Raw genomic sequence first — 57671 nt, 5'->3', positions numbered from 1 at the left:
GTTCTAAGTATTGCATTATAAAGTGTAGTTGAGACTTGGCACACTCCACCACCTAAGTCATCTACAACTTTGTCATTTACAATTCCTTTTGCTAGCTTATAGCCTTTTTTAGCAGATCTTTCACCCACTACATCATTAAAGCTAAAAATATCACCAGGCATAACTATATGCCCGTTTATAGAATTAGAAGCTACTCGAATATTTTCTGACCGACTTTCACTTGAATTGCCAAAGTTAGTGGTAGAACTAGATATTAAAGTATTTATGCCTTCTAAATTGTTTTTTTTAATCTTAGGTTCAATGTTTATTAATTTAGACTCTATTAGTAAATTTTGTTCTTGTTTTATATTTTCAACTTTAGTTTTTATTTCCTTTTTTAGACTAGCAGAATCTATACTATGACCATACTCTTCTTTAGTTACAATTAAATCTCCTAAATTATTTCTGATAATAGTGGCATCTACAGCCTTCTTATTATTATCTTTAATAATATCCTTAAGAACTGTATCTACAATATCATAGTTGTATGTATGATTAAGTGTAATATTTTTCTTGCCAGGAGAGGTTATAGCAAAATATTTTTTTAGTGAATTACCTTCTTTTCCAATATCATAAGCTTTATCAACTGCAAGACCATAATCATATTTCATATCAAGTTTAGATAAAGCAATAGTATATTGTTTATTATTAATTTTTATTGTTATATTTTTTTTAGCAATGCTATTATTGTGTTTTTGAATGATAGCATTTTTAGCTTCCGTTTTAGTTTTTCCACCTATATTCGTATCTTCTATCCATACTTGTGGATATATTTTTAATTTATATTTTGAAATAGCATTATGAATAAGAAGACTTTGTAGTACAAATAGAACCAGGACTACCCCCGCTATAGATAACGGTTTTGTCGCCTTTTTATTTCTAGTGTTTTTAACAGTGTTTGAGATCATAGTAGTTGCTCCTTTTTTACAATTAATATTATATATTACATGTATAATATTAAAACTATTATAGAAATTTTACAATAGTGGTAATGCTTTACATGGAATTAATTATTTATTTAAATTAATATCAAAAGTACTTAGTGCATTTTAAAAAAGATTACCATATATTCTAACTTATCTCTTATATAGCATAGAATTAAATATGGTATTATTTTTAAAAATGGGGGACTTTATTAATGCTTAATAATTTTAATTTGCTTGTTCATATAAGTAATATAGGTTTTTTTACTGCATGGATTGGAACGATGATTGGAATACTACTTTGTTTTATTACTACAGATAATGGGAGAAGATTTAAAGGTACTGTTTTGGGATTTCTTGGAGGACTTATGCTTGCTATAATTTGCTTCGATTTAATACCAGAAGCATTTGAAAATGGTAATGTATATATCGCAACAATTGGTATATTTATTGGACTTATTACTGCACTATTGATTGATAGTGGTGTTAGTTATCTTAATTTCGGAAATCCAGATGGTGAAAAACAGAGATATTTAAAAGTAGCTCTTTTTATGGCGATAGGTTCAGGAATACATAATATACCCGCTGGAATTGCATTAGGTTCACTCTTAAATATTTCCTATACCAGAGGATTACAGTTAGCAATTGCTCTACTCCTTCATGGAATACCAGAAGGACTAACTTTAGGCATGTATCTTAAAGAAGGGGGTGCTAAAATATATATAATAATACTTTTTTCAGTATTTACTTCCATACCAATGGGTATAGGGGCTTTAATGGGAGGGATTTTAAATAGTGTATCGCCTATAATTATTTCCATTAGCTTATCATTTGCTGCTGGTTTAATATTATATACTGTCTGCAAAGAGATAATACCTGAATCCATTGGACTTTGGCGGGGGAGATTATCTGCAAGTGGCACAGTCCTTGGAATAATAGTAGGCAAGATCTTTGTTTCAATAATGCATTAAGTGCTTCTTGGTTGACATGACTTTTATTATTATAAGAATATAAAGACATAATACAAAAAAATATAAAAATCGACAATCTTCATAATAAACACATAAGTTTTTGATATATTTATTTTGTATTTTATAAAGTATAAACAAATGAGGAGATGTAATAATGAAGACAGTCCTGAGAAGCCTAGCAGTTGTAATAATTTTTGTTTTAACTTCAAATGTAATAGTACTAGCAGCCCCAGTAAATGAGAAGTTACAACAGCAGAAAGATTCACTAACTAGAATTCAGACCGAGAGAGAACAAGTTGAAACGAAAATAGAAGAGTTTGATAATGAAATTGAAAAGATTATGATTAAGACGGAAGAAAATAAAAGAAAAATATCTGAAACTGAAAAGTCAATTGAAGTTGCCGCAGTGGAGGTTAAAAAGGTTGCAAGGGAATCACAGAAAGAACAGGGATTGTTTAATAGTAGAATGAGAGTTATGTACATAAATGGATCCGATGGATATTTGAGTATTATACTGGATTCAGAGAGTTTTGGAGATTTTATATCAAGAGTAGATAACATAAAAACCGTTGTAGAATTTGATAAAAAACTAATGGTTAGGTTTGAAGTAGCTCAAAAGGAATTAAGTGAAAAACAGAAAAATTTGAAGAATACAAAGGAATCATTGCTGAGTTTGCAAGTAGAAAATAAGCAGAAGATTGATAAGATAATGGTTACTAAGGAGTCACAAAGCAAATTAATAACGCAATTGAAGAGCAAGGAAATTGTTGCTAAAGAATTACAGAATAAATTGAACGCTGAATCAAAAGGTACTAATATTTCGGCGCAGATAATTGAGCCTCAAGTTTCAGTAAATAAAAGTCTAACGAAAATAAGCGAATTAAAAAAATCAGTGCCTACATATACGCCTTCAAGGGGCGGAGCAACAGTATCACAAGGGGCTATAATAGCCTACGCTTCTAATTTTCTTGGAACACCATATTTATGGGGTGGAACAACACCTTCAGGATTTGATTGCTCAGGATTCACCCAATATGTATATGCACATTTTGGGATATCTGTAGGAAGAACTACATTTGATCAGATAAATGATGGTGTAGAGGTATCAAGGGATAAGCTTCAGCCAGGAGATTTGGTGTTCTTTGGAAGTTTTGCTAATCCTCATCATATGGGTATGTACATTGGGGATAATAATTATATACATGCTCCTCGTACAGGAGATGTAATTAAAATTTCAGCTTTGGGAAGAAATGATTATGTAACTGCTAGAAGGGTAAAATAAATTCTAAAGTGACAATTTCTTCATAAAACCTACATAAAGAAGTGGTAACATGTAATTAAAGTAAAAATATTAGTGTGATGCCCCTCCGGATAGAGGAGGCATTAATTTTTGGTATTAAAAATAGCTATTATAATCTTTTGTCTTAGATTTTTTAAAGAAGTTGACATATCTTTTTTTTAGTATTAATATGTATTTATACCCCCCCACCTAGGGGGTAGGGTATGAAAGAGGATAAATAATGAATAATGAGCAAAAAGAAGCTATGAAAATTTTAAAAATATCAAAAGGACAAATTGAAGCAACTATCAAAATGATAGAAGATGGGAGGTATTGTGTAGATGTGTCAAATCAAATTATTGCTGCACAATCACTCCTAAAGAAAGCTAATTTATTGATTTTAAAACAGCACATGAATCACTGTGTTATGGAAGCCTTTGAGCATGACAAAGGCAGTGAGAAGATAGATGAAATTATAGGTCTTTTATCAAAAATAATTGGTAAATAGAATATATGGAATAAGGAGGCGAATTATATGGTAACTAAGTCATTGAAAGTAGAGGGAATGACCTGCGGGGCATGTGCAAAAGCAATTGAAAGAGTAACTAAAAAATTGCCAGGGATTTCTGAGTCAAGTGTGAATATTGCAACAGAAAAATTAAAGATAGTTTATGATGATTCTTTGATTAAATTATCTGATATACAAAATGTTGTTGATAAGGCGGGATATAAATTATTAGCCCAGACAACTAATAAAACATTAAAACTTGAGGGAATGAGTTGTGCATCTTGTGCAAAAAATATAGAAAGAATAACTAGAAAACTTAATGGAGTTATAGAATCAAATGTAAATTATGCTACTGAAAAACTAACGATTTCTTTTGAGCCATCCTTAGTTAAAACTTCGGATATAAAGAAGGCTATAGCAAAAGGCGGATATAAGGCTCTTGAGGAAGAAAACAATGTAGATCTTGATAAAGAGAAAAAAGAAAAGGATATAAAGGCATTATGGAATAGATTTTTAATATCTGCTATATTTGGAGTGCCGTTATTACTAGTTGCAATGGTACCAATGATTGCTATGAAAATGAATATGATGTTGCCAGGTGTTATTGATCCTATGATGCATCTTAAAGCGTATGCTGCTCTACAATTAATACTTGTTATTCCCATAATGATAACAGGTAGAAGATATTTCATAGTGGGATTCAAGTCTTTAGCACGGTTAAGTCCTAATATGGATTCGTTAATATCTATGGGAGCATCGGCTGCATTTTTATATAGTATATTTGCAGTTTATGAAATATTCATTGGTAATACTGGTTATGAGATGTATTTTGAATCGGCAGGTATAATATTAACTCTTATAACTCTAGGAAAGTATTTAGAATCAGTAACAAAAGGAAAGACATCCGAGGCAATTAAAAAGCTTATGGGACTTCAGCCCAAAACTGCAATTATAATTAGACTGGATAAAGAAGTTGAAATTCCAATTGATGAAGTAGAAGTTGGAGATATAGTTGTTGTAAAACCTGGAGAAAAAATGCCTGTGGATGGTGAAGTTGTTTTCGGAACTACATCTGTAGATGAGTCAATGCTAACAGGCGAGAGTATGCCGGTTGAGAAAAGCCTTGGACACAAAATAATTGGAGCAAGCATAAATAAAAATGGTTCTATTAAATTTAAGGCAACTAAGGTTGGTAAAGATACAGCTCTTGCACAAATTATTACATTAGTTGAAAATGCTCAAGGATCAAAAGCGCCAATAGCTAAAATGGCAGATATTATATCTGGCTATTTTGTTCCAGTGGTTATAGGACTTGCGTTAATATCGTCTTTATCTTGGCTAATAGCTGGTCAAACGGGAGTATTTTCACTAACAATATTTATTTCAGTGCTTGTAATTGCTTGTCCTTGTGCACTTGGACTTGCAACACCAACGGCTATAATGGTTGGAACAGGAAAAGGTGCAGAATATGGGGTGCTTATAAAAAGTGGTGTGGCTCTTGAAACAGCACATAAAATTCAAACTATTGTATTCGATAAAACTGGAACTTTAACTGAGGGGAAACCAAAAGTAACAGATATAGTTACGGTAGCTGATGTTGATGAGGACTATTTATTAGTAATAGCGGCTACTGCAGAAAAAGGTTCAGAACATCCACTTGGTGAAGCAATAGTAAAAGAAGCAGAGGAAAGAAAACTAGATTTCAAAAGGACAGAAAAATTTAATGCTATTCCAGGTTTAGGAATAGATGTAACTATAGATGGTAAAAAAATATTACTTGGGAACAAAAAACTTATGGATGAGAGTAATGTTTCTTTATTAGATTTAGAGAAAACATCAGATAAACTTGCGGGAGAAGGAAAGACACCTATGTTTATAGCTATCGAAGGTAAGCTAAGTGGCATAATTGCAGTAGCCGACACAGTTAAAGAAAACAGTAAAAAAGCTATAGAAAGACTTCATAGTATGGGAATACAGGTTGCGATGATAACTGGTGATAATAAAAGAACGGCAGAAGCAATAGCAAGGCAGGTTGGGATAGATACAATACTTGCTGAAGTATTACCAGAAGATAAGGCAAATGAGGTTAAAAAACTACAAGCAGAAGGGAAAAAGGTTGCTATGGTTGGTGATGGGATAAATGATGCACCAGCACTTGCACAAGCGGATATCGGTATTGCTATAGGATCTGGAACCGATGTTGCAATGGAGTCTGCAGATATCGTACTTATGAGAAGTGATTTAATGGACGTACCTACAGCTATTCAGCTAAGTAAGAAAACTATAACAAATATCAAGCAAAATCTATTTTGGGCTTTTGGATATAATATTCTAGGAATACCAGTTGCAATGGGAGTGCTACATTTATTTGGTGGACCGCTTTTAAATCCAATTATCGCGGCCCTTGCAATGAGTTTTAGTTCAGTTTCAGTATTAACAAATGCATTACGCTTAAAAGGGTTTAAGCCATTAAGATAAAGGTTCTCAATATATGAGAAATTAAAATTGGAAAGGAGAAATAAAAATGAAAAAGAAAATATATGTCGAAGGTATGAGTTGTGGACATTGCGTAAACCATGTTAGCGAGGCACTAAAGGAGATTGGAGCAAAAGACGTAGAGGTAAATCTTGAAAGTAAACTTGCTATTACTGAAATCGGTGATAATATTACAGATGATGTTATAAAGGCAGCTATTGAAGATGCCGGGTATGATGTTGTAAAAATAGAAAAAGCATAGATTAAATAGTAAAATTTAAATTATAAAAGGTTCAAGTATTACATAAAATGTAATACTTGAACCTTTTTATTAAATGCTTTAAATAGTTAGTTATTTACAGCAAGGCATACCGCTAGATGGGGTTGGAATAGAAGAATCAGGTTTTGAGGTATTAACGGTATTTATATTATCAACAACTTTAATTACCCCACGAATCATACCCATTCCACAACTGAAGCTTATATCATTATCTTTTGGTGTGAATTCAATTATATTATCGCCAGCTTGTAAATTCTTTTGAATGTTTAAGGAAGGTATAACAATTTGCCCATTGCAGGAATTTAATGCTTTGCCATCAATTATCCATTTTACAGGCATATTTTTTTGGACATATAGACCATTTGGAGTATATCCATTATCGTCTGCTGTCATTCTAATTATTTGAACTCCATTTTCAATTACTGGTTTATTGGCCTTTGACGATGATGTTGCTGTTTTACTACCAGATAAGCTAGCGGCTAATGTAGTTGTGGTCGGCACGTTTATACCAGCGAGTGTTAGTCCACGAGTTCCCATTACAATACCTAAAACTACAACTAGTATTCCACTGAATCTTAAAAGAGTCTTTGTATATCCTTTAGTAATTAAACCTGATAATGCTCCAAAGGTCAACATTAAAGGTACTGTGCCAAGAGAAAATAGTAGCATAGACATAGCACCATTAAAAGCACTTCCAGTTCCTAGGGCATATAGTTGCATTGTTTGAAGCGGTCCACAGGGCATAAGCCCATTTAAAACACCAATTAAAAAAGGGGTTTTTGGTGTTTTCTTAATTGAGCAAGCGGACCACGGCAATTTGAAGCTAAGTTTTCTAAATAAGCTAAAGCCACTCATATTAAGGCCCATTATTATCATAAACATACCTGCAAATATTTGAAGCCCAGCTTTTGCGGTTATGGATAGTGAAAGTACTGAACCTAGAGCACCAACTATTCCACCGATTATTGTATAGGATAGAACTCTTCCTGCATTGTATAGAAGGGCAGGTCTTACAGAATCAAATTTACTTTTGCTATCTTTTGTTATGCTTTGCGATAACATTATTCCACCACACATACCAACGCAATGTATTGAGGTAAGAACCCCAACAATGAATAGAACAAAATATGTAGCACCGTTTAGTTTAGATGTCATGTCAAGTCCACTTGATGAATTGCCAATTAATATAATTGCCGCTACGATTATAAATATGCCTGCTATTTTAGAACGGCTTCCATCTTTTGTACTATAACCAGCTAGATCTATAGCGGTTCTAATTTTTTCGAGATTGCAGAGATTAGTATCATATTCCACAGTTAGAGATTGAGTACTGAAACTCGCCATAGCATTTTTAACACCAGTGAGTTTTGTAACTGCTCTTTCCACTCTTGATTGACAGGATGTACATGTCATGCCGAAGACTTTTATTTTTTCTCTTTTAACACCCACATTTCCACCTCCTAAAATCTTTTAATATAACTTAGAGAATCTGAATCTATAATTAAAATTATACGAGATAGTTGTGTAGATTTTATAAAGATGTTATTGATTTTAAAAGAAAGATTATTTTTATAAGGGCTTAATGCCATAATGTAGTGATGCTATCCCTAGTGTTAGAGATTTAAACTCTGTATTGCCAAAACCGATGTGTTCAAATTCATCTCTAAGTTGTATCTTAGTCATAAAGCCATTTACTGAATCCCTTAAATAGTAATAAGCAGCTTTATCTTGGGTACCTAAATAGCCAATAATAGGTAGCACGAAGTTGAAATATAAATTATATATATTTCTAAAAATAGGCAGTTCAGGCTTAGATAATTCTAAGCAAACCACTTTCCCACCTGGTTTCAAAACTCTATATATTTCTGAAATAGCCTTTGTTTTATCAGGTATATTTCGTAGACCAAAGGCTATTGTGATTATATTAAAGGTATTATCCTCAAAGGGTAGATTAATAACATCCCCTTGTATTAAGTTGAATTTATAATTCTTTAGTGATTTGTTAAGCTTTTTATAACCTACATCAATCATTGCTTTATTAAAGTCTAGACCTATTACTTCGGTATATACACCAACAGCTTTACATTCAAGTTCTATCATTTTGCCAGTACCGCAGCATAAATCTAATACTTTATCATTTTCTTTAACGGCGCATAGTTTTATAGCCTTTTTTCTCCAAATTTTATCTGTGTTTAGAGTTAATATTGTGTTTAATCTATCATATTTAGTAGCAATTGATGAAAATACATCGTGTATATTTATAGCCACTTGTTTCATTATTATACCTCCTTATATCAAGGGGAATATTACGAAAATTGTTAAGTCCCAAATTGCATGGGATATAATTACTGGAAGTAAGCTTTTTTCTTTTTTATAAAGCCATCCCCAAAATACGCCACATACTAAAGCTGCTATTACAAGCATCACATTGACTGTAATTATGTGAACACCAGCATACAATAGAACTGAGATTACATATCCTTTGGTCTCACCAATTTTTTTTGATAGGGTATTTTGTATAAAACCTCTCCAATATATTTCTTCGCCTGGGCCAATTATAAATAAAAGGAGTAATCCTATCCAAATTAAGTTTCCATTAGACCTATTACTGTAAACGGATAATACCTGGGAATCTTTAAAAGGAAATATGAAACCTGATACAATATTTCCTAAATAGAATATTATATAAAGTGCTATAGCTGAAAAAATTCCAATTAGAATATGCCTTATGGTCAATTTACCAAGCTTAAAAATATCTTTGTTAAAAATGAATGCCATTAAAACTAATGCTGAAATTGACAGACTCATTTCTAACCAAAAATTCATTGGTTTTATTACAAAAAGTAAATACCAAAGAATTGTTGCTACAATTAATGTAAAGATAGTATATTTAGAATTTGTTTTGCTCAAGTCTTTTCCTCCTTTTATTATAATAGGAAGCTCAATAGTATAGAAAATATTAGTAAAATTCCAAACTGAGCTTGAAGTTTTCCTGTAGACTTATCAAGGATTATTAATCCAGAAATCGAAACATCGGAATTATATAATGTTTTTGAATTTGAAAAGGCTATAGGTAATGTAATTAAACAAAGCAGACTAAGTAGTGGAAGGACTCCGAAGGAAATCATAATTATAAGGGATACATATGATAAAATAAGCATCCCATAATAAATTTTCTTTGCATTATTTTTGCCAACCAACATTGATAAAGTTTTTATGCCTGCTTTTTTGTCGTGAATTATATCGCGAATGTCATTCGCGTGTAATATAGCTGTAGTTAAAAGGCCTACTGGAATTGAAATCAGAAGGGCATCAGCACTAATGTCTTGCATTTGAACATAATAAGAACCAATTACCATTAAAGGACCAAATAAAAGAAATACTAGCGGAGCTCCAAGCCCCTTATATTTTAGCATCAGAGGTTTTCCTGTATAGGAGTACCCGCCCAGGGCACCTGTAAGTCCCAATATTAATACAAATACACCCTTTTCATAGGATAAAAATAATCCTATAAGACTTCCAAGTATTAAGCAAAGCATTCCAGAGCGAAGAATCTGTTTGGAAGATAATAAATTCTCCAGAATAACACCGCTTGAACCATAGGAATCTTTTGTATCAACTTTATTTTCATAATCATCATGATCGCTTAGTAAATTAACAGCAGTGTGTAATAACAAAATAGCAACAACAGAGAGTATAAAATACCCAAATTGAAAATTATTTTGTTTAATTGCGAGTATTGCGCCTATTGTAACTGGAATTACAGAACCAGTGAAGGAAAAAGGTCTTATAGATCTTAACCATGTTTTGATATTGCCACTAATCATAGATACTCTCCTTTTACCATTTTAGTTGTTACATACGCATTGCCATTGGAATAGAAAATAATACTATGTTAGCTACTGCAAGTAATACCATTAGAATTGTATAAACTATAGATGTTCCTAAAAGTGTTTCTTTATTTTGACTGCTTTTTGCAATTCTATAAGCGGTGTATATTGAACCTATAGTACCAAGTACAATAATAATATATTGAAGGACTTGTATAGTTGGGCTAGAAAGTAGTGCAGTTGAAGCGCCATGAGATGACATTCCGAAAAGCTCCATTGCAGTATAAATTACAGATTTGCCCTCTGCTAATAAGTGAAATAGGTTATGAGCTATATGTCCTGCTAAGTCTAACGGTATAACAGCATATCCAAATCTTGAGAAATTTTCCATGATCGAAGCTTTGTTAAATTTTTTAGCAATAAGACCTGTTAAAAGGAGTAATACAACAGGAATTAACATAGCTATAAAAAAAGTTACAGTAAATGTTATATAATAGTTAGTTGTTCCTAGTATATTTTCAAGAGAATGTAATAATTCACCCCATATGTTTAGCATGGTTATGTTTTGAACAAACACAATACCCATAATTACGATGGCCAAAAATGCAACTTCTATTTTTGGTTTTTTAATATCCCATAATTCTTTAGTAGGTGTACGAGGACTTATTCTAATAGAGTCGTTAGGACAATTTTTTACACAGTTGCCACATAGATTACATTCTGCACTACTAGCCATGGTTTTAGGAAACTCAAACATAGGACAGCCGGGAACTTCAGTTGTTCCTTTGTAACAGGTTGATGTTTTGCAGTTTTTACATACTTCGGTAGTCCCTCGTAGTTCAACCATACCAGCTCTTGAATAATTACCAGATAATCCACCAAGAAAACATAAGTATCTGCACCAAGTCCTTCTCTCAAAGAGTGCACCAGAAAATATTACTGCGGTAGTTATCATTAAAAGCAATATTCCTGAACCACGAGGGTTCTCAACTACACCCCAAACATGATCACTCCAGGTAATCATAAGAAAAGTTATATCAATAATCCAAATACCATATTTTCTTAGAAATTTTGGTACAGGTTTGTTATTGCCTACAAATTTCTGAACTACATCATTTAGAAGTCCAAAAGGGCATACAATGCACCAAAATCTACCGAAAAGTAGTAGAAGGATAGGCAGTAGCGGCCACCATAATACCCAGGTTCCAGCAGTACCAAAGTTATCGTGAGCGTCGCTTGGACCAACTATTAATTCATAGACTATAAAGGCAAAAACTAGTGCAACTGGCCACTGAAATATACCGGGATACCATTTGCTTTTGATAAATTTTTTTAAAGTTTTATTTTTTAAAAAATCTGTTTGTTTTTTTATATCTGACATTAGTATCAGGCCTCCATTTCTATGATTTAATAGATTTTTTCTTATTTATAGCAGCTATAACTAAAATCAGCACAACTACTCCTGCAAATACACCAAGTATAAGAAAGTTAGGGCCTGCACTTTGCACATTAACACCAAGGTCAATGTTCTTTGCTTGTCCATTTGCATCAAAAGTAGATTTAATAATCCATTGACCCTTACTTTTGAAGTCTACCATTCCTGTATATTCGCCTTTTTTAGAACCTTCTTTTAAATCTATAATCATGGGTGTATTTTCCGCTGTCATACCACTCATGCCTTTCATATCAGTAGAGTTGTCCATAGCTACAGTGATTTTTAAATTAGAGTTAGTTAAAGGTTTCTCGTTTTTATCAAGTAAGGAGATTGTAAATTCATTCTTTCCTGGTTTCAATTTTTCATTTGTAAAGGTTAAGGAAGCTTTTACACCATCAACCACTTTATTTATTTGGGTACCAGTTGTAGATGCAAATGCTAAGGGTGAAACTGATAAGACCAATATTAATGTAAATACAAAGTTTTTTAATGTTTTTAATTTCATGTTTATTGAACCCCTTTCGCTTTTGAGAAAATTATTTTATGATGAGATTAGATTGGAATCTGATTTTTTTGTAAAGATATTTTTAAGAATGGGTAAAATAAAGTGGTCAAGCCCAATAGTATAGGCATTAGCTCCAACAAATAAGAGTATGAATGCTATTGTATACATATTTGGATTTGTACTAGTAGTGCCAGCTAACATATAATTTAGGTTCATAAGCGCACCAGCGATAAGACCGACAACTGTAAGAGCACCTAGGATTAAGCTAATACCAACAAGAAGCTCACCAAATGCAACTAGATAACTAAGTGTTACTGCATTTGGCAGCGCTATATTTTTGATAAAGTCTGCATACCATGACTGAACTGCTGGGTGAGCGCCGGTTGCTTTAACTAATGCAGCTTTTAAAAATCCGGTTATAGCAGTGCCGGCAGTGCTGCCAATCCAACCACCTCCAGTAACCTTTTCAAGACCTGCAGAAATCCATTGGTAACCTAACCATATACGGAGTGCTGTCCATATGATGTTAAAGTATTTATGTTTAAGTAGTTTCATTTTAAAATCTCCTTTAATTTATATTTATTGTATTAGTTTAGAAAATTTAAAATTCTCATTATATGGGTTTTTCTTTTTAGTGAGAAAGATTAAGAATATAGTTCACAAGATTTATTAAACTTATTTTATAGGTCGAGTCTTCAAATATCTTAAGAGACGATATTGCTTTATCTCCATACAATTTTGCATCTTTTGCGGAAATGGTTAGATTAGTATAAATATCTTTATCCATACAGTCATCCATTATCTGGTATGCCATTCCAAAATTTAATCCGTATTCTTCTAACCCAATTATTTGTTCTTTTGTTGCGCCAGAGAGGGATGCTGCAATTTTGCAACTAACAGACATAAATAATGCCGTTTTACCTTTAATAATATTCAAATAAATTTCACGAGTTAGTAACTCATTTTCTGCTTGAATCATTTCAGCGGTACACATGTTTTCAGTTAATTCAATTATAATTTGCTCATATTCTTTTGGTAGAGAATTAGCAAGAGTAGAGAATGCTAAAGAATAAACAACATCACCTGCCAGTACTGCTATTTTATTACCATAAATTTTATTTAGAGTTTTTTGACCACGCCTGAGAGTGTCGTTATCAAGGACATCATCATGTATTAAACTAGCACTATGCATAAGTTCAAGACCAGTAGCAAATTTAATTAACTGATTACGCGTACTTTTTGGGAGATTATCATCTATAAGACCTGCCGAGAGTAAAGATAGGGTAGGGCGAAGTCTTTTTCCAGGAATTTTAAAAAAATAACCTATAATTTCTTGTAGATGCTTAGTACTTAAACTTGTACATATTTCTTTTTGCTCTTTTTCAACAAGAAGTAGATCTTTACTTACTGGGTTATAAATATCTTCAAACTGCAAATTCTTCACCAACTTTCTATATTTAGTAATTTATTATTATGTTATTTTCAAGTGGCAGTTTTTTTAAAATTTGTGAGTACAATATGCAGTATATAAAAATGGTATGAAGATATTATGTAGAAGAGATGTTAACCTTGTTTTCTATAAAGCAAAAAGAGAAGCATTATGCTCCTCTTTTTGCTTACTTATGGTTATAATCCAAGTGACTTTGATATTTAAGATCCTTTGAATATTTGTATAATAATCACAAAACTCTATTAAAATATAAAATAAACACGCTACCTTTTCCTTCTGTACTTTTTACTTCTATGTCCGCCTTGTGGAGAGTCAATATGTTCCTTACAATTGTAAGGCCTATTCCAGAGCCTTCTATTTCATGTCTACTTTTATCTCCTCGATAGAGTCTTTCAAATATATAAGGTAAGTCCTCTTTTTTAATGCCAATACCTGTGTCTTGTATTTTCAATATTACTTTTTTATCTGTTGTTTTTAAAGTAATGTTAATTTCGCCTTTAGAAGGTGTAAATTTAATAGCGTTTGAAAGTAAATTAATAAGTACTTGCTTTATCTTATCTGTATTACCTAAAATATTGCATTGGTTATTTGTATTACATTCTAGGGCCATTTTAATATTCTTACTTTCCGATATTAGTTCGAATTCCTTTTCGACTAAAGTGAGGATATCTTTTAAAGAGATTATTTCCATGTTTAAAGCTGCTTCTTCTCCTTCAATCTGTTTCAAGGTATTTAAATTGTCTATAAGCTTTCCGAATCTAATAACCTCATCGTTAAGATAGGTTAATCTTTCATTGTCTGCTGGAAAAATACCATCAATCATAGCTTCAAAGTTGTTTTGAAGAATATTAAGGGGGGTTCTTACTTCATGGGATATATCTGATATTAACCTTTTTCTAATAGAATCCTGATTTTGAAGATTTTCTCCAAGTGTATTTATGCTATGTCTTAAATTTTCAATTTCTAAAATACTACTTTTGTCATTCGACCGTGCACGATAGTTCCCATTTGAGAGATCAACTGAAATTTTAGAAACTTGCCTAAGAGGATTAGAAAATTGCTTCGAAACAAGCAAACTAATTAATATTGTTATCAAAAGTGAGAGTACAATACTTAAAATAATACCCTTGTTTATTGATGTCTTGAAAGTGATATCATCACTGGTTAATAATACTGGACCATTTTGTCCTATGTCTACATACCCTACAATTTTATCTTTATATTTTATTTGGAGGGTTCTTAAAGTATATACGCCGTTACTTTTATGGGGCATAGTAGTATTAGTGTTGTTAATTATGTCATTTGCATTCATTCCCCAAACAACTTTTTTATTTATATTCTTAAGAGTGAGGCAGTAATTATTCATATAGGCTTCATGCGTAATTTCTATTCCAGAAGTTTTTGACCACTTACCACTCTTTTCATATACTGTTTCTAAATATTTTACTATTCCAGTGTCCCTCTTAGTTTGTATTTCAATTAAATACTTGTTAAAAGTTTTTGATATTGCTATATTTACAAAAAGTGTAGCTAAAAAGAGTGCTAATATGGATGTACATACTAATATAATACTTAATCTTTTTCTTATGCTTTGCATAAATTAATCACCACCAAATTTATAACCGATTCTAGTTACTGTTATTATATATTTAGGATTTCTGCTATCCAATTCTATCTTTTTACGTATATTTTTAATGTGTACATCTATTGTTCTATCAAAACCTTGAAAATCAATTCCCATAATTCTTTCAATGAGATGTTCCCTTGTAAATACTTTGCCACCGTTAGATGAAAGAATCTGCAATATGTCGAATTCATTTGGAGTAAGTGATATTTCTTCCCCTCGCACATAAACTACCCTTTTGTCATAATTAATTTCTAAATCTCCATTGTCATAAACCATTGTTTCAGATTTATTTATATTAATCCTTCTAAATAAAGCATTTACTCTTGCGGTTAATTCTCTTGGACTAAATGGCTTAACCAAGTATTCATCTGCACCAAGGTTTAATCCTTCTATCCTATCCTCTAAGGTGCTTTTGGCAGTAAGCATAAATATGTGTACCTCGGAAATTTTTCTTAAAATGCTGCAGACATCTTCTCCAGATATGTCTGGTAACATCAGGTCTAATATAACTAAATTAAATTCAATTTTCTGGAAAAGGTTTATTGCGTCTAAACCTTTTGTAGTGGTATATACACTATAGCCTTCTTTTTCAAGATATGCTTTTAGTATTTCAGAGATCTTTTCCTCGTCTTCAATAATCAATATATTATTCAAGTTTATACACTCCTTGTATAATGTAGTTGTAATAATTACTAATCCCATAATAACTATTAATTTCATCATGCTTAGTATTATAATTATCTTATTTATAATACATTAAACTCTTCAAGTCAATGCAATATGTTCGATATAAACTATATTTTATAATTAAATGGGTAAACTATATAATGCACGCTATGTATATAGTGTAGTTTTATATATGAAGGGAGAATATTTATGGGCGAAAAAGATTTAGAAAAAGCAGAAAAAAATAGAAATACTATTGAAATTACAATCCCTTTTAACGGTGCTATTTCAGGAGCTAATGTAGGTTCAAACTCTTCAGAGGACGATACTCCAAAAAACAAACAAAAGAGTGATCAATCAGATGATGATAATCCCAAAGAAGGACAGATGAGTAGTAAAGCAGATTCAGGCGATTTTTCTAATGTGGATCCTTCACAAAAGGAAAAAAAGAGTAATAAATCAGATGAAAGTAATATTTCTGTTGACGCCACTTCAAAAAAAGGACAAATGATAATTAATATATCAGAAAAGTAGGGCTAAAAGTGATAGTTTATGTTTCATGTAAAAAATACATATGAGAAATCATATGTATTTTTTAGATGTTATTTATTTTATTAATATAATAGTATTAATAAGAACGAGCATATATGAAACACTCATAAATATGGCTAAGATTATGAAGATAGTGTATATTAGTAGTATATGGGATCTGTTTGCTCACTAGATTATAGTAAAAGGAAGGTGCTATTTTGAAGGATTTTACAATTCTTTTAGTGGAAGATGAAAGGCTAATGTCAACATTTATTGAAATGGAATTAAGTCATGAAGGATATAAAGTTGATGTTGCTTATGATGGACGAGAAGGTTTAACAATAGCTGAGAAAAATGAGTATAGTTTAATACTTCTCGATGTTATGTTGCCAGGGCTTAATGGAATTGAGGTTTGCAAAAGAATAAGACAGTTGTCGCTCGTACCTGTAATTATGCTTACTGCAAAAAGCGATATATCAGATAAGGTTTTAGGATTAGATGTAGGTGCAAATGATTATCTCACAAAACCATTTGCCATAGAAGAACTTTTAGCAAGAATTAGGGTGTATCAAAGACCTACATCTATAGGGAATAAGACTGATGAGATTAAAGTGAAAGATATAGTTATGGACAATAAAGCGCATAATGTTAAAAGAGGCAGCAAAGAAATTGAACTTACAAAAAAAGAGTTTGACCTTTTAGAAATGTTTTTAATAAACAAAAATGTTGTACTTACAAGAGCACAATTAATTGAGAAGGTATGGGGTTATGACTATATAGGGGATACTAATGTCGTAGATGTATTTATAAGATATTTACGATGCAAAATTGATGATGGCTTTGAGGATAAACTTATAACCACTGTAAGAGGGGTAGGATATGTTGTTAAAGGTGAGTAACCATGAATTTTAAAATTATGGGTTCTAAATTTATGAATTTGAAAATAATCAAAAGTGCAAAAATATCTTTGAAATTAACGGTGATTTATGCTGTAATGTTTTCATTAATATTACTTATTTTAAACGCTTCTATTCTATATGGTATAAAATACTACTTGTACGGTCAGGCAAATAAACAAATAGAAGATGTCAAAACAATAGTATTAAATAATATCGTGTCTCGGAATGAACATGGAGATTTGTCAGATAAAGAACTTGTTTCAGATGTTACATCAGAACAAAATATATCAATAAGAATACTAAGGCAAGATGGCAAAATACTAAATAAATCAAAAGAATTTAATTATAATATTATAAGCAAAGAACCTTTTGATAAAATAAAAAAAATTGAAGAAGATGATAAACACCTAGTATATAAAATTTTAAAAATTGAAACCCCAAAATATGGAGTCATTTATATTCAAATAGTTAAGTGGATGTGTAATGAATATGACTTTATGCAAATTCTATTCATTTTAATGGCGATAGCTGATTTTATAGGGATGATTGCTTCAATTATATTAGGGTACATCGTAAGTAAAAAGATGTTAGAACCTATTGATCAAATAACTAAAGCTGCTGATAATATTAGTATTAATAATTTATTGGGAAGAATTGAGGTTGCAGGTCCTGATGATGAACTTAAAAGATTGGGTATAACTTTTAATAAAATGATAGATAGGCTTCAAGAATCTTTTGATAGGCAAATTCAGTTTGTGTCTGATGCATCGCATGAACTTAGAACTCCTATTGCAGTTATCCAAGGTTATGCAAACCTAATCGATAGATGGGGTAAAGATGACAAAGAAGCCTTAGAGAAATCTATTCATGCTATAAAATTAGAAACTAGTAATATGGCAAATTTAGTTGAGAAATTATTGTTTATTGCTAAGGGGAGTAGCGGAAATCAAAGAATTGATAAAAGAGATTTCTTGCTTAATGATCTTATTTGCGAAGTGATTAGTGAAACTAGACTTATAGATCATAGTCATATAATATCGAGTTACAAAAACGATTCCATTAGTATATTTGCAGATTATAAAATGATGAAGCAGATGCTTAGGATATTAATTGATAATAGTATTAAATTTACACCAGAAAAAGGTACAATAGATATAAGTTCAGAGATCCATTGTGATACAGTAAAAATTACCGTTAGTGATAGCGGCATGGGAATACCAGAAGATGAAATACAAAATATATTTGAAAGATTTTATACTGTTGATAAATCTAGATCTAAAGAAAAAGGTGGTACTGGTCTTGGACTATCTATTGCTAAATTAATAGTGGATGTACATAAAGGAACTATAAGTGCAGAAAGCACGGAAGGTTTTGGAACAAAGATAACTGTAATATTAAACATTAATTATTAAGTTAAATCTAATATTGCAGCTCCGAAGGAGATAATTTAATGTGATTTTAATCTTGCAAATATATTATATAAGACATGGGGGACATTACGGAATCTCCTAGCAATCAAAGGAGGAAGGATGATATGATGTACCTACTACAGAAATTTGATATCTCTATACTATTGTTTATAAAATATAATATGCATGGAATTATTATGGATAAAGTTATGGTTATATTAAGTTACTTAGGAAACGCAGGAATAATATGGATTATGATAGCCGCGATACTTATAAGTAACAAAAAATATAGAAAAATAGGGCTTATGGCTTTAGCAGCTTTAATCCTAAGCGCAATTTTAGGTGATGAAATACTGAAAAATATATTTAAACGTTTGCGACCAGCAGACACTATGCCAACAATGAACCTTTTAATAGAGAGGCCATTATCTTATTCATTTCCATCAGGGCACTCTATGTCGTCATTTGCAGTTGCAGGGGTGCTTGCGAAATATTTTAAAAAGTATATTATTGAAATTATAAGTTTAGCATCTTTGATAGCTTTTTCTAGGGTATATTTATATGTACATTATCCTACAGATGTTTTAGTAGGGGCAATTTTAGGGCTTCTATGTAGTGCTTTAGTAATTTACATATTTGATAATATAAAGAATAATTCCAAGGCTAGTATATAAAAGTTTGTAATTTTTAAAATGGGGGCGAGATTTTGTATTCTGTAATATTATTATGATATTAGCTTAAAGGGTGATATTTTTTAATCAAATTTTAATCTTATAGATATATAATACTAGCATCAAGACATCTACATAAGTGTTTAATAACGAGGAGAGAAAATATGGATATTTTAATTAACTTTATAAACGTAATAATGCATATTGATAAGTATTTAACTTTAATGGTTCAACAGTATGGTATGTTAACATACGGAGTTCTTTTTTTAATTATATTTATTGAAACGGGTTTAGTAATTACACCATTTTTGCCAGGTGATTCAATGTTATTCGCGGCAGGAGCACTAGCAGGAATTGGATCAATGAATATATTTACCCTCCTGATAATATCGTATCTTGCGGCTATACTAGGAGATACTGCAAATTATTTTATCGGTAAAAAGATTGGGAAAAAGATACTCGCAAAAGAAGAAGTAAGGTTTATAAATAAGGATTATTTAATAAAGGCTCAGGAATTTTATGAAAAACATGGCTCAATGACAATAGTAATTGCAAGATTTATTCCTATAATTAGAACTTTCGCACCTTTTGTAGCTGGTATTGGTGAAATGAACTATTCGAAGTTTGTACCATATAATATTGTTGGCGGAGGACTTTGGGTAAGTTTATTTTTAGGTGGAGGCTATTTCTTTGGTAATCTATCATTTGTAAAAACCCATTTCTCTTATATGTTAGTAGCTATAATAATAATTTCATTATTGCCTGGAGTTATAGTGTTTATGAAAGAAAAGAGAAAAAAAAATGATGACAATGAAGATGAGGTTCAGAGCACTGAGATCTAATAATGAAAAATTATCGAAAATTAGTTAGGTATATTTACAAAAGCATTTAGATCACAGCTTAGTCTGTTATCTGGATGCTTTTTATTATAGGTAATTATAATATTTAGATTAAATCTAAGTTTTATTCAACCTGTTTTTCATATTAGTTTATATAAAAATAACATGCATGTAACCTATAAAACAAATCATATAATATATAGAGTTATAGTTACCTATTTTGAATCTTTGAAATTATATAATAAAGCATTACACAAAAGGAAGGGAAGTATGAAAACAATAAATAAAAAGGAAAAAGGTAAAAGGAGTAAAAGTAGACTAGTTTTATTATTTATTATATTTCAAATTGTTTTTACAACAATTACAGCGCCATTTATGATTTATTATGGCCCGTTTAAAAATGTAAGATCTACGGTTGTAGGTTCTGCAATGACTACTTTTACCTTACAATGGCTAGTGAGATCATTTTTATCTGATGATAAGATAAACAAAATTATGAGTCAGCAGAAGGCGGATGTTATAGTTCAAGATAATTCACATGGAATAGGAACAGGCGTAAAGGTAAAAAATAAAAATGATAAAAGTGTTACAAGGTATGAAATAATAGGGAATAAATTTAAGGGATATCTGCTAGTAATTAATGATCCAACCAGAGTGAAAGTGGGATATAGTAGCAAGATCGGCAAGGAAGGGGAATTAACTAGTGATATTGCAAGAAGTAATAATGCCATTGCAGCCATTAATGGTGGAGGGTTTACAGATAAAAGCGCGGGATCACTTTGGACGGGGACTGGGGCAAATCCAGCTGGAGTTATAATGTCTGGTGGAAAGATTATTTATAATGATATAAATAATGACAATGGAAAAATAGAAACGATAGCATTAACTAAATTGGGAAAGTTACTAGTTGGTACTTATACAATTAAGGAAATGATAAAATTTGGGGTAAGCGAGGCAGTGTCCTTTGGTCCTGCAATGATAGTTAATGGATTTAAGACAATAAATCATGGTAATGGTGGTTGGGGAATTGCACCTAGAACATGTATAGCACAAAGAAAGGATGGGGCAATATTATTTCTAGTTATTGACGGTAGACAGATACGTAGTTTAGGGGCTACGCTAAGAGAGGCACAAGACGTGTTATATGATCATGGAGCTTATAATGCCGCTAATTTAGATGGAGGTTCATCCTCTACATTATTTTATGATGATGAAGTTATAAACAATCCTTGTGATAGTTTGGGAGAAAGATCTGTACCTTCAATTATATATGTAGAAAATAGAAAATAGGAAATTTATAAGGTAATCTCAATAGAGGTTGCCTTATAAATAATTATAAACATTATTTAATGTTATCATTTACGTATTCTTCATCAACCTCGTAAAAAAGATCTTCATTTATAGTTCTGTATGGGTTATAGACTTCGCTAGCTTCTATATTGTACCTAGAGTCATGATTGTCGTTGTACTCATTATTTTGAGGAAGGGTGTAGTCATCGCTATAAACATCGCTGTACTCATCATTGTAAAAACCGTTGCAACGAGCGTTGTATTCATCCTCATACGAAAACATTACAGGTGTTACTGGCACTAAATAGTAATTGGGATAGTAAATTATCATATTCACCCCTCCTATTTGTAGTCTTCGCAATAGATTTTAAAGTAAGCTTTTGGAAACTTACATAGTGGACAAAATGCAGGTGCTTCTTTTCCAATATGAATATATCCACAATTCATACATTGCCATTTTACATCAGTGTTTCTTTTAAATATCATGCCTGCTTCAAGATTTTCATATATTTTCATAAACCTCATCTCATGATTTCCTTCTACTTCTTGTAATTCCTTATAGAAATTTGCAATTTCAGTAAAACCTTCTGCCCGGGCTTCTTTTTCAAATTGTTTATATAGGTTATTACTTTCATGAGCTTCTCCCTGCGCCGAATCTTTTAAATTATCTGCTGTACTTTTATTCATCTTAAGAAATCTGTTAAAAACTTCTCTTGCATGAGCCTTTTCATTGTTTGCAGTAGCTTCAAAAATTGAGGCTATATATTCATAACCCTCTTTTTCTGCTTTTTCAGCATAAAATGTATATTTATTTCGTGCTCTTGACTCTCCAGCAAAAGTACTGAGAAGATTTCTTTCAGTCTTACTACCATTTAATTGCATTAATATTCCTCCATTAAGTAATTTATCTTCTTTATTATCTTATTCGTTATGGGGTTAAAGGTTACCTTAAAAAAAGTAACATTAAATCATCTCCTTCTGAAGTCGTTAAAGAAAGAATTGTATTTGCTCATAGAGAATAATTAGAAAAGTAAGTAAACGAGAGGTTTATGTATAAAAGAAAATATGATTACCGTTTACTAAGCTATAATTTTAGATAGTTCGTTTTTGACCTTTAGATAAAAAAATGATATACCTAATATGATAGGTTGTTATTTTTTGTAATAGAATAACAAATTAATAAAGGAGTGATATATTTTGATTACAGATAAATTATTTTATAAAACTTTATTAAAAAGCATGTTTTCCGATCCATTTCAAATTAGGTTTTGGGATGGTGATGAAGAAAAGTACGGGGAAGGTGAGAGTAAATTCAAAATCATTCTTAATGAGTCGATACCAAAAGGTGATATTATAAATAATCCTTCAATAGCTCTCGGAGAAGGGTATATGACTAAAAAATTAGAGGTAGTAGGTAGTGTACAGTCTGTGATTGAATCTTTATATAATAATAAGGAAAGTTTTTTAAAAAAGAGTGCGAAATATCAACATTTAATAAAAAAGATAAAAAATAGTATAAAAAGGAGTAAAGACAATATAGAATTTCATTATGATATTGGTAATGATTTTTATAAACTATGGTTGGATGCTACTATGAGCTATTCTTGCGGATACTTTAAGCATGATACAGATTCTTTATATCAGGCTCAAATTAATAAAATAAATCATATTTTAAAAAAATTAAATTTAAAAGAAGGACAAACTCTACTTGATATAGGTTGTGGTTGGGGAGAACTTATAATAACAGCTGCCAAACAATATAAGGTCAAAGCTGTTGGAATTACTTTAAGTGAAGAGCAGTTTGAAAAGACTAATGAAAGAATAAAAGCAGAAGGACTAGAAGATTTGGTTGAAGTTAAACTTGAAGATTATAGGGAGTTAAAAAATTTAAATTTTGATAGAATTGTAAGTATAGGAATGCTAGAGCATGTAGGATTAGATAACTTATCTGAATATTTTCATATAGTGAATAGTTTATTAAAGGATAAAGGTCTTTCTTTAGTTCATTGTATAACAGGAATAAATGAAGGCGGTACAAATACATGGATAGACAAATATATTTTTCCAGGTGGACATGTGCCAGCGATTAAAACTATTATTTCAGATATAGCAGAGCAAAATTTTGAATTAATTGATATAGAAAGTCTTAGAAGACATTATGGTAAGACACTCGAACATTGGGCTGAAAACTTTGAAAATGTTCTTCCTATAATAGAGAAGAGTAAGGATGAAACATTTATAAAAATGTGGAGATTGTACTTAAATTCTTGCGCTGCATCATTTAATTGTGGTAATATTAATCTTCATCAGATATTATTCGCCAAAGGAGTAAATAATGATTTACCTTTGACAAGAGAATACTTATATAAATAAAAATATATAAATGAGTTACTGATTTTCGTGTATTACAATATATTATAATGAGTAGGTGAAAGAATGAGGTATTTAAGACAATTAATGATTGTTTTAATTCCATATGTTTTAGGGACTGTATTACAACTAACATTAAAATTACCAATTCCAGGATCTGTTATTGGACTTATTTTATTGTTTTTAGGATTACAAATAGGAATAGTTAAAATTGAAATGATAGAAGAGCTTTGTGAGTTTCTTTTATCAAATATGTCCTTTTTATTTATACCTGCTGGAGTGGGCCTAATGACAGCATTTGGTGTATTAAAGGGGAAATGGATACCATTTATGATTATAGTTGTTTTTTCCACATGTGTAGTGTGGATTGTAACAGCACTCGTAGTTAAAATTTTAAGGAAAGGACGTTTACATGAATGATTTAATTACTTCACCAGTTTTTGGTGTAATATCATCTCTTATTGCTTATGAAATTGGACTTTATATAAAGAAAAAAGGCAGACTTTCAATTTTTAATCCGCTTATGATAGCCGTTATTATATTAATATTATTCCTTACAAAGTTCCATATTAAATATGAGGATTATAATAAGGGAGGACAAATAATTTCATTTTTTTTATTCCCTGCAACAGTTGCGTTAGCCTTGCCAATGTATAAAAAATTTGTATTATTTAAAGAAAATGCTACACCAATACTTATAGGAATTTTTAGTGGAGCCATTTCGGGTTTTATAAGTGTAGTATTTCTTTCAAAATTATTTGGATTAACAGATGTACTTATTAAATCTTTAATGCCTAAATCTATAACAACACCTATAGGAATAGCTTTGTCAAATCAGTTGGGTGGACTTCAATCAATTACAGTTGTAGCGATAATTATTACAGGTATTATAGGTTCAATTGGAGGACCATTCTTATATAAAATTTTAAAAATTAATGATAAAGTTGCCCTAGGAATTGCTATGGGATCATCAGCTCATGCACTTGGAACAGCAAGAGCTATGGAAATAGGGGAAGTTGAGGGAGCGATGAGTGGTTTAACTATGGCTATTTCAGGAGTAGTTACTGTCCTATTGTACCCTCTTTTATGGAAGATATTTTTGAAGTTATTCTAAGAGCTTCGCAGAAGATAACTTGTAGCTTCGCAGAAGATAACTAAGGAGGTATAATTATGAAAAAAGTTGAAGAAAAAGGACCACTAAATAAACTATTTAATTCGATAGACAACTTATTATCAGATGAGAAAGAGCAAAAATTAAGAAGTAAGCTCGGAAAAGAAATACGAAAATGTATTTTTACTGATGACATAGTAGAGAGACTTAATGAGAATGATTTTTCAGGAATGGTTGAGGAAGAAGGAGAATCCATAGTACTTTTTTCTATGATATTCCCTATTTTCGTTGAGAAAAATGGTGTCATTTTTAGGTTGTATAAGCATAAAGTTGAAGTCGATTTATCAGATGAAATGAGTGATAGATATATTTATATATTCTCAGACGGAAGACTTACATCAGGTCTATTCCAATGTTTTAAACTTTATGATGACGAATATATGTATGGAGTGAAAAAAATAATAGATATGATTCCAAGTTTTAAGGATACTGTAAAAGAGGCACTTATAACCTTAAATAATAATGAAGTATTCACTAAAGAGAAAATGGGGACATTTAAGGAAAGAGAAGTAATTGCTAAAGATAATTTTAATGAATTATTTGAGAGCTTAAATGCGTTTAAGTAATTGTATGTATATTATGGGAATAGTAAAGGAGGAGCCTAGGCTTCTCCTTTATTATTTTTATTAAAAATCTAACACATAACAATAATTTTATAGGGACTTGTTTGTGCTGGTATACTCCTTGTGGTAGCTCCATAAACAACAATTAGATTCCGGTTTGTTGGACTTTTTGTAAATGATTGCCCGTTTTCTAGTACTATCTGCGTCCATGGGGCAATGTTTAATTTTAAATTATTATCACTACTTACAAGATTACTGTTAAAATAGTCTACTTTTACATTTTGATAAAGTGAATCTTTTGCCATAACGATTGCTCTAAATTGTGGTGGGAAAATGAGAACAGTAGGTGCATTTGCATCATAAAAGCCAGTTACAATATCACCGAGTGTCACCATTACGTGGTCCACAAAGTAGGTTGTTGGTCCAACTACGAAATTTACTAAATTTCCATATCCATTTTCTACAGACATTAATTTATAACAACCTGAATTTTTTCCAGTTGCATCTATCCAAAAATCATTGATCATTGTAATTACTCCGTGAAAAGGTTGAAAATTGTTCATATTAACCCCTCGATTCCTTAATTACTAATTTAAAAACATTGGAAACTACTAATTTCTCTAAGATCCATTCCAAAATATCTCCAAGTATTTCTATACCAGCGAAAACCAGATACAGATCTAGGCCCCACAAATGTAAGCCATGCCCAGAATCCTCTGCCTCTTTTTGGCCATATATATACAAATCTACGAAGGCAAGGTTTAATTGCACCTTGATCTATAGCTAGGGGAGTAGCACCAAATTGTTGAACCTTAGGTTCGGGCGGCGTAAAGTTTGGAGCTGAAGAAGGCGGTCTGCCTGTAGGACCTGAAGGTGGCCTACCTTGAGGTCCTTGTGGAAATGGTGGGAAAGGATTCATTTGTCTGTATGGACATGCTAATGGAAAATCTTGAGCTTCTCGTTCATAAGTATTATTTAAATTAAATGATTTGATAGTATCTTCATCGATATACATTAAATTAACTCCTTAAAGTATTTACAATACAATATATGGTTAAAGTGATGATTTTGTTATTTAAATTTTAAAATTTTTTTAAGTATACAGTTTAGGATATATGTATATTTTTCAGACAGTCTTATGATATTGATTGTATAAAATTATAGTGATTAGATTTATATTATATATATGGCAAGCTAATAACTCGATATATGTAAATTTAAATTAGTTTTATAGGAGAGTATATAATTTTAAAAATGGAGGGTGTTAAAATGAAATTCAATTTTGATCAAACTATTGATGTAGAAAAAACAAATGCTTATATGGTTGGTGCAGGACTTGCATCAATGGCAGCTGCGATATATTTAATTAGAGATGGACATGTTCCAGGAAAAAATATTCATATATATGAAGAATTAGACATAACAGGTGGAAGTATGGACGGAAATGGCAATGCAAAGGATGGTTATGTAATCCGTGGTGGAAGAATGTTTGATAGAGAAGCTTATGCTTGTACATTTGGAATAATGGAAAGCATTCCTTCATTAACTGATCCTAAAGTTTCAATAATGGATGAATTTAATGCTTTTAATAAAGAGATTCATACTCATGCAAAAGCTAGGTTAATAGATAATGATGCTAATATATTAGATGTATCGACTTTAGGATTTAATCGCGAAGACAGAATGGCATTAATGGATATAATGATTAACTCTGAAGATTCTTTAGGAACAAAAACTATTAAAGAGTGTTTCCCAGAAGCATTCTTTAAGACAAATTTCTGGCTTCAGTGGACTACACTCTTTGCATTTGAGACTTGGCATAGTGCTGTAGAACTTAAGAGATACCTTCATAGATTTATTCAAGAATTACCACGACTTAAAGATTTATCTGGAATACGTCGTACACCATACAATCAATATGATTCAATGTTATTACCTATGACAAAATGGTTAAAATCACAAGGGGTTAATTTTGAATTAAACTGCAGAGTAACTGATTTAGAATTTAAACCATCGGATACTGAAACTACAGTTACGGCATTTAAATGTCTTAAAAATGGAAAAGAAACTAGAATAGAGGTCGGCGCTGGAGATTTAGCATTTGCTACTATTGGTTCATTAACAGCGGGTACTAGCCTTGGATCAATGACTAAGCCAGCAATAATTAATGACAAGCATGTAGGTGGAGCATGGGATCTTTGGGAGAAAATTGCAGATGGTCGTCCTGAGTTTGGTAATCCAAAGGTTTTTGATGAACGAGTTGAAGAATCAATGTGGGAGTCTTTCACAGTTACACTTAAGGATCCAACAATGTATAAGAAAATAATAGAATTCTCAGGTAATCAGCCAGGAACTGGTGCCCATATGACATTTAGAGATTCTGCATGGCTTATGACAATAGTTTTGCATAATCAACCACATTTTATTGGCCAAGCTGATGAAATACAAATTATTTGGGGTTATTCTTTATTCCCATATGCAAAAGGTGATTTTATAAAGAAGAGAATGGTAGATTGTAGCGGCGCGGAAATATTAGCTGAGGTATTATATCACCTAAACTTTAAAGATGATATGAAGAAAATTATAGAAACATCTATTTGTATACCATGTATATTACCGTTTACAACAGCACAATTTTTAACTAGGGCAAAGGGTGATAGACCTCAAAATATTCCAGAAGGCTCAACCAATTTAGCATTGCTTGGACAATTCTGTGAAATAAAAGATGATGTAGTATTTACAATGGATTATTCAGTAAGAGGTGCACAAATTGCTGTTTATAAATTCCTAAATCTAAACAAGAGACTCACTCCTATTTATAAAGGACAACATGATGTACGTGTAATGCTTAATTCTGTACTTGAAATGATGAAAGATGATAATTTAAGTAAGGAATTACTTGCAATAAAATCTTTGTTAAAATAATTTAAATAATAGAAGGAAGTCATAAGCTCTTAAATTAAAAGCTTATGGCTTCTTTTTTATGCGTTTTTAATTTAAAATGTAAGCTAATGTTTATTTATTACAATTTTGTAGTTTTTAAGTTGTATGTATTTATGTTTAATGGTAACATTGTATTTATAAAAAAGGGCAGTAATAAAGAAATAGATAAAAGTAATTTAATTCAAAAATAATTATTAGTATTGAATAGGGGTGATTTCATGAATGATGGTGATATAAGGAGAGAAATTAATGCACTTTTAGAAAAAGCTAATTCACTAAAAAATAGTGATTCTCAGGGGACGATAGAATTCTCAAATGATGCATTACTCTTATCTGAAAAGATAGGATATACACTTGGTGAAAAAGTCGCCAACTTATATATGGCTTATTCTTACTATAGCATCGGTAATGATGAAAAAGCCTTAGAATTAATATTTGTTTCACTACATTATTTTATTGAAGAAGGATTTTGTGATCTCATATGGTTGGAATATAATTTATTAGGTATTATATTTAGTGAGTTAGGTGATATTGAAAAAAGTATGAGTTTTTATGATAAAGCACAAATAGTCGCAATAGAAATTGATTTAGGTAAAAGATATGATAATAAGGCTACTTCGAAAAAATCGATAATGCTTACTTTAAATAATATTGCAGAAAATTATAAATTGCTTAATGAATACAAAGAAGCATTAAGTTATAGTGAAAGAGCATATGACATAGATTCTTTATCGGATTATAGTTTATCTAGTGGAGTAACTATCCTTAGCTTAGGTGAGATTTATTACTTATTAGAGGATTATGAAGAGGCGAATATTCTTTCATATAAAGCTTTAAAGTACATGAAACGGTACAATTATACTATAGCGGATGCTGATATCTATAAATTATTAGCTCAGACTTCATGGAAAAAGAGAAACTACGCAAAGGCTGATGAATATTTTTATATTGCTATAAATTTGAATGAAAAAGAAGCAATACCTAGTTATAAAATTGATGCATTACTTAGTTATTATGAATACATGATGGACCGAAAAAAAATAAAAAAAGCAATTGATATATTAATAGATGCCTGTAATGTATCAATAAAATATAAACAACATGAAAAAGTATCTGAGATATCGATGATGTTATCAATATTATATGAAAAGTCAGGAGAATATGAATCCTCTTTTAGATATATGAAATTGCACTATAAGTACGAAAAAAAACATATAGAAGATTATAAAAAAAATATTATTCAAAGTTTAAATATGAAAAAGAAGATGTTAGAAATTGAGAAAGAGAATAATAGAATTATAGAGAAAAATGAAAACTTAAAAATAGAATCACAATCGCTGCAAATGCTTGTTGAAAAAATATCTATTATTAGTGAACTAGGACAGAAAATAACTTCAACTTTAAATGAACATTTGATATTAGATATACTTTATTCAAGTATTAAGGATTTCATGGATTTGTCTTATTTTTGTATTGGTCTTTATGATGAGAACAACTCTATGATAAATTATTTAGATGCTATTATTTTTGGTAAAAAGGAAAATATACCTGCTCTTTCACTTTTAAGTAAACAAAGTTTTACTGAAAAATGTATTGAGAGTGGTGAGTTGATTATAATTAATGATGTTAATAAAGAGTTTCCGAGATATATTAACGAGGGGGCATTTAATAATCAACTAAAATTGAATTACAATGCTGAAATAAATTCACTTATGTTTTGTCCTCTTATAGTAAATACGAAGATTATAGGAGTAATGTCAATACAAAGTAAAGGTAAAAATGCTTTTACACCATACCATATTGAAATGGTTAAAGCACTATCATCTTATGCTGCTATAGCAATTAATAATTCAATAAAATCAATGGAACTAGAAATGGAAGTTATAAAAACAAAAGGAATTCAAATTGAATTAGAAAAAGTGAATGAAATATTATTATCTTTGTCTGAAAACGATAGTTTAACGGGGATTCCGAATAGGAGAAAGTTTGATATCTACATAAATGATGTTTGGGAGAGTAGTATAAGAGAAAGAAATAGTTTAGCTCTACTAATCATTGATATAGATTATTTTAAAGAGTATAACGATAACTTTGGCCATTTAGAGGGAGACAATTGCTTAGCTAGAGTTGCTAGTATCTTGGCAAACTTGAATAATGGACCATATTTTGTTGCAAGGTTTGGTGGTGATGAATTTGTGATTTTATTGCCAGAAAGTTCAATTGATTATGCAATTAAATTTGGGGAAAATTTAAGAAGTAAATTGAAAAAGTTGAATATTAGACATGAATTTTCGGAAATTTCAGATAGAATCACTTTATCAATAGGAATATCTTCTGTTTTTCCTAATGAAAATATAACAATAAATGAATTTATAAGAAAAGTTGATAATGAGCTTTATATTGCTAAAAGAAATGGAAGAAATAGAATATCAGCTGATGTATACTGAAAAAATACATATTAATCTTATAAAACGACAAATACTTTATTCTACACTATATTAACAGAAGAAAACATCACTTTAATGATTATTTATTACAATTTTGTCACTTTTGGTTGTATATAATTGTGCGATATGGTAATATTACACTTATGATAAAGGGGATGTTTAGCAAATGAATGAAAACAACATGGTTGAAAATGAGTTACATGAACAACATGCTGAAAGTAAAATATTTACTATTTTAGCAATAATATTTTTCGTAATAGGGGCAATAATATCAATAGTAGAGATTTTAGTTCAGAGGAGTGTTTATTTAAAAACAGCTAATATAAGTAGCCAACTGGGATATATAATTGGAAGAATAATCGCAGTTGTTCTTATAGCATATATAGTTAGATTAATTTTTAAAAAGAAAAAAGGCTGCGCTCTAATGATTTTTTCAATAATTTTCATGCTCGCGTCAACTGTAACAACAGCTAATGCAATCAACAAAAGAACTGAGGAGATTAGTTTTAACAAGGTTGCTATGCACAAATTAATAAGTATAAGTAGTGATTATGCAGCTGGAAAAGATTTAAGTTCTGATAAATTAGAAAATTCTAAATATGGTAATATGGCACCTCTTTTAGATTTATGTAATCAATATTTTATTTCTTATCAAAAATTGAGTGCTAATATGAAAACAGACGTATCTAAAGCTCATGTTGAGACTTTATTATCAGCCGATACATTTAGTACTCCAGCTAAAACTAAGGATTCTCAGGAAAGATTAAAAACCTTAATTAGTGGACTTGGTAAATTTGAAACAGAGGCTAATAAAATCACTGAAAAAATGAATACAGATGTAAATAACGTAGATATTCCGCAAGTTTATAAAGAAGATGTAGCGGCTGGGTTTGAAAAGGGACAACTTCAATCAAGTGCTATGATAAAGAAATATATAGCATTTGAAACAAGCTTTATTAAAAAAATAAATGATAGTGTAACCTTTATGGTAAGTGAAAAGGGAAATTATGAAGTAAAGAACAACATGGTATATTTTAAATCACCTGCTACATTAGCTAAATTCAATAAAAACATGAGTGATATACAAAAATTAGCAATTGAAGAAACTACTCTTATAAATGATATGAAGAAAACAGCAGAGAAACAACTTGATTATATGAAAACTTTAGATAAGTAATTGTATGGAATAAGATACTAAAAAAGTAGAGGTATTAGATAAATATTTATCTAATATCTCTCTTTTTGAGTTCCATTTTATTGCTCCATTTGCCACACCTATCTCCAAAGCAGCCTACGGTCTTTTCGCCATCTTTTATTGCAATTACTTCACAATTATTACCACAACCATTGCACTCAATATTTCTGGGTACAAAATCATTAAATGCTATTTCAAACCCTTTAAAATTTGTTTTACCTATCCTCATGTTTTTTTCCTTTGAAAGTATTGCAGCCCCTATAGCACCCATGACATTATAATGAGCTGGGACATAAACCTCAGTATTTAAGGCATTCTCAAAAGCTGCTTTAATACCAATATTCGCTGCAACACCACCTTGAAAAAATATTTTTGACCGGATTTGTTTACCTTTTCCAACATTGCTTAAATAATTTCTTACCATTGCTTCGCAAAGCCCACCTATTATGTCCTCTTCATTATATCCAAGCTGTTGCTTATGTATCATGTCAGACTCTGCGAAAACAGCACATCTTCCAGCTATTCTAACAGGTGATTTTGACTTTAATGCATAGTCTCCAAAATCTTCAATAGGTATCTCTAGCCTTTCTGCTTGCCTATCAAGAAAAGACCCTGTACCTGCTGCACATACTGTATTCATTGCAAAATCTGTTACTATACCATTTTTTAATAGTATTATCTTTGAATCTTGACCACCTATTTCTAATATGGTATTTACTTCTTTGTCAATTTCAAGGGCTGCAACTGCATGAGCAGTAATTTCATTTTTTACAATGTCTGCACCTATTAAAAAAGATGCCATTTGTCTTCCACTTCCAGTAGTTCCAACAGATTTTATTTGTTTAGTATCATATTTCTTGTTTAATACTTTTAATCCATCTTGAATTGCTTTTATAGGTTTACCTTTCGTTCTTAAATATAATTTTTCTATAACATTTAATGAATTATCTAATAGTACAATGTTGGTACTTACAGATCCTACATCAACTCCCATATAGTACATTGTTTTTTCTCCTCTCTAACATATCTACAAATGCTTCTATCCTAGTAATATAGCCGGCTTCTCCAGTCATTTCGTCTACTATTAAAGTCATTATCGGAAAATTCTTATCACTTGAAATTTTAGTTAAAATTGATTTTGATACAATTTCAGGCATACATCCCATAGGAAAAATTTGAATTGCTCCATCAAAACTTTCTTTTTCTGCAAGAAGCACTTCGCCTACACATTCTCTAGCGTGACCACCAATATAATATGGAAGATATTCTTTAGAGGCTTTTCTTATGTCAATTGAGTTAAGTTTAAATGGGCTAAGTAATGTATTTTTAATCCACCAAGTAGGGGTAAGTTTTCTTTTAGTGGATACGCCATAGTCCATAAGTTTATCTTCTATATATAGATTAGCAAATGGCTCAATTATAGTATAAATTTCACCAATAATTGCAATTTTAATTGGGGCCTTATCTTTATTAATAGGAACATTATCTATTTTATTATTATATTCTTTTAAAATGCTCACCATCTGTGGTGGCGAAAGTGCCTTGGCGGCATTAGTGGTACATTCTTTTAAAAGGTTTTTAAATTGACCCTTGTTAACTTCAAATCCTGTTAAATAATGTACTTTACTTTCAATTTTATCTATAAGCTCATTTACCTTGTAGGCCACTTTTAATGCCTTGATTTTTTGTAATTTACCTTCTTTACTATTATTTGATATCTTGGATAGGCGATTTAAAAATTCATTTTTGCCAATGTCAAAAGGACTATCAACTACAATAAAAGTTAAGTTGTGACCCATTTTCTTAAGTGCATTTATTTGCAATTCGCAGTACTCACCAAATCTACAAGGACCACAGCTTCCAGGAAGGAGTATGGTATCAGCCCCAAGTTTTATACTCTGCAAATAATTACCCATCATAATTTTATAAGGTAAGCACATTTCTTCAGGAGAAAACGTCGAACCTAGCTCCAATGCTCCGCTACTACTAAATGGTGCAATTATACATTCTATACCGAGACCATCAAATAATGCTTTAGCTGCAAGATGTGTGTTGCCGAAATGTGGAAATGTTATCTTCATTGTTATTTTTCCTTTCAATCATATCAATAAAGGCCTCAATTCTTGTATCTAGACCACCTTCACCAGTATGTTCATCAACTTTTAAGACTAAAAGAGGGAAATCGCAAAGCTTATCTTTAATAAGTTCAATTACAACAGAGTCTATTCCACAAGCAAAGGATGATATATATATAGCACCATCTATTTCTTTATTTTTAGCTATACTAGTTGTAAAGCCATAAGAATTTGATGCAAAAGTCCAAAAGGGACGTTTAAAAAGAGTATTTACTTCTGATTTAATTTGTTCTTCACTCACGCATTCCTCTGTTATGATTCCTACTCCTAATTTGTTTAATTTCTTTACTATATCCATATTAATAAAGGTATCGTAGAGATTGTATGGATGCCCAACTAGAGCGATAGTTATTTTATAGCCTTCATCTTTGATACCAAATTTAGTCTTTCTTTGTTCCTCTAGAGCATTGTTAAATGCAACCTTTGTTTTGCGTTTGTCTTTTGTAATCATGGTAGCTAATTTTTTGCACCAAGTATATAATTCCTTCTCGCTTGTTGCATAGATAGGTTCTGTCATTACTTTTGGCATATTAGGTATGCTACATAGGATCATTTCTGGAAGACCGCAAAACTTTGGGCATATAAATTCGCGCTCGCGTACCCTCATAAATCTTGGTATTATTAATAAATCACATTTATCTTTTATATCTAAGATATGTCCATGGAATATCTTTATAGGGAGACATGCTTCATCTACACAATATTTAATTCCTTCATTTAAAATATTTTTATTCGTATCTGTAGATGTAATTATTTCTACACCTAGTTCACTTAAGAATCTTTTTATAAAGGGGTAGTATTTATAATATAATAACCCTTTAGGAATACCAACTTTCATAATTTACTCCTTCCATGTGCATATATCACTCTTTTTTATTCTGAACTATTTATAGGAAAAGTATTCTTATTTAGAATATAATTTTATAGAAGAGCATGTTATATATTTGTTATTGCATAAAAAAATCTGCGCCCATAATATCCTTAGAATATTATGGGCACAGACTTATGGTAAATATTTTGTTTGTTTAATATTAAATCATCTCCTGCGGAGCTGCAATATTAATGACTTCAGAAGGAGATTTATATTCCCACTTATAAAAGTGGGAGACTTTCCTTCTGAAATGTCATTAAATCATTTACAATTTAATAATATCTAAATCATCAGGAACAATAATATTTCCTGTGAAGAATTTCTTGCCTTCATCAGTATATAGTTTTCTTCTATTTAATATATTTTTATCCTCAGTATGAAATAGAACTATATTTTTTACATTTAGTTTAGATGCATTTTCACAAGCATCTTTTACAGTAGCATGATGTTTTTCATAAGGTTTAAAGATATCCTTTTGTGAATATAAACAAAAGGCTTCGTGAAAAAGATAATCTACATTATTAGCATATTCAAATAACTCTTCATTATAAGGCTCATCACCAAAAAAAGCCAAACTTTTTCCGTTTTTAAGTATTGTATTAAAGCCAAACTGAAGTTCTTTAGTACTTCTAATATCAAAAAAATTTATATTTAAGTCTAGTATAGTAACAGTGCACTTATCATAAATTTCATTAAATAGTATTCTGTTTCCAATATACTTTGTAAATTTTTTATCTAATAGTAAGTCGCTTATTGTGTTTATTATATCAACATTATTTTTGTGGCAATAAATTGTTAGATTGCCGTCATAATTTCCATTCATAATTTGCTGAGCTACAGCCCTGATGATCCAAACAATGCCAGAAATATGATCGTTATGTCTATGAGATATAAAAACATTGTGGATATTGCCTATATCTATGTTTAATTTTTCTAGGTTTGAGAGTATGGTATTTCCACCACCTGTATCTACTAAAAAATGCTCTTTACCGCTAGAAATGGTAAAACAAGTGTTATAACATTTTGTAACCATAGCACTCCCCGTACCTAAAATATTAACTGATTCCATATATTTTCCCCCAATATTAGTTTGATTATAATAACAATTTTTTATTTTAATTTATATCTTAACCTATACTTATTATTGCAGTAAAAAACATATTTATCAATAGTTTATATAACGTAGTTTAAAAATTATATATTAAATATGAAAGAGTACTTAATTAATAATTAATAAAAATAGATTTTATGACATATACATAGTTGCATAGGTGCAATAAACAATTAATTGAATTTGTAATTAATAAAACTTGCAATTTTAAATTTATGGTGGTAAAATAGGCTAAATAAATGCATGATTCCAAAATGAATATTTCAGGGGGGCAAATTAATATGAAAAGGAAATATATTGCTATGATGCTTACAGGGGTACTTGTATTAAGTGCCGCGTTTACAGGTTGTGGAAGTTCAAAGGCTACCGCAACCAAAACAGGAACGCCAAAAACAATAATTTATTCTCAGGGAGCAGATCCTAGAGGATTAGATCCAGCTTATGTAGATGATGGTGAGTCTGCTAAGGTTATTGTTAATGTTTATGAAGGTCTTCTTAAATACAAAGATGGATCTACTGATATTGAACCTAGTCTTGCTACGGATTGGAAAATTAGTACTGATGGAAAAGAATATACTTTTAATTTAAGAAAGAATGTTAAGTTCCAAGATGGAACACCTTTTAATGCAGATTCGGTTATATATAGTGTTGGGAGACAACTGCCTCCAAAGGCTACAAATGATATGCCTTATGCATCTTTCACATTTGGACCAGTATCAAAACTTGAAAAAACTGGCGATTATTCAGTTAAGTTTACGCTTAAAAATAAATATACTCCGTTTTTAGCCAATCTTGCAATGTGCCTTGCAGCTCCAATTGTAAGTCCAACAGCAGCTAAAAAGTTTGGAGCTAAATTTGTTGAAAATCCAGTTGGTACAGGGCCTTATACTTTTGTATCTTGGGATAAAAATCAGTCAATAAAACTTAAGAAAAATGATGCGTATTGGGGAGTTAAAGCAAAGGCTGATAACATAGTGTTTAAGTTTACAAAAGAAAATTCAGTACGTGCCAGTGATTTAATGACTGCCGGAACAGATATAATTGACGGAGTTGATCCTAATGATATTGCAAAATTAAAATCTAGTAATATGAAAATATATCAAAGTGATGGAATGAACATCAACTATATGGGATTTAATACATCAAGAGCACCATTTAATGATGTTAAGCTAAGGGAAGCTATTTCTCATGCAATTAATCGCGATGAATTAGTTAAATATTTGTATCAAGGATATTCAACTGTAGCAAACAGTCCACTTCCATCCTTTATGCCTGGTTATGATAAGACAGTTGAGCCATATAAATATGATGTAGCAAAAGCAAAAGAAATGCTTAAAGATGCTGGAAAATCAAATTTAAAGGTTAAAATTATTACTTATTCAAATCCTAGACCATATAATACAGTTGGTGGACAAAAACTTGCAGAATCAGTTCAAAATTACTTGGCAAAAATTGGAGTTACAGCAACAATAGATTCATACAATTGGACTGATTACAAAGCAAAACTTGCTAATGGAGAAGGAGATATATTCTTCTATGGTTGGACAGGTGACAATGGTGATGCGGATAACTTCCTTACATTACTTGATTCACATGAAATTAAATCTACTTTGAATTCAGCTCAATATTCAAATCCTATTGTGGACGCCTTACTTGTAAAAGGCAGAGCATTACCAAATGGAGAGGAAAGAAATAAAGTTTATAAAGAAATTCAACAAGTAGTATCAAAAGATGCTCCATGGCTTCCAATATCACATTCACAAGCCCTTGCAGCATATTCACCTAAGGTTACTGGGTTTGCTATACATCCAACAGGAACAGTATTCTTTAGTGGTGTAGATAAATAATTACATTTAAGAAAGATTTTTAGGTGGAATACCGTAAGGTGCGGTGTTTCACTTTTTAAGATTTAAAGAGGAGGTAACCATGGCTAAATATATTATTAAAAGACTGCTTTTGCTATTACCAGTCATCGTTGGAGTATCAATGCTTGTTTTCTTGGTTATGCACATGTTTACTACTGATCCAGCTGCCACAATTCTTGGTCAGCACGCAAGTCAAAGTCAGATTATAGCTCTAAGAGAACAACTTGGACTTAATAAGCCTATTTATCTTCAGTATTGGGATTTTTTAATAGGAATATTTCATGGGGATTTGGGAAATTCACTTATGTCAAAAACTCCGGTATGGGATGAAATAATGGCACGTTTCCCAGCTACAATTGAACTTGCATTAGCAGCTATTATATTTTCTTCTATTTTTGGAGTTATTATGGGGGTTATTTCTGCTATTAAACAAAACTCAATTGCTGATTATATTTGCATGATAGTATCACTACTTGGAGTATCAATGCCTATATTTTGGTTAGGCTTAATTTTTATATTGGTTTTTTCGGTTCAACTTCATTGGTTGCCGGTATCTGGGAGAATAGATATAGGCCTTGAACCAATTAGAATTACAGGTTTGTACTTAATTGATTCTTTGGCTACTGGAAATATGGCCGCATTCTCTAGTGCTTTAAAACATCTAATTATGCCAGCAGTAGCACTTGGGTCTGCATCCACTGCGATTATTGCAAGAATGACTCGTTCTACTATGCTTGAGGTTGTAAGACAAGATTATATTAGAACCGCTAGAGCGAAGGGTCTTTTAGAAAGACCAGTTATATTTGGACATGCACTGAAAAATGCATTGATTCCAATTATAACGGTAATAGGGCTCCAACTAGGATCCTTACTAGGGGGAGCAGTACTAACAGAGACAGTATTCTCATGGCCAGGTGTTGGTAAATACGTAGTAGATGCAATTTTAGTTACAGATTATCCGGTTGTGCAAGGTACGGTTATGATGATGGCAGTAATTTTTGTTCTTGTTAATTTAATTGTAGATATAATTTATGCATTTATAGATCCAAGGATTAAATATTCTTAGAGGAGTGATATAAAATGATAACCCAAAATTTAAATGAAGAAGTACAATTGCAAAACACTCCTAAAGAAGAATCCAAACTTGGGAATGCATGGTATATGATTAAGAAAAATAAAGCAGCTCTAGTCGGGCTCGTAATTATAATAATATTAGTACTTGTTGCCATTTTGGGACCATTAATTATGCCTTATAATCCGAATATAGGAGAATTAGCTCAAAGTCTTCAAAAACCATCATTAGCTCATTGGTTTGGAACAGATGAGCAGGGGCGTGATATTTTAAGCAGGATAATAGATGGTACTAAAATTTCTTTAAGAGTTGGCATTACAGCAGTTGCAGTAGCTCTATCCATAGGGATATTTGTAGGATCTATAGCTGGATATTATGGTGGCAAGGTAGACATGCTAATTATGAGATTTATGGATATTATACTTGCCTTCCCTTCGTTATTACTCGCAATTGCTTTTATGAGTGTTCTAGGTAAGGGTATAGATAATGCTATAATTGCAATAAGTATTGTTACCATTCCTGAATATGCGCGAATCGTTAGGGGTTCAATATTATCAATTAAAGATAGTGAGTATGTTCAAGCTGCAAGAGTTATTGGAAATAGTGATTTTGCTATAATATTTAAACACATATTACCTAATGTAATTTCACCTATAATTGTGCGTGCGACTCTTGGAGTATCTAACGCTATTTTAGATACGGCGGCTCTTGGATTTTTGGGCCTTGGAGTACAACCTCCACAAGCGGAATGGGGGAGCATGCTAGGAGCAGGGAGAGGATATTTTTATAATGCTTCTCATATAATTCTATTTCCAGGTATTGCTATAACAATAACTGTACTTGCTTTCAATCTATTTGGTGATGGACTCAGAGATGCTTTGGATCCAAAACTTCATCAATAAGGGGGATAACATAATGTTACTAGAAGTTAAAAACTTAAAAACTCAATTTAGAGTTAAGGGTGGACTCGTAAATGCAGTAGATGGCGTAGATTTTGAGGTTGATAAAGGTGAAATACTGGCCATCGTTGGTGAATCTGGTAGTGGAAAAAGTGTAACTTCATTATCGATATTGAGCCTTATACCAAATCCACCTGGAGAAATTATAGGTGGAGAGATTTTATTTAAAGGTGAAGACTTATTAAACAAAAGTAATAAAGAGATGAGAAATATAAGAGGTAATGAAATAGCGATGATATTTCAAGAACCTATGACTTCTTTAAATCCTGTATTTACTGTAGGAAAGCAAATAGCAGAAACTATAACTAGGCACAAGAAATTAAAAAAGAAAGATGCTATGTCTGAGGCAGTTAAGATGCTAGAGATTGTAGGTATTCCTACTCCAGAGAAAAGAATAAATGATTATCCCCATCAATTAAGTGGTGGTATGAGGCAAAGAGTAATGATTGCTATAGCACTTTCTTGTAATCCGGAATTACTTATTGCAGATGAACCTACAACTGCTCTTGATGTTACTATACAAGCTCAGATTTTAGAATTAATAGTAAAACTAAAAGATAAATTTGGCACTGCAATTCTTCTAATTACTCATGATCTTGGAGTAGTTGCAGAAACTGCAGATAAGGTTGTAGTAATGTATTGTGGTAATATCGTTGAAAGAGCAACTTCACTCCAGTTATTTGAGAAACCATTACATCCATACACGCAAGGTCTACTTCTTTCCATACCTAAGGTGGATGAGAAGGTTGACCAGTTATTTATGATTCCCGGAATGGTGCCTAATCCGCTACATATGCCAGAGGGATGTTCTTTTAGTGATAGGTGTAGTAAATGCATGGATATTTGCAAGGTTAAGCAACCAGAGCTTGTTGAATATGAAGGTAGAAAAGTTCGCTGTTTTTTATACAGTGATAAACGGGAAGGACAGGTGTAAATATGGAACCATTATTAGAAGTTAAAAGTTTAAAAAAATATTTCCCTGTAAAATCTGGTGTATTTGGTGGAACAACGGATTTTGTTAAGGCTGTTGATGGTGTGTCATTTAATATTTTTAAGGGTGAAACCTTAGGACTCGTTGGTGAATCCGGTTGTGGAAAATCAACTACTGGTAGAATGCTTGTTAATCTTATGACTCCAACCGCGGGTAAAGTTATTTTTGAAGGAAGCGATATAGCTAAGTTATCAAAAAAAGATCAAAAGAGTATGAGAAAAAACATACAAATTATATTTCAAGATCCTTACTCTTCTCTAAATCCGAGGATGAACATTGGTGACATTATAGCAGAACCTATGAGGGTAAATAAAACAGAAAGAAAAGAGGATATAGAAAGGAGAGTTTTATCACTTTTAAATTGCGTTGGACTAGCTAGTTTTCATAGAAATAGATATCCACACGAATTTAGTGGTGGTCAAAGGCAAAGAGTTGGTATAGCAAGGGCACTTTCTCTAAATCCAAAGCTTATTGTTTGTGATGAACCAGTATCAGCATTAGATGTTTCTATACAGGCTCAGGTATTAAATTTACTTCATGATCTTCAAAAAGAATTTAACTTAACCTATTTATTTATTGCACATGGGTTAAATGTAGTTAAACATGTAAGTACAAGAGTTGGTGTAATGTATTTAGGGAAAATGGTTGAAATTGCGGATGGAGATATACTCTATAATGAACCTAAGCATCCATATTCACAGGCACTATTATCGGCCATTCCAATTCCAGATCCAACTAAGAAAAAAAGTAGAATAATATTAACGGGTGATGTGCCAAGTCCAATTAATCCACCATCTGGGTGCAGTTTTCATACTAGGTGTTTTAAATGTTCAGAAAAATGCACAAAAGAAGAACCTAAATTTGAAGATATAGGTGGAGGGCACCGAGTAGCATGTTGGAATCTATAAATTATAAAAATAGACAATTTAATATTGTCTATTTTTTTTGAAATTATATAGTGAAATGATATTATCATTTCAGACATGCCTCATAGCTAAAGCATACAGGTGCTCCGTTATGAGAATCAATCATGATTCTTGCATCGATATGGAACACTTCTTTCAATACATCGCGAGTAATAACTTCTGATGGCGTCCCAACTTTAATTATTTTTCCTTCTTTCATAGCTACAATTTCGTGTGAAAATCTTGCCGCATGATTAATATCATGAAGTACCATAACAATGGTACGTTTTCGCTCTTTATTTAACTTTTCTACAATTTGTAAAACGTCAAGTTGATGAGCCATATCAAGAGATGTAGTTGGTTCATCTAATAATAGAACTTCTGTTTCTTGTGCAAGTGCCATTGCTATCCAAACCTTTTGTCTTTGTCCGCCAGATAAATTTTCAAGTTGCCTGTTCCCAAAAGATGTAGTTTTCGTAATATCCATAGCCCATTCAATTATTTTTTTATCTTTCGGCAATAGTGTATTAGCATTATTTCGATGTGGATATCTTCCATAAGAAATAAGTTCTTTTACTTTAAGCTGGGATGGTGCAATTGGACTTTGGGGAAGCAAAGCAAGATGTTTTGCTATTTCTTTTGTAGGTATATTATTTAAATCCTGACCTTGCAGATAAACTTTTCCACTCTTTTGATTCAAAATTCTTCCCATGGTTTTTAATAAAGTAGATTTACCACATCCATTGGGACCTATGATGGTAGTGATTTTACCTTGTTTAATATCTAAGTTTAGATTCTTAAACACTGCGAATTTCTTATAACTTGTTTCTAGATTTTCCATTTTAACAATATTCACTTATCATTTCTCCTCTTATGTTTTGCCTTTGGCTAGTAAATATAGAAAATATGGTACACCAATGATTGAAATTACAATTCCAACAGGTAATTCGGCTGGAGAGAAAACTGTTCTTGCAATAAAATCGGAAACAAGGACAAGTAATGCTCCTATCGCACCACATACTGGAATGACTCTTTTATGATTTATTCCAACGAGTCGTTTTGCAATATGAGGAGCTATAAGTCCAACAAAGCCAATACTTCCTGATACGGAAACACATGCACTCACAAGCCCTATACTACTGAGCAGAAGAATAGATTTTTCTTTTTCTACTGAAACGCCTAAACTTTTTATGCTTGTTTCTTCTAGTTGGAATAAATCTAGTAAATAAGCTTTTTTATTAATAATAGGAATTAAAATAATAAGCCAAGGCAGCATTGAAATAATATATTTCCAGTTTGCGTCATAAATGCTCCCAGAAATCCAAACCGTCGCCATTTCAAAATCAGTAGACTTCATTTTAAGTGATAAATATAGAGAAAAAGCTCCAAACGCTGAGCCAATAGCAATTCCTGTTAGTAACAGACGGCTTGTGTCCAGTTTCCCATCTTTAAAGGAAAAAAAATATATTAATATAGATGCGCAAAGTCCACCAAATAGGCCAAATAGCGGTAAGCTCATAATGGAAAGCCAGTTGGAACCGATATTACCATGAAAGAAAAACATAAAAAATACAATAGCAGCTCCAGCTCCAGCATTAATTCCTAAAATGCCTGAATCGGCTAATCCATTTCTTGTTACACCCTGAATAACAGCTCCCGAGATTCCTAAACCTACGCCTACAAGACCGGCGATAACAATTCTTGGAAGCCTAAAATGAAATATAACTAAATCATATTCTGAAACCGGGTTAACCCTAAATATAGTCCTAAATATATCTTTAATAGACATATCGAAAGTACCGCTTGTCAAGCTAATATAAATTGTAGCAATAATTAAAAACAGTATTATTAGGATTGTTATTATGTAAGACTTTTGTGAATCTTCATGCATTTTTCTCTCCTCCTCTAGTTCTTATTAGATAAAGGAAGAATGGAATGCCAATTAAAGCAGTAACAACTCCTATTGGTGTTTCAAATGGATAATTAACAAATCTACTTATTACATCGCAAAGGGCTAGAAAAATTCCACCAATTACAGCAGCGCAAGGAATTATCCACTTGTAATCAACACCTACTAAAAATCTTGTGATGTGAGGAATAATAAGTCCAACAAAGCCAATTTTACCAACAAGTGCAACTGCGCTACCCGTTAAGCAAACAATAGATATTATGGCAATTACTTTTATTAGTTGTGTACGCTGTCCTAAATTAATGGAGATTTCATCTCCTAAGGAAAGAATCGTAATAGATCTTGATATAAAAATTGATAACGTTATACCAATTATTCCAAATGGGATTACTATTTTAAGCATTGTGGGATCGATTTGATGTAATCTAGCATTATACCAAAAACTAATATTTTGAGAAATTTGAAAATAGGATGCAATTGCAGCAGAAATACTGCTTAAAAATGTACCAATAACAGTTCCGATTATGGCAAGTCGTACAGGTGATAATCCGTTTGGAATAAGTGACCCAAAACCGAAGACAATACAAGCTCCAAGTGCTGAACCTACCATGGAATAGAAAATCATATGAAGTGAGGTCATACCTGGATCTATTACCATACAAATGGTAATCACAAAGGCCGCTCCATCACTTACACCCATAATTGACGGGGAGGCAAGATAATTTCTTGTCATCCCCTGCATAAGTGCCCCTGATATGGCAAGATATGCGCCAACAAGAAGTGCTCCTATTACTCTTGGTAACCTGGATGTTCTAATAATATTATGATCTAAATTTCTGGGGTCATAATTAAAAAGTGCATTCCAAACTACTATAAAATCTATATGTTTTGCACCATATAAAATTGATAAAATAATTGTTATTAAAATTAATATGGGTGTTATGCATAGAATTATCTTGGGCACTGAATTTGTTTTTGACATTTAATTCAACTCCCCTTACTATTTAACTAAATCTGACTTTACAACTTCTAAAAATGATGTTTTACTCATAGCTGTTCCACCTTGAAGGAGGGGGTCAACTGAGTTTACAAATACTTTTTTATTTTTTACAGCTGTGATGCTTTTCCAAATTGGATTCTTTTCTAATTCATCTAATGCTTTAGTTTTTTCTGAGTTTTCACTCCCTGCGAATTGTAAAAAGATGTAGTCTGGGTTCATTTCTGAGAATTTCTCTAATGATATCATTTCTTGTGCTTTTATAGGTTTGATTTCTTCAGGGACAGTTAATCCTAGATCATTTATATATAACTGGGTTAAAATAAACAGTTGCTGGATAAAGGTAAATACTACCGCCTCTGATTCTTGCAATAATGACTTTTTTATCTTTTAATTTATCTCCTATTGCTAGCTTTGCTTTTGTGGCGCCTAACTTATACTCAGTTATTATTTTTTCAGCTTGAGGTTGTTTTCCTGTAAGTGAAGCCATTAAACGCAAATTGCTATCCCAATTTGTTGAGATATGTGAATAAGGGATGGTTGGAGCTACTTTCCCTAACTTTTCAGTTACAGTTCCTGGAGATTTAGAAGACCACATAATTACATCGGGTTTTAACTTTAGAAGCGTTTCATAATTAGGTTGCATTTTTTCTCCAATTGATACCGCACCCTCAAGCTTTGAGGCTAGATATTGAGGTAGTTTGCCACCAACAGTAATGGCACCTATAGGTTTTACTCCAAGCACTGCAGCATCTTCCATAGATTCTAAACTCGAAGTTACAATTTTGGTTACATTTTTCGGAAGTTTGTATTTCTTGTTTAGATATGTTATTGTCTGAGTGTCTTGTTTTATATTGGAAGTAGATGCACTTTCAGTTGCTGTTATTTGTGAGTCTTTTTTTGAATTGTTAAAAACTATAAGGCCAACACAAATTACAATTACTAACCCAATTAAAAAAAATTTTTGCTTCATCATTTTACTCTCCTTTTAATACTACTTAAATAAAAGTAATATTGCTAAATAAATTTTTGAACATATAATTATACATAAGTTGTGGATATCATATTCATTAGCGTTAGAACTAGTAGGGTTACGTTAGATTATGATTATCATTTTTAATTGATAATCATAATCAGTGATAATACAAAGTATATAGTGGTTACTGTATTTTTGCAAGGTAAAAATTGGATACGTATCATGGCATAGCGATATTTTTATAAATTATAAAAAAATAGATATAAAAATATTGCAGCGACTCAGGAGATGATTTAGTATCGTTTTAGAATTGTACTTACCTGGATTAAATTAAAAGAGTATACTATAATTATATTTGTAATTATAAAATAAATAGTTATTTAGAGATGCATATCTGTAAATTATTTGTTTTAAGATTAAATGGAGGGAATACATATGGAAGAGAAAAAATTAAAAACAAAAGTTATAAGACCTAAATTTGATACAGATTTAGATATTATAGAGTTATCTAAGGAGAAGATTGAGGATGAGAGTATATTTTCTTTTGGAACAGTTAGTGATTGCTGCTTAGAGAATCATGAAGCTGATAGGGTGAATTTTAAACAGGTAATATTTACAAAAGTTATCTTTAATAAAATAACTTTTAGACGTATAGAGATGACAGATGTAAGATTTGAAAATTGTGATTTATCAAATGTCGATTTTAACGAGGCGTCATTGCATAGAGTAGAATTTGTAAATTGTAAAATTATTGGAATTAATTTAAGTGAGACAACTTTTAGAGATGTAATTTTTGAAAATTGTAATGGCCAATTTGCTTTCTTTAATTATTCTGATTGTAAGCAAGTTGCGTTTCTTGAGTGTCAATTACGTTCTTCAGATTTTCAAAATTCAAAGCTTTTAAAAGTTGAATTTAGGGAGTCCAACATGCTTGGGGCTCAAATGAACTACACAAGTCTTAAAGGAATAGACTTTACCAGTTGTAACATTGAAGGTATGGGAGTAAATATTGCTGATGTTAAAGGTGCACGAGTTACAACAACGCAAGCAGTTTCATTATCAAGCATACTTGGTCTTATTATTAAATAATTTATTTGGTTTTAAGAAAAAATAATGAATGTAACTTTATAAGGTTACATTCAAAATGGTTGGTAATAGGATTATTTTTTACCATTTAATTGCTCTGCAAATATTCTTGATAAATACATACCAGTATTTTTTACCTGTGATATAGTATTATTATTATTTCCTACCTCAACAAGCAATGCATTATTACTTCTACCTTGATTATAGAAATTTATTCCCCAGTCTGCATAATAGATTTCTCTTGGATCTAAAAGATTCGGAAATAATTTATTCGATACTCCAACCATTGAATCTACTAGTTTTTTTTGCTTGGCATACCTAGGGTTTTGACGTGTAACAACAAATAAAAATTCAGCTACATCTTCTCCATTTATTTTAGTTTTTAATACGTTATTACTAGAAGTTGGAACGCCATCTCTATGTAAATCTATAATTAAATCAAAATCTCCATATTTTTTTAAATACTTATCCAAATTAACTCCAGAATTTTTATAGGCTGAATTATAATCAGGTACATTATTTACAGTTTTATCATGTATAACAGAAATTCCATACTTACTTTCTAGTTGCTCGGTTATTACATCGCCTACAGCACATACATTTAGTGTTTCATCTGCATTAAAAGCAGTTTTAGAGGTATCTTTTTCAGAAGTACGATAAGCTTCTGTTGTATGAGAATGATATATTAGTACTCGTGGCTTTGATTTATTTAAGGTTTGTTTCAAATCGTTATTAATGAGGTTTGCTACAACATCTGGGTCTTTAGATTTACTTACCTGGTTTTCAACCAATTTAAAGGGAACAATTGAGTTTATATCATCCCCTTCATTGTTTACATTAGTACTAACTTTATTTTTGTCCAAATAAGCAATTTCTTTTGTTATTATTGATATAGGATTGGAAGTATCTATTCCTAAAAATGATAGGATTGAATATTTAATTTCACTGTTGGTATCCTCTTCTCCATTGCTAGGAGAATTAAATAAAGCTACTGTATTAGTAATTGCCTTAATAAAAAAGTAATTTTGAGATTTACCTTCATTAGTCGCATTAGCACTCTTAGGCAAAACTAAACATAATAAAAAAATAAAAAGGAATGTTAAAACACTTAAAAGTATTTTGCTCTTACTATTTTTTTTAATAGCATTACGCCTCATATTAATCCTCCCCACATTTCCGTTTAATAAGTTGATTTAGTATATCTTTTAAGTCCTTTATATCTAATTGAGATAACTCGTCTGATTGGGCGAAGGTCAAAAGCATGGATTTAATAGAACCATTAAATACTCTATTAACAAAGGAAAAACTCTCTAATTTTATACACTCATCTTCTGAGACCAAAGGATAATATAAATATTCATAACCTAATTTATTAAATCCAATTATATTTTTATTTAATAATCTATTAATCAAACTTTTAACTGTAGCTGGTTTCCACTCAGATTTATCCTTTAATTCTTTTATAATGTTGATTGATGAAATTCCAGGATTCTTCCATATTATTTTCATTATCTCCCATTCAGCATTTGATATTTTGGACATTTTATACATTGATATATCACCCCATTTAAATTACAACTGTAATTATAAGCTTTAGTTTACAATTGTAATTTGTGTATTTTATAATATATTCTATGAAATATTAATTATTACATTTATTAAAATAAAGCTGAATGGTAGATTAATGTTTTATGGAGTGAATTTATGTTTTGCAATATGAATTCATTGATAAACAGTGAATCTATATTGTAAAAAGAAAATTAATGTGATAATATTATTTTAAAGTTTATATAAGTATATATAAATTATGGAGGAAATTTTTATGAAGTATTATGGGAAAACTTCTTTATCATCTTTATTAAAGTTAATGTTAGATGTTTTAATCATCACAGGTTTTATTGTGTATTTATTTATACTGAGAAAGGCCTTGATAATTGAGCAAACAAATTTATTTAATTCTAAAAATATTGTTACATGTACTCTATTCGTTCTAGGTGGTTTTGCATTGCTTTGTATAATGTATTATCTTAGATGTATCATAAATTCATTAGTTAAAATGACGCCTTTCGTATGGGGAAATGTTAAAAGTTTAAGAAATGTTGCTATTGCGTGTTTTACAGTTTCAGGTTGTTATGTGATCAATTTTTTTATTAACAATCAATTTTTAAATTTTAAGTTAATAGAAATCGATGCTAGTGGAATACACACAGATATTGAGTTTATAATTTTTTTCTTTGCAGGTTGTTTTACATTAATTCTTTCTAAGGTTTTTAAGCAGGCGATTGAAGTTAAAGAAGAAAATGATTTAACTATATAGATATTTACGATATATCAATAAATTGAGGTGAAATACATGGCAATAATAGTGAATCTAGATGTAATGATGGCAAAAAGGAAGATTAATTTATCGGACCTTGCAATTAGAGTAGGAATTACAAATTCAAATTTATCTATATTAAAAACCAATAAGGCGAAAGCTATAAGATTCTCAACCCTTGAGGCTATATGTAGCGAGCTTAAATGTCAGCCAGGGGATATTTTAGAATTCAAAGGCGATGAGCTGATTCCAAATAAATAAAGTACCCAGTAGAGTTTTACACTTCTTTTAAAAGTGTCTATTCTATAGGTACCAAGATATTAATATCTGTCTGCTAATATGTCCTTACTTACTGTGCGTAGTCTTCCTTTGATAGGTGTGTCTTGAAGAACTTTAAACACTAATTCACCTTTATTATTTAATATTTCTACAAAAGTAGATATATCTATTATATTGATGATTCCTATATCATCCTTAGTCATTCCTTCGATACTGCAAAGGGTACCTACGATATCCGTTGCTCTCATTTTAGTCTTTTTACCTGCATTAATATGTAATTTCATAATTTCTTTGCTGAGTTCTGCTCCTTTTGATTCTTTAAGAACAGGTCTTGTATCCATTTTATTGATAAATTCCTCTTTGGCATTATTTACGACTTCAGATTCAGGTCTTTCCTTCAAAGGAATTTCTTTACCAATATACTGCTCTATATCATACAAAAACCTATTATCACGATTTGTTACAAAAGTAATAGCACGCCCCAGCTTACCTATACGACCAGTTCTTCCTATCCGATGAACATAACTTTCCTTGTCCTCTGGAATATCATAATTAATTACAAGTGTAATGTTATCTATGTCTATACCACGAGCTGCAACATCGGTAGCTACAAGGTATCTAAAATAACCCTTCTTAAAATCATTCATTACTTTTAATCTATCGCTTTGTTCCATTCCCCCATGTATTTTCTTGCAAGTATACTCGAGGTCTATTAGGTCGTTATAAACTGAATCTACCTTCACTTTTGTATTGCAAAATATTATGCAACTATCTGGGTTTTCAACAATGGTTAAATCACTTAAAAGATCTATTTTATCAAATTCATGTACGTTATATTGTTCTTGAAGTATATTATCGGATGCTTTATTTTCATCCTCTATTTCAATATATATAGGATCTTTCATATATCTGTTACATAAACTATGTATGTCTTTTGGCATTGTAGCTGACAATAGCATTGTTACACGGTCTTTTGATAAGCCACTTAATATTGATTCTATTTGATCTACGAATCCCATATTAAGCATTTCGTCTGCTTCATCTATTACAAGATATTTTATATTTGATGTATCAAATGTACCTTTTTCTATATGATCCATAATGCGACCAGGGGTTCCAACCACTACATGTGTTTTTTGCTTAAGTTCTTTTTTTTGATCGGTGAAAGGAGACTTTCCATAAATAGCAGATACTTTAAGTCTTTTAAATCTACCGATATTAAAAATATCTTCTTTTACTTGGATTGCAAGTTCTCTTGTTGGGGTAATTACCAATGCCTGAGGTTTATTTTCCTCCCAATCAACTAACTGACAAATAGGAATGCCATATGCTGCTGTTTTTCCACTTCCAGTTTTGGATTTTACGACTACGTCCTTTTGTGCTAGCACTGCAGGTATAACTTGTTTTTGAACCTTTGTAAAATCCTTAAAATTTAACAAACTAATTGCTTTTAATAACTCACTACTTAAATTATAATCGTTAATGTTTTCTTTTATCATTAAATCATCTCCCAATATATATACTAACCTTTTTATTATATCATACACATGAAATTAACATAAATAAACCTAAGGCTAGAGTTATTTAAATTAATAAAAGAGAAAACACAGATTTTATTTATCTGCATTTTCTCTTTTGTTAATATGTGGTATTTGCGCTGTTATTTCATTGTAAATAGCCGAGGTTCTTGTAAGTAATCTTGAACGATTCTAAGAGATTCACCAAATCTTTGATAATGAATAATTTCTCTTTCACGTAGAAACTTTAAAGGTTCTAATACATCAGGATCGTCAGCCAGATGTATTAGATATTCATAAGTTGCCCTAGCTTTTTGCTCAGCAGCTAAGTTTTCAGTAAGATCTACAATTGGGTCACCTTTTGATTGAAGATATGCAGCAGTAAAGGGAACTCCAGAAGCACTTACGGGGTATACTCCTTTGCCATGATCTACATAATAACCAGCCATGCCACCTTTTTCAATTTCTTCAAGACTGGCACCTTTCATTAGTTGTCTAACCATAGCGCCAACCATTTCTAAATGAGCCAATTCCTCAGTTCCAATATCATTACATGTTGATATTGCTTGAGGAGTAATCATGGAAAATCGCTGACTTAGATATCTTAATGAGGCACCTAATTCACCATCAGGTCCTCCATATTGAGTAATAATTATTTTTGCCATTGCAGGATTTGGAGTTTTAATTTTTACTGGATATTGTAAGAACTTATCGTATGTCCACATAAATTACATATCCTCCTTATCAAATTTGAAATTAGCATCAGCTTCCCATGGCCATGGGTTGTTTATCCACTGCCATGGATAGGGACTAAGTGAGTTAGTTTCAGATAACATTCCGTAATTCATTTCATATTTTTCTCTTAACCCTCTGGATTCAATTACAAAATAATTATATTTTGAAATAGCTTCCTTATCCATGGGGTGAGTATTAAGAAATAGATGTAGGTCTTGTTTCATAAACTCTGACGCAACTATTTGTTTTAAAAGTTCCATTTTACTCTTCATAAGCTCTCTCCTTTTTACCTGATTCTAGCTTATGCCATTTCGCTTCTCCATCATAAGGGCTATAAAGTTCGGGAAAAGCAGTTCCTCTTTTAAGAGCTTCGAGCGGCGAAAAAAGTGTGCAAAGTTTTTGGTAAGGAACGTAAGCAGCAGCTAATCTAACATTTTTTATTACAGTTTCCTGCGGTATACAATTATTTGATGCTGAAGATTTAGTCAGTTTATTTCTATTTTGATATTCCATTTTTATCCTCCATATAACATATTACATAATACTATATTCAATGATATTTGATTAGGTTCTAAAGAAATAATAATAAATTAACTAGATTTACTAATATTATTATTATTTTTTTATGAAATATAGTTAAAGAGATAGTTGTAATTTTACAGGATTTATATCTTTTTTACATATAGTAATTAAAAAGGTAGACATATAATCTAAGGTAAATACAGTGATAAGGTACATTAGGTTTGATGTTGACAATATAAATATATAGTGCTAACATACTAGCTATACAAACTAAAGTAATTTAAAAAAAGGAAAATTTATTATGAAAATTGAACTATTAGAGAAAAACTCTTATGAGACTATAAAAAACTATACTTATCGAGTGCTAAGAAGTAATATTATTGATCTTAATCTTAAACCGGGAGAAAGTATTTCTGAAAATGAAATTGCAAATAATCTTAATGTGAGTAGAACGCCAGTTAGGGAAGCTTTTTCATTATTAGTTTCTGAGCAATTATTAGAAATTTATCCTCAGAAGGGTACCCAAGTTTCTTATATTGATTTAAAACGTGTTGAAGATGCTCGATTTATGAGGTTAAAACTTGAACAAGCAGTTATTGAATTGGCCTGCGAGGATTTTCAAGAGAGTTATTTGTTTGATTTAGAATCTAATATTAATCAACAGCAATTTTGTGTACTTAAAAATAACTATACCGCTGCATTTAATTTAGACAATTCATTTCATGAACTTATTTTTAAGGGATGTAAAAAGGAACGGATTTTCAATGCCATTCATTTTATGAATGGAGATTTTGATCGTATAAGGGCACTTAATTTAATATCTAGTATGAACATGGATCTTGTTGTTGCACAACATAAAGGCATTATTGATGCAATAAAGGCTAAAGATAGTGAGCTAGGTATAAAAATAGTTGGTGAGCACTTATCAAAAGTAAATGACGACAAAATGATATTGCTAAGAGAATATCCTGAGTACTTTAAAGAGTAATAGATAAAAAACAAACCTCCTGTCCATTTTATAGACAGGAGGTTTGTTTTTTAGTTAAGCATTTTTATTCTTAGCATAAAATTCAGAGTAGTTTTTAAGTTCTCTTTTTAAAAGATTTGGAGTATCAAGCTTATAAGGACAGTGGTTTTTACAGTGTCCACATTGTATGCAATTATTTATAAGTTCCATCTTTTCTTTAAAGCTATCCTCTAAGAATCCTTGATAAGGAGCTCTTTTAAGAAGAAGTGATATTCGAGCAGAAGTAGGAATTTCAATTCCAGCAGGGCATGGAAGACAATAACCACAACCACGACAGAAATCGCCTGAAAGCTCACTACGATCCTTGTTAATAATTGACCACATGATATCATCCAATAATGGTGGATTTTTCTCAAGGGTTATAAATTCATCTAACTCAGTTTCTCTTTGTATTCCCCATATTGGTACAACATTATCAAATTGTCTTAGAAAAGCAAAGGCCGAGGATGCATCAGTTATTAGACCTCCTGAGAGAGCCTTCATTGCAATTAGTCCTATATTTCTTTTTTTACATTCTTTTATTAATAATAAATCATCGTCTGATGATAAAGAACATAAAGGAAATTGTACAGTGTCATATAGTCCTGAAGCTGCTGCATCCATTGCATTTTTCAATTTATGATTTGTAATTCCTATAAAACGAATAAGTCCCTTTTTCTTAGCCTCCAAAAGTCCTGCATAGAGACCTTCTGGGTCTTTCGGATCAGGAAGTACATCAGGGTTATGTAATTGATATATATCTATATAATCTGTTTTTAAATTTTTTAGACTTGTCTGCAAATGTTCAAGTAAAGTTTTTCTATCCTTAGCGTGGGTTTTAGTTGCAATTATAATATTTTCCCTAACATCTGCTAGGGAATAACCTATTTTTTCTTCACTATCAGAATATGCTCTTGCTGTATCAAAGAAGTTTATTCCATTATCATATGCTTTTCGTAGAATATGCTTTGCTTCATCAAAAGACACCCGCTGAACAGGTAATGCTCCAAAACCACTTCTAGTAACCATTAAATTTGTTCTTCCGAGTTTTATTTTATCCATTTAGACACCTCCATAAATTTGTATATAAAAACTTAGCAATAAAAATTACTCCATTTATATATAAGTATTCAATATTATTTTATGAAATCCTTTTTAAATTAATATACTTAATACAAAGCGTTTTTTATAAACGTAATCTAAAAAAGCCATAGGCTAGTGATATAATACCACAGCATATGACTTTTACAAAAAAGCAAAAGACCAGTAAATAGTTTCCTATTTACTGGTCTAATATTACTACTAAAGAACAGTAATATTTTCTGCTTGTGGGCCTTTAGGTCCTTTAACTATGTCAAAAGAAACTTTTTGACCTTCATCAAGTGATTTGTAACCATCTGAATTTATTTGAGAGAAATGTGCGAAAACATCTACTCCGTCTTCTCCTGTAATAAAACCAAATCCTTTTTCACCATTAAACCATTTAACTGTACCATTCATATAATGTATACCTCCGAAATTTTATTTCTTAAACTACTTGAAATAACAAACCAATAAAATTTTGATAACAAAATACTATATTTTAAAAATTATATTTGAAATATATCTGCGCTTCATTATTCACTATTCATTTAAGTACTCCTTAATACTACCACAGGTTATTACAAAAAGCAAGTTATATTGTAGATTCCTCTAATTAAGTGCGTAAAGCATATATATTAAGAATTACTATTAGTAGATTAGAAGCTTATAAATTTAATTTGTTTTTTTTAAATAACTATTTGTTTGCTAATATTTGTTCTATACGTTCTAGTTCACCTGCACTAAAGTCTAAATTATTTAGTGCACCTACGTTATCTTCGATTTGACTTACCTTGCTTGCACCTATTAGTGCAGAGGTAACATGTCCACCCCTTAATACCCAAGCTAAGGCTAGTTGGGGTAAAGTTTGCGAACGTTCCATTGCCAAAACATTTAATTTAGAAACTTTTTCTAATTGCTCTTTTGTAATATCTTCAGAATGTAAGAAAGCTGAGTTGCCAGCAGCTCTTGAATCTTTAGGAATTCCTTTTAAATATTTTGTAGTCAGTAAACCTTGGTGTAGAGGTTTAAAGGCTATAGAACCGATACCTTCTTGCTCTAGAACATCTTGAAGACCATCCTCTATCCATCTGTTAAACATTGAATAAGAGGGCTGGTGAATTAAACAAGGTGTGCCTAATTGTTTTAGTATAGCAGAAGCTCTTTTGGTTTCAGCTGGTTTATAGTTGGATAAACCTACATAAAGAGCTTTACCTTGTTTTACTATTAAATCTAAAGCAGACATAGTTTCTTCTAAAGGGGTATTAGGGTCAGGTCTATGATGATAAAAGATATCCACATAATTGAGTCCAGTTCGTTTTAGACTTTGGTCAAGACTTGAGACTAAATATTTTTTTGAACCCCAATCACCATAAGGACCGGGCCACATTGTATAACCTGCCTTCGTAGAGATAACAAGTTCATCTCTATAACCAGAAAGATCCTGTTTTAAGATTTTGCCGAAGGTCTCTTCTGCAGAGCCAGGAGGAGGACCGTAGTTATTTGCAAGGTCGAAATGTGTAATTCCAAGGTCGAAAGCCTTATGAATTAGAGCTCTTGAGTTTTCAAAGGAATCTGAATAACCAAAATTATGCCATAAACCAAGAGATATTGCAGAGAGTTTTAAACCGCTATTACCGCATTTATTATATTTCATTGTTAAGTATTTTTTGCTATTAGATACATATGACATTTTATCACCTTCTTATACTAATATTATCATATATGATAGATATGTAAACCATTTAACGCAAATAAAGTGTGTTGTCATGTTCTTATAACATTAATAATATAACACGTATTATATATAAAATTTACAAAAACTAGGAAATAAATTATATTAACATACCATCTTTATATTATTATGGTATAATATGACGATATTCAGAATAAAATAGCGAAAATTTAATTTTGGAGTAAAACTATATAAATTTATATGCCTATACCATAATTAACAAATTGAAATGGAGGGCATTAGGAGGACACTTAAAATGAATAAATTTAAAAGCATTAGAACTATTTTCTTAGCATCAGCATTAACAATTGGTGTTACAACAATTACATCACAAAATGTACTTGCAACTTCACTAACAACTAAAACATATATTGTGAAAAGTGGGGATTGTTTATCTGTAATAGCGAAAAAATGTGGACAATCATTAAATGACTTAAGGAAAACTAATAATAAATGGAATGATACTATTTTCCCAGGACAAATTATTAAGGTTCCAGTAACAACTAGTTCTACTACATCGCAAGTTAAATTAAAAGCTCAAGATAAAACGGTAGCTAAGGCAGACAAGATAGCAATAAAATATACAGAAAGTGATTTGAACTTATTATCCAGACTAATAACTGCAGAGGCACAAGGAGAATCTTATAGTGCTCAAGTTGCTGTAGGGGCAGTAGTTGTAAATAGAGTTAAGAGTGGATATTTTCCAAATTCAATCAGTGCTGTTATAAATGAACGCACAAAAGGAGGTTATCAATTTACACCAGTATTAAATGGTAATATCAATAGACCAGCACAGGCAAGCGCGCTTAAGGCTGCGAGTGAAGCTCTTAGCGGGGCTGATCCAACAAATAATGCATTGTTTTTTTATGATGGCAGTGTTCCTAAAGGACTAACTGAACCACAACCAATATCTATAGTAATAGGTAATTTGACATTTGTTTACTTAATAAAATAATGTTTATATCAAAAAATTAAAATTAAGGGCTAGAACATAACTGCTCAGCCCTTAATTTTTAGTTCCTAATTTTTGAATTTCTTATATATAGTCTAAAAACAAGCTCTTCTAAAAAGTTGAACACACTTGTAGTTATTAAGTATATTCCAACTGCGATTGGAGCTGCTTTAGCAACAAATAAACCAACTACTGCCATTATTATTATATTACTCTTGCTAAGTGTTGCCTGACCTTCAATTTTAAGTAAAGTTACATATGAAAGAAGACTTGGTGTTAGCGATACAAGTACATATATCAGTGGAACTATAAAATAACTGTCTGAGACCTTAATA

At 31.1% G+C, this 57671-nt stretch carries 61 protein-coding genes and 1 pseudogene (2 of these 62 running past the window's edge); 28 read left to right on the top strand and 34 right to left on the bottom strand.

Annotated elements, in window-relative coordinates; genetic code table 11:
* Positions 1 to 947 carry the 5' portion of a VanW family protein gene (locus KPL54_RS09560; RefSeq protein WP_216106344.1) on the bottom strand. The gene continues 313 nt to the left of window position 1, outside the view, so 947 of the gene's 1260 nt are visible here — the first part of the coding sequence; its start codon is at positions 945 to 947; its stop codon lies off the left edge, out of view.
* Positions 948 to 1177: 230 nt separating this feature from the next.
* Between KPL54_RS09560 and KPL54_RS09555 the strand changes: the two genes are divergently transcribed.
* The 5 genes from KPL54_RS09555 to KPL54_RS09535 all read left to right on the top strand — a co-directional run bounded on the left by KPL54_RS09555 (position 1178) and on the right by KPL54_RS09535 (position 6457).
* A complete protein-coding gene (locus KPL54_RS09555) occupies positions 1178 to 1933 on the top strand; it encodes a ZIP family metal transporter (protein WP_216106343.1) in 756 nt (251 codons plus the stop codon).
* A 154-nt stretch (positions 1934 to 2087) separates the two neighbouring features.
* Complete coding sequence (locus tag KPL54_RS09550; RefSeq protein WP_216106342.1) at positions 2088 to 3215, top strand: C40 family peptidase; 1128 nt, start codon at positions 2088 to 2090, stop codon at positions 3213 to 3215.
* Positions 3216 to 3453: 238 nt separating this feature from the next.
* Positions 3454 to 3720, top strand: coding sequence for a metal-sensing transcriptional repressor (locus tag KPL54_RS09545; RefSeq protein ID WP_216106341.1), 267 nt, complete (start codon positions 3454 to 3456; stop codon positions 3718 to 3720).
* Between the two features lie 27 nt (positions 3721 to 3747).
* Entirely contained in the window at positions 3748 to 6198 is a 2451-nt protein-coding gene (locus KPL54_RS09540) for a heavy metal translocating P-type ATPase (protein ID WP_216106340.1), read from the top strand.
* 46 nt (positions 6199 to 6244) lie between these two features.
* Positions 6245 to 6457, top strand: coding sequence for a heavy-metal-associated domain-containing protein (locus tag KPL54_RS09535; protein ID WP_216106339.1), 213 nt, complete (start codon positions 6245 to 6247; stop codon positions 6455 to 6457).
* A 96-nt stretch (positions 6458 to 6553) separates the two neighbouring features.
* Here KPL54_RS09535 and KPL54_RS09530 read toward each other — a convergent pair.
* The 10 genes and pseudogenes from KPL54_RS09530 to KPL54_RS09485 all read right to left on the bottom strand — a co-directional run.
* Positions 6554 to 7924, bottom strand: a pseudogene (locus KPL54_RS09530) (urease accessory protein UreH domain-containing protein); the annotation flags it as partial.
* A gap of 120 nt (positions 7925 to 8044) precedes the next feature.
* Positions 8045 to 8752: a bifunctional demethylmenaquinone methyltransferase/2-methoxy-6-polyprenyl-1,4-benzoquinol methylase UbiE gene (gene ubiE, locus KPL54_RS09525; RefSeq protein WP_216106337.1), complete on the bottom strand. Its 708-nt coding sequence runs from the start codon at positions 8750 to 8752 to the stop codon at positions 8045 to 8047.
* Positions 8753 to 8764: 12 nt separating this feature from the next.
* The gene (locus KPL54_RS09520) at positions 8765 to 9385 is read right to left on the bottom strand and encodes a CPBP family intramembrane glutamic endopeptidase (protein WP_253203413.1); all 621 of its coding nucleotides are present in this window, start codon (positions 9383 to 9385) and stop codon (positions 8765 to 8767) included.
* Between the two features lie 17 nt (positions 9386 to 9402).
* Positions 9403 to 10302 carry a 1,4-dihydroxy-2-naphthoate octaprenyltransferase gene (gene menA / locus KPL54_RS09515; RefSeq protein WP_216106336.1) on the bottom strand — a complete coding sequence of 300 codons (900 nt, stop codon included), beginning with the start codon at positions 10300 to 10302 and terminating at the stop codon, positions 9403 to 9405.
* Positions 10303 to 10330: 28 nt separating this feature from the next.
* Entirely contained in the window at positions 10331 to 11686 is a 1356-nt protein-coding gene (locus KPL54_RS09510; protein ID WP_216106335.1) for a 4Fe-4S binding protein, read from the bottom strand.
* Between the two features lie 19 nt (positions 11687 to 11705).
* On the bottom strand, positions 11706 to 12245 hold the full coding sequence (locus KPL54_RS09505; protein WP_216106334.1) for a FixH family protein: 540 nt from the start codon (positions 12243 to 12245) through the stop codon (positions 11706 to 11708).
* Between the two features lie 36 nt (positions 12246 to 12281).
* On the bottom strand, positions 12282 to 12800 hold the full coding sequence (locus KPL54_RS09500) for a DoxX family membrane protein (RefSeq protein WP_216106333.1): 519 nt from the start codon (positions 12798 to 12800) through the stop codon (positions 12282 to 12284).
* Positions 12801 to 12876: 76 nt separating this feature from the next.
* Complete coding sequence (locus tag KPL54_RS09495) at positions 12877 to 13689, bottom strand: polyprenyl synthetase family protein (RefSeq protein WP_375372983.1); 813 nt, start codon at positions 13687 to 13689, stop codon at positions 12877 to 12879.
* Between the two features lie 235 nt (positions 13690 to 13924).
* Complete coding sequence (locus KPL54_RS09490; RefSeq protein WP_216106331.1) at positions 13925 to 15292, bottom strand: sensor histidine kinase; 1368 nt, start codon at positions 15290 to 15292, stop codon at positions 13925 to 13927.
* 3 nt (positions 15293 to 15295) lie between these two features.
* Positions 15296 to 15976 (bottom strand): response regulator transcription factor, encoded by a 681-nt coding sequence (locus KPL54_RS09485; RefSeq protein WP_216106330.1) that lies wholly within the window; start codon positions 15974 to 15976, stop codon positions 15296 to 15298.
* A 222-nt stretch (positions 15977 to 16198) separates the two neighbouring features.
* Here KPL54_RS09485 and KPL54_RS09480 point away from each other — a divergent pair, with 222 nt between their 5' ends.
* The 6 genes from KPL54_RS09480 to KPL54_RS09455 all read left to right on the top strand — a co-directional run bounded on the left by KPL54_RS09480 (position 16199) and on the right by KPL54_RS09455 (position 21627).
* Positions 16199 to 16522: a hypothetical protein gene (locus tag KPL54_RS09480; protein WP_216106329.1), complete on the top strand. Its 324-nt coding sequence runs from the start codon at positions 16199 to 16201 to the stop codon at positions 16520 to 16522.
* 215 nt (positions 16523 to 16737) lie between these two features.
* Complete coding sequence (locus KPL54_RS09475; RefSeq protein ID WP_216106328.1) at positions 16738 to 17418, top strand: response regulator transcription factor; 681 nt, start codon at positions 16738 to 16740, stop codon at positions 17416 to 17418.
* A gap of 2 nt (positions 17419 to 17420) precedes the next feature.
* On the top strand, positions 17421 to 18830 hold the full coding sequence (locus KPL54_RS09470) for a sensor histidine kinase (RefSeq protein ID WP_253203412.1): 1410 nt from the start codon (positions 17421 to 17423) through the stop codon (positions 18828 to 18830).
* A gap of 122 nt (positions 18831 to 18952) precedes the next feature.
* Positions 18953 to 19501, top strand: a complete 549-nt coding sequence (locus KPL54_RS09465; protein WP_375372982.1) for a phosphatase PAP2 family protein — start codon at positions 18953 to 18955, stop codon at positions 19499 to 19501.
* A 161-nt stretch (positions 19502 to 19662) separates the two neighbouring features.
* Positions 19663 to 20340 (top strand): DedA family protein, encoded by a 678-nt coding sequence (locus tag KPL54_RS09460; RefSeq protein ID WP_216106327.1) that lies wholly within the window; start codon positions 19663 to 19665, stop codon positions 20338 to 20340.
* A 267-nt stretch (positions 20341 to 20607) separates the two neighbouring features.
* Positions 20608 to 21627: a phosphodiester glycosidase family protein gene (locus KPL54_RS09455; RefSeq protein ID WP_216106326.1), complete on the top strand. Its 1020-nt coding sequence runs from the start codon at positions 20608 to 20610 to the stop codon at positions 21625 to 21627.
* A 52-nt stretch (positions 21628 to 21679) separates the two neighbouring features.
* On the opposite strand, the gene KPL54_RS09450 is transcribed toward KPL54_RS09455, so the two are convergent.
* Entirely contained in the window at positions 21680 to 21958 is a 279-nt protein-coding gene (locus tag KPL54_RS09450; RefSeq protein WP_216106325.1) for a hypothetical protein, read from the bottom strand.
* Positions 21959 to 21969: 11 nt separating this feature from the next.
* Positions 21970 to 22509 carry a rubrerythrin gene (gene rbr / locus KPL54_RS09445; RefSeq protein ID WP_216106324.1) on the bottom strand — a complete coding sequence of 180 codons (540 nt, stop codon included), beginning with the start codon at positions 22507 to 22509 and terminating at the stop codon, positions 21970 to 21972.
* Between the two features lie 315 nt (positions 22510 to 22824).
* Here rbr and KPL54_RS09440 point away from each other — a divergent pair, with 315 nt between their 5' ends.
* From KPL54_RS09440 to KPL54_RS09425, 4 genes are all read left to right on the top strand, one after another.
* Positions 22825 to 24000 (top strand): SAM-dependent methyltransferase, encoded by a 1176-nt coding sequence (locus KPL54_RS09440; protein WP_290444351.1) that lies wholly within the window; start codon positions 22825 to 22827, stop codon positions 23998 to 24000.
* A gap of 63 nt (positions 24001 to 24063) precedes the next feature.
* On the top strand, positions 24064 to 24417 hold the full coding sequence (locus KPL54_RS09435; protein WP_171296108.1) for a CidA/LrgA family protein: 354 nt from the start codon (positions 24064 to 24066) through the stop codon (positions 24415 to 24417).
* On the top strand, positions 24410 to 25111 hold the full coding sequence (locus KPL54_RS09430; protein ID WP_216106323.1) for an LrgB family protein: 702 nt from the start codon (positions 24410 to 24412) through the stop codon (positions 25109 to 25111). The genes KPL54_RS09435 and KPL54_RS09430 overlap by 8 nt, the downstream gene beginning before the upstream one ends.
* 56 nt (positions 25112 to 25167) lie before the next feature.
* Positions 25168 to 25734 (top strand): hypothetical protein, encoded by a 567-nt coding sequence (locus tag KPL54_RS09425; protein WP_216106322.1) that lies wholly within the window; start codon positions 25168 to 25170, stop codon positions 25732 to 25734.
* Positions 25735 to 25802: 68 nt separating this feature from the next.
* Here KPL54_RS09425 and KPL54_RS09420 read toward each other — a convergent pair whose 3' ends face one another.
* Both KPL54_RS09420 and KPL54_RS09415 read right to left on the bottom strand, forming a co-directional pair.
* Positions 25803 to 26294 carry a hypothetical protein gene (locus tag KPL54_RS09420; protein ID WP_216106321.1) on the bottom strand — a complete coding sequence of 164 codons (492 nt, stop codon included), beginning with the start codon at positions 26292 to 26294 and terminating at the stop codon, positions 25803 to 25805.
* Positions 26295 to 26323: 29 nt separating this feature from the next.
* A complete protein-coding gene (locus tag KPL54_RS09415) occupies positions 26324 to 26746 on the bottom strand; it encodes a hypothetical protein (RefSeq protein WP_253203411.1) in 423 nt (140 codons plus the stop codon).
* 254 nt (positions 26747 to 27000) lie between these two features.
* Between KPL54_RS09415 and KPL54_RS09410 the strand changes: the two genes are divergently transcribed.
* The 3 genes from KPL54_RS09410 (at position 27001) to KPL54_RS09400 (ending at position 32298) form a co-directional block, all read left to right on the top strand.
* On the top strand, positions 27001 to 28656 hold the full coding sequence (locus KPL54_RS09410) for an oleate hydratase (protein ID WP_216106320.1): 1656 nt from the start codon (positions 27001 to 27003) through the stop codon (positions 28654 to 28656).
* Between the two features lie 236 nt (positions 28657 to 28892).
* Complete coding sequence (locus KPL54_RS09405) at positions 28893 to 31121, top strand: sensor domain-containing diguanylate cyclase (RefSeq protein ID WP_216106319.1); 2229 nt, start codon at positions 28893 to 28895, stop codon at positions 31119 to 31121.
* A gap of 166 nt (positions 31122 to 31287) precedes the next feature.
* Positions 31288 to 32298 carry a DUF3053 family protein gene (locus KPL54_RS09400; protein WP_216106318.1) on the top strand — a complete coding sequence of 337 codons (1011 nt, stop codon included), beginning with the start codon at positions 31288 to 31290 and terminating at the stop codon, positions 32296 to 32298.
* A gap of 46 nt (positions 32299 to 32344) precedes the next feature.
* Here KPL54_RS09400 and KPL54_RS09395 read toward each other — a convergent pair whose 3' ends face one another.
* The 4 genes from KPL54_RS09395 to KPL54_RS09380 form a co-directional block, all read right to left on the bottom strand.
* A complete protein-coding gene (locus KPL54_RS09395; protein WP_216106317.1) occupies positions 32345 to 33319 on the bottom strand; it encodes an acyl-CoA dehydratase activase in 975 nt (324 codons plus the stop codon).
* Positions 33300 to 34397, bottom strand: a complete 1098-nt coding sequence (locus KPL54_RS09390) for an acyl-CoA dehydratase activase-related protein (protein WP_216106316.1) — start codon at positions 34395 to 34397, stop codon at positions 33300 to 33302. Before KPL54_RS09390 ends, KPL54_RS09395 begins: the two co-directional genes overlap by 20 nt.
* Entirely contained in the window at positions 34351 to 35289 is a 939-nt protein-coding gene (locus tag KPL54_RS09385) for an acyl-CoA dehydratase activase-related protein (protein WP_216106315.1), read from the bottom strand. The genes KPL54_RS09390 and KPL54_RS09385 overlap by 47 nt, the downstream gene beginning before the upstream one ends.
* A 298-nt stretch (positions 35290 to 35587) precedes the next feature.
* The gene (locus KPL54_RS09380; protein ID WP_216106314.1) at positions 35588 to 36391 is read right to left on the bottom strand and encodes an MBL fold metallo-hydrolase; all 804 of its coding nucleotides are present in this window, start codon (positions 36389 to 36391) and stop codon (positions 35588 to 35590) included.
* A 323-nt stretch (positions 36392 to 36714) separates the two neighbouring features.
* Between KPL54_RS09380 and KPL54_RS09375 the strand changes: the two genes are divergently transcribed.
* The 5 genes from KPL54_RS09375 to KPL54_RS09355 all read left to right on the top strand — a co-directional run bounded on the left by KPL54_RS09375 (position 36715) and on the right by KPL54_RS09355 (position 42228).
* On the top strand, positions 36715 to 38280 hold the full coding sequence (locus KPL54_RS09375; protein WP_216106313.1) for an ABC transporter substrate-binding protein: 1566 nt from the start codon (positions 36715 to 36717) through the stop codon (positions 38278 to 38280).
* A gap of 79 nt (positions 38281 to 38359) precedes the next feature.
* On the top strand, positions 38360 to 39364 hold the full coding sequence (locus KPL54_RS09370) for an ABC transporter permease (protein ID WP_216106312.1): 1005 nt from the start codon (positions 38360 to 38362) through the stop codon (positions 39362 to 39364).
* Between the two features lie 14 nt (positions 39365 to 39378).
* Positions 39379 to 40272, top strand: a complete 894-nt coding sequence (gene nikC, locus KPL54_RS09365; protein WP_216106311.1) for a nickel transporter permease — start codon at positions 39379 to 39381, stop codon at positions 40270 to 40272.
* A 13-nt stretch (positions 40273 to 40285) separates the two neighbouring features.
* Entirely contained in the window at positions 40286 to 41263 is a 978-nt protein-coding gene (locus KPL54_RS09360) for an ABC transporter ATP-binding protein (protein WP_216106310.1), read from the top strand.
* A 2-nt stretch (positions 41264 to 41265) separates the two neighbouring features.
* Positions 41266 to 42228, top strand: a complete 963-nt coding sequence (locus KPL54_RS09355) for an ABC transporter ATP-binding protein (RefSeq protein WP_216106309.1) — start codon at positions 41266 to 41268, stop codon at positions 42226 to 42228.
* Positions 42229 to 42292: 64 nt separating this feature from the next.
* Here KPL54_RS09355 and KPL54_RS09350 read toward each other — a convergent pair whose 3' ends face one another.
* Genes KPL54_RS09350 through KPL54_RS09330 form a run of 5 tightly spaced genes read right to left on the bottom strand, consistent with a single transcriptional unit; the run spans position 42293 to position 46107 of the window.
* Entirely contained in the window at positions 42293 to 43081 is a 789-nt protein-coding gene (locus KPL54_RS09350; protein WP_268038388.1) for an ABC transporter ATP-binding protein, read from the bottom strand.
* Between the two features lie 15 nt (positions 43082 to 43096).
* Positions 43097 to 44116 (bottom strand): FecCD family ABC transporter permease, encoded by a 1020-nt coding sequence (locus KPL54_RS09345; RefSeq protein ID WP_216106308.1) that lies wholly within the window; start codon positions 44114 to 44116, stop codon positions 43097 to 43099.
* Complete coding sequence (locus tag KPL54_RS09340) at positions 44109 to 45116, bottom strand: FecCD family ABC transporter permease (protein WP_216106307.1); 1008 nt, start codon at positions 45114 to 45116, stop codon at positions 44109 to 44111. The genes KPL54_RS09345 and KPL54_RS09340 overlap by 8 nt, the downstream gene beginning before the upstream one ends.
* Before the next feature lie 18 nt (positions 45117 to 45134).
* On the bottom strand, positions 45135 to 45380 hold the full coding sequence (locus KPL54_RS09335; protein ID WP_216106306.1) for an ABC transporter substrate-binding protein: 246 nt from the start codon (positions 45378 to 45380) through the stop codon (positions 45135 to 45137).
* A 49-nt stretch (positions 45381 to 45429) separates the two neighbouring features.
* Positions 45430 to 46107, bottom strand: a complete 678-nt coding sequence (locus KPL54_RS09330) for an ABC transporter substrate-binding protein (RefSeq protein ID WP_216106305.1) — start codon at positions 46105 to 46107, stop codon at positions 45430 to 45432.
* Positions 46108 to 46542: 435 nt separating this feature from the next.
* Between KPL54_RS09330 and KPL54_RS09325 the strand changes: the two genes are divergently transcribed.
* Complete coding sequence (locus tag KPL54_RS09325) at positions 46543 to 47196, top strand: pentapeptide repeat-containing protein (protein ID WP_216106304.1); 654 nt, start codon at positions 46543 to 46545, stop codon at positions 47194 to 47196.
* 71 nt (positions 47197 to 47267) lie between these two features.
* Here the strand turns inward: KPL54_RS09325 and KPL54_RS09320 are convergent, their stop codons facing one another.
* Positions 47268 to 48350, bottom strand: a complete 1083-nt coding sequence (locus KPL54_RS09320; RefSeq protein WP_216106303.1) for a stage II sporulation protein P — start codon at positions 48348 to 48350, stop codon at positions 47268 to 47270.
* A gap of 1 nt (position 48351) precedes the next feature.
* Positions 48352 to 48744: a BlaI/MecI/CopY family transcriptional regulator gene (locus tag KPL54_RS09315; protein ID WP_216106302.1), complete on the bottom strand. Its 393-nt coding sequence runs from the start codon at positions 48742 to 48744 to the stop codon at positions 48352 to 48354.
* A gap of 271 nt (positions 48745 to 49015) precedes the next feature.
* Between KPL54_RS09315 and KPL54_RS09310 the strand changes: the two genes are divergently transcribed.
* Together KPL54_RS09310 and KPL54_RS09305 are read left to right on the top strand one after the other, a co-directional pair.
* The gene (locus KPL54_RS09310) at positions 49016 to 49510 is read left to right on the top strand and encodes a DUF2975 domain-containing protein (RefSeq protein ID WP_216106301.1); all 495 of its coding nucleotides are present in this window, start codon (positions 49016 to 49018) and stop codon (positions 49508 to 49510) included.
* Between the two features lie 36 nt (positions 49511 to 49546).
* On the top strand, positions 49547 to 49771 hold the full coding sequence (locus KPL54_RS09305; protein WP_071611349.1) for a helix-turn-helix domain-containing protein: 225 nt from the start codon (positions 49547 to 49549) through the stop codon (positions 49769 to 49771).
* Positions 49772 to 49830: 59 nt separating this feature from the next.
* Here the strand turns inward: KPL54_RS09305 and KPL54_RS09300 are convergent, their stop codons facing one another.
* The 4 genes from KPL54_RS09300 to KPL54_RS09285 form a co-directional block, all read right to left on the bottom strand.
* Positions 49831 to 51288: a DEAD/DEAH box helicase gene (locus KPL54_RS09300; protein ID WP_216106300.1), complete on the bottom strand. Its 1458-nt coding sequence runs from the start codon at positions 51286 to 51288 to the stop codon at positions 49831 to 49833.
* Between the two features lie 161 nt (positions 51289 to 51449).
* A complete protein-coding gene (locus tag KPL54_RS09295) occupies positions 51450 to 52031 on the bottom strand; it encodes a manganese catalase family protein (protein WP_216106299.1) in 582 nt (193 codons plus the stop codon).
* Between the two features lie 3 nt (positions 52032 to 52034).
* Positions 52035 to 52313, bottom strand: coding sequence for a spore coat protein CotJB (locus tag KPL54_RS09290; RefSeq protein WP_216106298.1), 279 nt, complete (start codon positions 52311 to 52313; stop codon positions 52035 to 52037).
* A complete protein-coding gene (locus KPL54_RS09285) occupies positions 52303 to 52554 on the bottom strand; it encodes a spore coat associated protein CotJA (protein ID WP_216106297.1) in 252 nt (83 codons plus the stop codon). The genes KPL54_RS09290 and KPL54_RS09285 overlap by 11 nt, the downstream gene beginning before the upstream one ends.
* Positions 52555 to 52864: 310 nt before the next feature.
* Here KPL54_RS09285 and KPL54_RS09280 point away from each other — a divergent pair, with 310 nt between their 5' ends.
* Positions 52865 to 53551, top strand: coding sequence for a GntR family transcriptional regulator (locus KPL54_RS09280; protein ID WP_216106296.1), 687 nt, complete (start codon positions 52865 to 52867; stop codon positions 53549 to 53551).
* 54 nt (positions 53552 to 53605) lie between these two features.
* Here the strand turns inward: KPL54_RS09280 and KPL54_RS09275 are convergent, their stop codons facing one another.
* From KPL54_RS09275 to mgrA, 3 genes are all read right to left on the bottom strand, one after another.
* Positions 53606 to 54631, bottom strand: coding sequence for an aldo/keto reductase (locus tag KPL54_RS09275; protein WP_216106295.1), 1026 nt, complete (start codon positions 54629 to 54631; stop codon positions 53606 to 53608).
* Between the two features lie 240 nt (positions 54632 to 54871).
* Positions 54872 to 55069, bottom strand: coding sequence for a cold shock domain-containing protein (locus tag KPL54_RS09270; protein WP_071611355.1), 198 nt, complete (start codon positions 55067 to 55069; stop codon positions 54872 to 54874).
* Positions 55070 to 55346: 277 nt separating this feature from the next.
* Positions 55347 to 56342, bottom strand: a complete 996-nt coding sequence (gene mgrA, locus KPL54_RS09265) for an L-glyceraldehyde 3-phosphate reductase (RefSeq protein WP_216106294.1) — start codon at positions 56340 to 56342, stop codon at positions 55347 to 55349.
* Positions 56343 to 56640: 298 nt separating this feature from the next.
* Between mgrA and KPL54_RS09260 the strand changes: the two genes are divergently transcribed.
* On the top strand, positions 56641 to 57339 hold the full coding sequence (locus tag KPL54_RS09260; protein ID WP_216106293.1) for a cell wall hydrolase: 699 nt from the start codon (positions 56641 to 56643) through the stop codon (positions 57337 to 57339).
* 58 nt (positions 57340 to 57397) lie between these two features.
* On the opposite strand, the gene KPL54_RS09255 is transcribed toward KPL54_RS09260, so the two are convergent.
* A protein-coding gene (locus KPL54_RS09255) for a YidC/Oxa1 family membrane protein insertase (RefSeq protein ID WP_216106292.1) crosses the window boundary here: on the bottom strand, positions 57398 to 57671 show its final stretch. It continues 371 nt past the right edge of the window; the window shows 274 of its 645 coding nt (coding positions 372-645); the start codon falls outside the window, past its right edge — the gene reads right to left on this strand; the stop codon is at positions 57398 to 57400.

This window comes from Clostridium estertheticum, from assembly GCF_018861295.1.
GTDB lineage: Bacteria > Bacillota > Clostridia > Clostridiales > Clostridiaceae > Clostridium_AD > Clostridium_AD estertheticum_D.
This window is presented reverse-complemented; position numbering and strand designations above follow the sequence as displayed.

Coding starts and splice junctions, on each gene's coding strand:
- KPL54_RS09555 (WP_216106343.1), top strand. CDS start 1,178: ATGCTTAATAATTTTAATTTGCTTGTTCATATAAGTAATATAGGTTTT.
- KPL54_RS09550 (WP_216106342.1), top strand. CDS start 2,088: ATGAAGACAGTCCTGAGAAGCCTAGCAGTTGTAATAATTTTTGTTTTA.
- KPL54_RS09545 (WP_216106341.1), top strand. CDS start 3,454: ATGAATAATGAGCAAAAAGAAGCTATGAAAATTTTAAAAATATCAAAA.
- KPL54_RS09540 (WP_216106340.1), top strand. CDS start 3,748: ATGGTAACTAAGTCATTGAAAGTAGAGGGAATGACCTGCGGGGCATGT.
- KPL54_RS09535 (WP_216106339.1), top strand. CDS start 6,245: ATGAAAAAGAAAATATATGTCGAAGGTATGAGTTGTGGACATTGCGTA.
- ubiE (WP_216106337.1), bottom strand. CDS start 8,752: ATGAAACAAGTGGCTATAAATATACACGATGTATTTTCATCAATTGCT.
- menA (WP_216106336.1), bottom strand. CDS start 10,302: ATGATTAGTGGCAATATCAAAACATGGTTAAGATCTATAAGACCTTTT.
- KPL54_RS09510 (WP_216106335.1), bottom strand. CDS start 11,686: ATGTCAGATATAAAAAAACAAACAGATTTTTTAAAAAATAAAACTTTA.
- KPL54_RS09505 (WP_216106334.1), bottom strand. CDS start 12,245: ATGAAATTAAAAACATTAAAAAACTTTGTATTTACATTAATATTGGTC.
- KPL54_RS09500 (WP_216106333.1), bottom strand. CDS start 12,800: ATGAAACTACTTAAACATAAATACTTTAACATCATATGGACAGCACTC.
- KPL54_RS09490 (WP_216106331.1), bottom strand. CDS start 15,292: ATGCAAAGCATAAGAAAAAGATTAAGTATTATATTAGTATGTACATCC.
- KPL54_RS09480 (WP_216106329.1), top strand. CDS start 16,199: ATGGGCGAAAAAGATTTAGAAAAAGCAGAAAAAAATAGAAATACTATT.
- KPL54_RS09470 (WP_253203412.1), top strand. CDS start 17,421: ATGAATTTTAAAATTATGGGTTCTAAATTTATGAATTTGAAAATAATC.
- KPL54_RS09465 (WP_375372982.1), top strand. CDS start 18,953: ATGATGTACCTACTACAGAAATTTGATATCTCTATACTATTGTTTATA.
- KPL54_RS09460 (WP_216106327.1), top strand. CDS start 19,663: ATGGATATTTTAATTAACTTTATAAACGTAATAATGCATATTGATAAG.
- KPL54_RS09455 (WP_216106326.1), top strand. CDS start 20,608: ATGAAAACAATAAATAAAAAGGAAAAAGGTAAAAGGAGTAAAAGTAGA.
- KPL54_RS09450 (WP_216106325.1), bottom strand. CDS start 21,958: ATGATAATTTACTATCCCAATTACTATTTAGTGCCAGTAACACCTGTA.
- rbr (WP_216106324.1), bottom strand. CDS start 22,509: ATGCAATTAAATGGTAGTAAGACTGAAAGAAATCTTCTCAGTACTTTT.
- KPL54_RS09435 (WP_171296108.1), top strand. CDS start 24,064: ATGAGGTATTTAAGACAATTAATGATTGTTTTAATTCCATATGTTTTA.
- KPL54_RS09430 (WP_216106323.1), top strand. CDS start 24,410: ATGAATGATTTAATTACTTCACCAGTTTTTGGTGTAATATCATCTCTT.
- KPL54_RS09425 (WP_216106322.1), top strand. CDS start 25,168: ATGAAAAAAGTTGAAGAAAAAGGACCACTAAATAAACTATTTAATTCG.
- KPL54_RS09420 (WP_216106321.1), bottom strand. CDS start 26,294: ATGAACAATTTTCAACCTTTTCACGGAGTAATTACAATGATCAATGAT.
- KPL54_RS09415 (WP_253203411.1), bottom strand. CDS start 26,746: ATGTATATCGATGAAGATACTATCAAATCATTTAATTTAAATAATACT.
- KPL54_RS09410 (WP_216106320.1), top strand. CDS start 27,001: ATGAAATTCAATTTTGATCAAACTATTGATGTAGAAAAAACAAATGCT.
- KPL54_RS09405 (WP_216106319.1), top strand. CDS start 28,893: ATGAATGATGGTGATATAAGGAGAGAAATTAATGCACTTTTAGAAAAA.
- KPL54_RS09400 (WP_216106318.1), top strand. CDS start 31,288: ATGAATGAAAACAACATGGTTGAAAATGAGTTACATGAACAACATGCT.
- KPL54_RS09395 (WP_216106317.1), bottom strand. CDS start 33,319: ATGTACTATATGGGAGTTGATGTAGGATCTGTAAGTACCAACATTGTA.
- KPL54_RS09390 (WP_216106316.1), bottom strand. CDS start 34,397: ATGAAGATAACATTTCCACATTTCGGCAACACACATCTTGCAGCTAAA.
- KPL54_RS09385 (WP_216106315.1), bottom strand. CDS start 35,289: ATGAAAGTTGGTATTCCTAAAGGGTTATTATATTATAAATACTACCCC.
- KPL54_RS09380 (WP_216106314.1), bottom strand. CDS start 36,391: ATGGAATCAGTTAATATTTTAGGTACGGGGAGTGCTATGGTTACAAAA.
- KPL54_RS09375 (WP_216106313.1), top strand. CDS start 36,715: ATGAAAAGGAAATATATTGCTATGATGCTTACAGGGGTACTTGTATTA.
- KPL54_RS09370 (WP_216106312.1), top strand. CDS start 38,360: ATGGCTAAATATATTATTAAAAGACTGCTTTTGCTATTACCAGTCATC.
- nikC (WP_216106311.1), top strand. CDS start 39,379: ATGATAACCCAAAATTTAAATGAAGAAGTACAATTGCAAAACACTCCT.
- KPL54_RS09360 (WP_216106310.1), top strand. CDS start 40,286: ATGTTACTAGAAGTTAAAAACTTAAAAACTCAATTTAGAGTTAAGGGT.
- KPL54_RS09355 (WP_216106309.1), top strand. CDS start 41,266: ATGGAACCATTATTAGAAGTTAAAAGTTTAAAAAAATATTTCCCTGTA.
- KPL54_RS09345 (WP_216106308.1), bottom strand. CDS start 44,116: ATGCATGAAGATTCACAAAAGTCTTACATAATAACAATCCTAATAATA.
- KPL54_RS09340 (WP_216106307.1), bottom strand. CDS start 45,116: ATGTCAAAAACAAATTCAGTGCCCAAGATAATTCTATGCATAACACCC.
- KPL54_RS09335 (WP_216106306.1), bottom strand. CDS start 45,380: ATGATATCATTAGAGAAATTCTCAGAAATGAACCCAGACTACATCTTT.
- KPL54_RS09330 (WP_216106305.1), bottom strand. CDS start 46,107: ATGATGAAGCAAAAATTTTTTTTAATTGGGTTAGTAATTGTAATTTGT.
- KPL54_RS09325 (WP_216106304.1), top strand. CDS start 46,543: ATGGAAGAGAAAAAATTAAAAACAAAAGTTATAAGACCTAAATTTGAT.
- KPL54_RS09320 (WP_216106303.1), bottom strand. CDS start 48,350: ATGAGGCGTAATGCTATTAAAAAAAATAGTAAGAGCAAAATACTTTTA.
- KPL54_RS09315 (WP_216106302.1), bottom strand. CDS start 48,744: ATGTATAAAATGTCCAAAATATCAAATGCTGAATGGGAGATAATGAAA.
- KPL54_RS09310 (WP_216106301.1), top strand. CDS start 49,016: ATGAAGTATTATGGGAAAACTTCTTTATCATCTTTATTAAAGTTAATG.
- KPL54_RS09305 (WP_071611349.1), top strand. CDS start 49,547: ATGGCAATAATAGTGAATCTAGATGTAATGATGGCAAAAAGGAAGATT.
- KPL54_RS09300 (WP_216106300.1), bottom strand. CDS start 51,288: ATGATAAAAGAAAACATTAACGATTATAATTTAAGTAGTGAGTTATTA.
- KPL54_RS09295 (WP_216106299.1), bottom strand. CDS start 52,031: ATGTGGACATACGATAAGTTCTTACAATATCCAGTAAAAATTAAAACT.
- KPL54_RS09290 (WP_216106298.1), bottom strand. CDS start 52,313: ATGAAGAGTAAAATGGAACTTTTAAAACAAATAGTTGCGTCAGAGTTT.
- KPL54_RS09285 (WP_216106297.1), bottom strand. CDS start 52,554: ATGGAATATCAAAATAGAAATAAACTGACTAAATCTTCAGCATCAAAT.
- KPL54_RS09280 (WP_216106296.1), top strand. CDS start 52,865: ATGAAAATTGAACTATTAGAGAAAAACTCTTATGAGACTATAAAAAAC.
- KPL54_RS09275 (WP_216106295.1), bottom strand. CDS start 54,631: ATGGATAAAATAAAACTCGGAAGAACAAATTTAATGGTTACTAGAAGT.
- KPL54_RS09270 (WP_071611355.1), bottom strand. CDS start 55,069: ATGAATGGTACAGTTAAATGGTTTAATGGTGAAAAAGGATTTGGTTTT.
- mgrA (WP_216106294.1), bottom strand. CDS start 56,342: ATGTCATATGTATCTAATAGCAAAAAATACTTAACAATGAAATATAAT.
- KPL54_RS09260 (WP_216106293.1), top strand. CDS start 56,641: ATGAATAAATTTAAAAGCATTAGAACTATTTTCTTAGCATCAGCATTA.